Source organism: Agrobacterium sp. 22117 (genome assembly GCF_052045735.1).
Taxonomy (GTDB): Bacteria; Pseudomonadota; Alphaproteobacteria; order Rhizobiales; family Rhizobiaceae; genus Agrobacterium; species Agrobacterium cavarae.
Map to the genome: position 1 here is coordinate 279,009 of NZ_JBQEPP010000002.1, position 54,857 is coordinate 333,865.

General features: G+C 58.8%; 61 protein-coding genes and 1 tRNA gene (2 of these 62 cut by a window edge). 37 read left to right on the forward strand and 25 right to left on the reverse strand.

The genetic code is table 11. The features are described from left to right. From ruvA to glmM, 19 genes are all read left to right on the forward strand, one after another. Positions 1 to 34, forward strand: partial view of a Holliday junction branch migration protein RuvA gene (gene ruvA, locus ACTJKV_RS05715; RefSeq protein WP_274103172.1) — the end only. 584 nt of this gene lie to the left of the window's left edge; only the last 34 of its 618 coding nucleotides appear in the window; its start codon lies off the left edge, out of view; its stop codon occupies positions 32 to 34. 75 nt (positions 35 to 109) lie between these two features. After that, complete coding sequence (locus ACTJKV_RS05720; protein WP_062439812.1) at positions 110 to 391, forward strand: AbrB/MazE/SpoVT family DNA-binding domain-containing protein; 282 nt, start codon at positions 110 to 112, stop codon at positions 389 to 391. Continuing rightward, positions 388 to 792, forward strand: coding sequence for a PIN domain-containing protein (locus tag ACTJKV_RS05725; protein WP_062439814.1), 405 nt, complete (start codon positions 388 to 390; stop codon positions 790 to 792). The genes ACTJKV_RS05720 and ACTJKV_RS05725 overlap by 4 nt, the downstream gene beginning before the upstream one ends. Next, positions 789 to 1,829: a Holliday junction branch migration DNA helicase RuvB gene (ruvB, locus tag ACTJKV_RS05730; protein WP_062427945.1), complete on the forward strand. Its 1,041-nt coding sequence runs from the start codon at positions 789 to 791 to the stop codon at positions 1,827 to 1,829. The genes ACTJKV_RS05725 and ruvB overlap by 4 nt, the downstream gene beginning before the upstream one ends. Before the next feature lie 2 nt (positions 1,830 to 1,831). Next, positions 1,832 to 2,725, forward strand: a complete 894-nt coding sequence (locus tag ACTJKV_RS05735) for a metallophosphoesterase (protein WP_343108936.1) — start codon at positions 1,832 to 1,834, stop codon at positions 2,723 to 2,725. 54 nt (positions 2,726 to 2,779) lie between these two features. Further along, entirely contained in the window at positions 2,780 to 2,998 is a 219-nt protein-coding gene (locus tag ACTJKV_RS05740) for a DUF2945 domain-containing protein (RefSeq protein WP_062427947.1), read from the forward strand. A gap of 84 nt (positions 2,999 to 3,082) precedes the next feature. After that, on the forward strand, positions 3,083 to 3,649 hold the full coding sequence (locus ACTJKV_RS05745; RefSeq protein ID WP_274103176.1) for a DinB family protein: 567 nt from the start codon (positions 3,083 to 3,085) through the stop codon (positions 3,647 to 3,649). A gap of 15 nt (positions 3,650 to 3,664) precedes the next feature. Beyond that, on the forward strand, positions 3,665 to 4,177 hold the full coding sequence (locus ACTJKV_RS05750) for an NUDIX hydrolase (protein ID WP_274103178.1): 513 nt from the start codon (positions 3,665 to 3,667) through the stop codon (positions 4,175 to 4,177). Then, positions 4,174 to 4,698 (forward strand): NUDIX hydrolase, encoded by a 525-nt coding sequence (locus tag ACTJKV_RS05755; RefSeq protein ID WP_274103179.1) that lies wholly within the window; start codon positions 4,174 to 4,176, stop codon positions 4,696 to 4,698. The genes ACTJKV_RS05750 and ACTJKV_RS05755 overlap by 4 nt, the downstream gene beginning before the upstream one ends. Beyond that, on the forward strand, positions 4,691 to 5,131 hold the full coding sequence (gene ybgC, locus ACTJKV_RS05760; RefSeq protein WP_062427951.1) for a tol-pal system-associated acyl-CoA thioesterase: 441 nt from the start codon (positions 4,691 to 4,693) through the stop codon (positions 5,129 to 5,131). The genes ACTJKV_RS05755 and ybgC overlap by 8 nt, the downstream gene beginning before the upstream one ends. Positions 5,132 to 5,395: 264 nt before the next feature. Next, positions 5,396 to 6,115: a protein TolQ gene (tolQ, locus tag ACTJKV_RS05765; RefSeq protein WP_062427952.1), complete on the forward strand. Its 720-nt coding sequence runs from the start codon at positions 5,396 to 5,398 to the stop codon at positions 6,113 to 6,115. 34 nt (positions 6,116 to 6,149) lie between these two features. Beyond that, positions 6,150 to 6,611, forward strand: a complete 462-nt coding sequence (gene tolR / locus ACTJKV_RS05770) for a protein TolR (RefSeq protein WP_062427953.1) — start codon at positions 6,150 to 6,152, stop codon at positions 6,609 to 6,611. An 8-nt stretch (positions 6,612 to 6,619) separates the two neighbouring features. After that, the gene (locus ACTJKV_RS05775; RefSeq protein ID WP_062427954.1) at positions 6,620 to 7,804 is read left to right on the forward strand and encodes a hypothetical protein; all 1,185 of its coding nucleotides are present in this window, start codon (positions 6,620 to 6,622) and stop codon (positions 7,802 to 7,804) included. A 78-nt stretch (positions 7,805 to 7,882) separates the two neighbouring features. After that, complete coding sequence (gene tolB / locus ACTJKV_RS05780) at positions 7,883 to 9,196, forward strand: Tol-Pal system beta propeller repeat protein TolB (RefSeq protein ID WP_062427955.1); 1,314 nt, start codon at positions 7,883 to 7,885, stop codon at positions 9,194 to 9,196. 312 nt (positions 9,197 to 9,508) lie between these two features. Continuing rightward, a complete protein-coding gene (gene pal / locus ACTJKV_RS05785) occupies positions 9,509 to 10,045 on the forward strand; it encodes a peptidoglycan-associated lipoprotein Pal (protein WP_062427956.1) in 537 nt (178 codons plus the stop codon). 157 nt (positions 10,046 to 10,202) lie between these two features. Beyond that, positions 10,203 to 11,219: a tol-pal system protein YbgF gene (ybgF, locus tag ACTJKV_RS05790; RefSeq protein ID WP_062427957.1), complete on the forward strand. Its 1,017-nt coding sequence runs from the start codon at positions 10,203 to 10,205 to the stop codon at positions 11,217 to 11,219. Between the two features lie 20 nt (positions 11,220 to 11,239). Beyond that, complete coding sequence (gene tilS / locus ACTJKV_RS05795; RefSeq protein WP_274103180.1) at positions 11,240 to 12,568, forward strand: tRNA lysidine(34) synthetase TilS; 1,329 nt, start codon at positions 11,240 to 11,242, stop codon at positions 12,566 to 12,568. A 130-nt stretch (positions 12,569 to 12,698) separates the two neighbouring features. Beyond that, positions 12,699 to 14,645 carry an ATP-dependent zinc metalloprotease FtsH gene (gene ftsH, locus ACTJKV_RS05800; RefSeq protein WP_062427959.1) on the forward strand — a complete coding sequence of 649 codons (1,947 nt, stop codon included), beginning with the start codon at positions 12,699 to 12,701 and terminating at the stop codon, positions 14,643 to 14,645. Between the two features lie 434 nt (positions 14,646 to 15,079). Beyond that, positions 15,080 to 16,432, forward strand: coding sequence for a phosphoglucosamine mutase (gene glmM / locus ACTJKV_RS05805; RefSeq protein WP_062426211.1), 1,353 nt, complete (start codon positions 15,080 to 15,082; stop codon positions 16,430 to 16,432). A gap of 370 nt (positions 16,433 to 16,802) precedes the next feature. On the opposite strand, the gene ACTJKV_RS05810 is transcribed toward glmM, so the two are convergent. Further along, complete coding sequence (locus ACTJKV_RS05810) at positions 16,803 to 18,755, reverse strand: putative bifunctional diguanylate cyclase/phosphodiesterase (protein ID WP_440598525.1); 1,953 nt, start codon at positions 18,753 to 18,755, stop codon at positions 16,803 to 16,805. Positions 18,756 to 19,258: 503 nt separating this feature from the next. On the opposite strand from ACTJKV_RS05810, the gene ACTJKV_RS05815 reads away from it, so the two are divergent. The 8 genes from ACTJKV_RS05815 (at position 19,259) to ACTJKV_RS05850 (ending at position 28,589) form a co-directional block, all read left to right on the forward strand. Beyond that, positions 19,259 to 20,053 (forward strand): outer membrane protein, encoded by a 795-nt coding sequence (locus tag ACTJKV_RS05815; protein WP_062598840.1) that lies wholly within the window; start codon positions 19,259 to 19,261, stop codon positions 20,051 to 20,053. A 208-nt stretch (positions 20,054 to 20,261) separates the two neighbouring features. Further along, complete coding sequence (locus ACTJKV_RS05820) at positions 20,262 to 21,440, forward strand: phosphoserine transaminase (protein ID WP_274103181.1); 1,179 nt, start codon at positions 20,262 to 20,264, stop codon at positions 21,438 to 21,440. A gap of 80 nt (positions 21,441 to 21,520) precedes the next feature. Continuing rightward, positions 21,521 to 23,116 carry a phosphoglycerate dehydrogenase gene (serA, locus tag ACTJKV_RS05825; protein WP_062598839.1) on the forward strand — a complete coding sequence of 532 codons (1,596 nt, stop codon included), beginning with the start codon at positions 21,521 to 21,523 and terminating at the stop codon, positions 23,114 to 23,116. 204 nt (positions 23,117 to 23,320) lie between these two features. Continuing rightward, positions 23,321 to 24,397 (forward strand): Tim44 domain-containing protein, encoded by a 1,077-nt coding sequence (locus ACTJKV_RS05830; protein ID WP_274103182.1) that lies wholly within the window; start codon positions 23,321 to 23,323, stop codon positions 24,395 to 24,397. 367 nt (positions 24,398 to 24,764) lie between these two features. Continuing rightward, the gene (locus ACTJKV_RS05835) at positions 24,765 to 25,952 is read left to right on the forward strand and encodes an OpgC family protein (RefSeq protein WP_274103183.1); all 1,188 of its coding nucleotides are present in this window, start codon (positions 24,765 to 24,767) and stop codon (positions 25,950 to 25,952) included. A 190-nt stretch (positions 25,953 to 26,142) separates the two neighbouring features. Further along, complete coding sequence (gene mnmA / locus ACTJKV_RS05840; protein ID WP_113181031.1) at positions 26,143 to 27,339, forward strand: tRNA 2-thiouridine(34) synthase MnmA; 1,197 nt, start codon at positions 26,143 to 26,145, stop codon at positions 27,337 to 27,339. Between the two features lie 134 nt (positions 27,340 to 27,473). Further along, positions 27,474 to 27,550: transfer RNA gene (locus ACTJKV_RS05845), tRNA-Met, on the forward strand. Positions 27,551 to 27,902: 352 nt separating this feature from the next. Continuing rightward, a complete protein-coding gene (locus tag ACTJKV_RS05850) occupies positions 27,903 to 28,589 on the forward strand; it encodes a hypothetical protein (RefSeq protein ID WP_274103285.1) in 687 nt (228 codons plus the stop codon). Between the two features lie 55 nt (positions 28,590 to 28,644). Here the strand turns inward: ACTJKV_RS05850 and ACTJKV_RS05855 are convergent, their stop codons facing one another. The 5 genes from ACTJKV_RS05855 to ACTJKV_RS05875 form a co-directional block, all read right to left on the reverse strand. Then, the gene (locus ACTJKV_RS05855; protein ID WP_440598526.1) at positions 28,645 to 29,802 is read right to left on the reverse strand and encodes a hypothetical protein; all 1,158 of its coding nucleotides are present in this window, start codon (positions 29,800 to 29,802) and stop codon (positions 28,645 to 28,647) included. After that, positions 29,766 to 30,200 carry a hypothetical protein gene (locus tag ACTJKV_RS05860; protein ID WP_440598527.1) on the reverse strand — a complete coding sequence of 145 codons (435 nt, stop codon included), beginning with the start codon at positions 30,198 to 30,200 and terminating at the stop codon, positions 29,766 to 29,768. The genes ACTJKV_RS05855 and ACTJKV_RS05860 overlap by 37 nt, the downstream gene beginning before the upstream one ends. Before the next feature lie 62 nt (positions 30,201 to 30,262). Further along, entirely contained in the window at positions 30,263 to 31,075 is an 813-nt protein-coding gene (locus tag ACTJKV_RS05865) for a hypothetical protein (RefSeq protein ID WP_274103287.1), read from the reverse strand. A 257-nt stretch (positions 31,076 to 31,332) separates the two neighbouring features. Beyond that, positions 31,333 to 32,268, reverse strand: coding sequence for a hypothetical protein (locus ACTJKV_RS05870; RefSeq protein ID WP_274103288.1), 936 nt, complete (start codon positions 32,266 to 32,268; stop codon positions 31,333 to 31,335). 317 nt (positions 32,269 to 32,585) lie between these two features. Next, on the reverse strand, positions 32,586 to 33,242 hold the full coding sequence (locus tag ACTJKV_RS05875; RefSeq protein WP_440598528.1) for an outer membrane protein: 657 nt from the start codon (positions 33,240 to 33,242) through the stop codon (positions 32,586 to 32,588). A gap of 463 nt (positions 33,243 to 33,705) precedes the next feature. Here ACTJKV_RS05875 and ACTJKV_RS05880 point away from each other — a divergent pair, with 463 nt between their 5' ends. Then, positions 33,706 to 34,095 (forward strand): PAS domain S-box protein, encoded by a 390-nt coding sequence (locus ACTJKV_RS05880; RefSeq protein ID WP_274103290.1) that lies wholly within the window; start codon positions 33,706 to 33,708, stop codon positions 34,093 to 34,095. Between the two features lie 69 nt (positions 34,096 to 34,164). Here the strand turns inward: ACTJKV_RS05880 and ACTJKV_RS05885 are convergent, their stop codons facing one another. From ACTJKV_RS05885 to ACTJKV_RS05920, 8 genes are all read right to left on the reverse strand, one after another. Next, complete coding sequence (locus ACTJKV_RS05885; RefSeq protein WP_062425195.1) at positions 34,165 to 34,368, reverse strand: CsbD family protein; 204 nt, start codon at positions 34,366 to 34,368, stop codon at positions 34,165 to 34,167. Positions 34,369 to 34,450: 82 nt separating this feature from the next. Next, a complete protein-coding gene (locus ACTJKV_RS05890; RefSeq protein WP_186330222.1) occupies positions 34,451 to 34,723 on the reverse strand; it encodes a hypothetical protein in 273 nt (90 codons plus the stop codon). A gap of 96 nt (positions 34,724 to 34,819) precedes the next feature. Next, positions 34,820 to 35,335 carry a DNA starvation/stationary phase protection protein Dps gene (dps, locus tag ACTJKV_RS05895; protein ID WP_082546397.1) on the reverse strand — a complete coding sequence of 172 codons (516 nt, stop codon included), beginning with the start codon at positions 35,333 to 35,335 and terminating at the stop codon, positions 34,820 to 34,822. 202 nt (positions 35,336 to 35,537) lie between these two features. After that, positions 35,538 to 35,798 (reverse strand): hypothetical protein, encoded by a 261-nt coding sequence (locus ACTJKV_RS05900; RefSeq protein WP_062425157.1) that lies wholly within the window; start codon positions 35,796 to 35,798, stop codon positions 35,538 to 35,540. A 129-nt stretch (positions 35,799 to 35,927) separates the two neighbouring features. Then, complete coding sequence (locus tag ACTJKV_RS05905) at positions 35,928 to 37,445, reverse strand: tripartite tricarboxylate transporter permease (protein ID WP_062425156.1); 1,518 nt, start codon at positions 37,443 to 37,445, stop codon at positions 35,928 to 35,930. A gap of 91 nt (positions 37,446 to 37,536) precedes the next feature. Further along, positions 37,537 to 38,031 (reverse strand): tripartite tricarboxylate transporter TctB family protein, encoded by a 495-nt coding sequence (locus ACTJKV_RS05910; protein ID WP_062439864.1) that lies wholly within the window; start codon positions 38,029 to 38,031, stop codon positions 37,537 to 37,539. Beyond that, a complete protein-coding gene (locus ACTJKV_RS05915) occupies positions 38,028 to 38,972 on the reverse strand; it encodes a Bug family tripartite tricarboxylate transporter substrate binding protein (protein ID WP_062425154.1) in 945 nt (314 codons plus the stop codon). Before ACTJKV_RS05915 ends, ACTJKV_RS05910 begins: the two co-directional genes overlap by 4 nt. 320 nt (positions 38,973 to 39,292) lie before the next feature. Continuing rightward, on the reverse strand, positions 39,293 to 40,360 hold the full coding sequence (locus tag ACTJKV_RS05920) for an ABC transporter substrate-binding protein (RefSeq protein ID WP_245495323.1): 1,068 nt from the start codon (positions 40,358 to 40,360) through the stop codon (positions 39,293 to 39,295). 123 nt (positions 40,361 to 40,483) lie between these two features. Between ACTJKV_RS05920 and ACTJKV_RS05925 the strand changes: the two genes are divergently transcribed. Continuing rightward, positions 40,484 to 41,164: a response regulator gene (locus ACTJKV_RS05925; RefSeq protein WP_062425152.1), complete on the forward strand. Its 681-nt coding sequence runs from the start codon at positions 40,484 to 40,486 to the stop codon at positions 41,162 to 41,164. Beyond that, a complete protein-coding gene (locus ACTJKV_RS05930) occupies positions 41,161 to 42,534 on the forward strand; it encodes a sensor histidine kinase (RefSeq protein ID WP_274103298.1) in 1,374 nt (457 codons plus the stop codon). The genes ACTJKV_RS05925 and ACTJKV_RS05930 overlap by 4 nt, the downstream gene beginning before the upstream one ends. A 55-nt stretch (positions 42,535 to 42,589) precedes the next feature. Here the strand turns inward: ACTJKV_RS05930 and ACTJKV_RS05935 are convergent, their stop codons facing one another. From ACTJKV_RS05935 to ACTJKV_RS05960, 6 genes are all read right to left on the reverse strand, one after another. Next, positions 42,590 to 42,949: a hypothetical protein gene (locus ACTJKV_RS05935; protein ID WP_062425150.1), complete on the reverse strand. Its 360-nt coding sequence runs from the start codon at positions 42,947 to 42,949 to the stop codon at positions 42,590 to 42,592. Positions 42,950 to 43,152: 203 nt separating this feature from the next. Beyond that, positions 43,153 to 43,458 carry an addiction module antidote protein gene (locus ACTJKV_RS05940; protein WP_062439875.1) on the reverse strand — a complete coding sequence of 102 codons (306 nt, stop codon included), beginning with the start codon at positions 43,456 to 43,458 and terminating at the stop codon, positions 43,153 to 43,155. A gap of 3 nt (positions 43,459 to 43,461) precedes the next feature. Then, the gene (locus ACTJKV_RS05945; RefSeq protein WP_062598826.1) at positions 43,462 to 43,758 is read right to left on the reverse strand and encodes a type II toxin-antitoxin system RelE/ParE family toxin; all 297 of its coding nucleotides are present in this window, start codon (positions 43,756 to 43,758) and stop codon (positions 43,462 to 43,464) included. 55 nt (positions 43,759 to 43,813) lie between these two features. Beyond that, positions 43,814 to 44,698, reverse strand: coding sequence for a formyltetrahydrofolate deformylase (gene purU, locus ACTJKV_RS05950; RefSeq protein WP_112520849.1), 885 nt, complete (start codon positions 44,696 to 44,698; stop codon positions 43,814 to 43,816). Between the two features lie 218 nt (positions 44,699 to 44,916). After that, the gene (gene hutX / locus ACTJKV_RS05955) at positions 44,917 to 45,456 is read right to left on the reverse strand and encodes a heme utilization cystosolic carrier protein HutX (RefSeq protein WP_440598529.1); all 540 of its coding nucleotides are present in this window, start codon (positions 45,454 to 45,456) and stop codon (positions 44,917 to 44,919) included. Continuing rightward, positions 45,453 to 45,800: an antibiotic biosynthesis monooxygenase family protein gene (locus ACTJKV_RS05960; protein ID WP_062439883.1), complete on the reverse strand. Its 348-nt coding sequence runs from the start codon at positions 45,798 to 45,800 to the stop codon at positions 45,453 to 45,455. The genes hutX and ACTJKV_RS05960 overlap by 4 nt, the downstream gene beginning before the upstream one ends. A gap of 184 nt (positions 45,801 to 45,984) precedes the next feature. Between ACTJKV_RS05960 and ACTJKV_RS05965 the strand changes: the two genes are divergently transcribed. Genes ACTJKV_RS05965 through ACTJKV_RS05975 form a run of 3 tightly spaced genes read left to right on the forward strand, consistent with a single transcriptional unit; the run spans position 45,985 to position 48,736 of the window. Beyond that, positions 45,985 to 46,872: a heme/hemin ABC transporter substrate-binding protein gene (locus ACTJKV_RS05965; protein ID WP_274101869.1), complete on the forward strand. Its 888-nt coding sequence runs from the start codon at positions 45,985 to 45,987 to the stop codon at positions 46,870 to 46,872. Between the two features lie 11 nt (positions 46,873 to 46,883). Then, positions 46,884 to 47,957, forward strand: coding sequence for a FecCD family ABC transporter permease (locus ACTJKV_RS05970; protein ID WP_440598600.1), 1,074 nt, complete (start codon positions 46,884 to 46,886; stop codon positions 47,955 to 47,957). Further along, positions 47,954 to 48,736 (forward strand): heme ABC transporter ATP-binding protein, encoded by a 783-nt coding sequence (locus tag ACTJKV_RS05975; RefSeq protein ID WP_274101872.1) that lies wholly within the window; start codon positions 47,954 to 47,956, stop codon positions 48,734 to 48,736. Before ACTJKV_RS05970 ends, ACTJKV_RS05975 begins: the two co-directional genes overlap by 4 nt. Before the next feature lie 9 nt (positions 48,737 to 48,745). On the opposite strand, the gene ACTJKV_RS05980 is transcribed toward ACTJKV_RS05975, so the two are convergent. After that, positions 48,746 to 49,111 (reverse strand): YbaN family protein, encoded by a 366-nt coding sequence (locus tag ACTJKV_RS05980; protein WP_113180712.1) that lies wholly within the window; start codon positions 49,109 to 49,111, stop codon positions 48,746 to 48,748. A 256-nt stretch (positions 49,112 to 49,367) separates the two neighbouring features. Here ACTJKV_RS05980 and ACTJKV_RS05985 point away from each other — a divergent pair, with 256 nt between their 5' ends. Then, positions 49,368 to 49,763: a VOC family protein gene (locus ACTJKV_RS05985; protein WP_062598821.1), complete on the forward strand. Its 396-nt coding sequence runs from the start codon at positions 49,368 to 49,370 to the stop codon at positions 49,761 to 49,763. A gap of 24 nt (positions 49,764 to 49,787) precedes the next feature. Next, on the forward strand, positions 49,788 to 50,480 hold the full coding sequence (gene ung, locus ACTJKV_RS05990) for a uracil-DNA glycosylase (RefSeq protein ID WP_274101873.1): 693 nt from the start codon (positions 49,788 to 49,790) through the stop codon (positions 50,478 to 50,480). Positions 50,481 to 50,580: 100 nt separating this feature from the next. Here the strand turns inward: ung and ACTJKV_RS05995 are convergent, their stop codons facing one another. Further along, the gene (locus ACTJKV_RS05995; protein ID WP_274101874.1) at positions 50,581 to 51,000 is read right to left on the reverse strand and encodes a hypothetical protein; all 420 of its coding nucleotides are present in this window, start codon (positions 50,998 to 51,000) and stop codon (positions 50,581 to 50,583) included. Positions 51,001 to 51,314: 314 nt separating this feature from the next. Here ACTJKV_RS05995 and ACTJKV_RS06000 point away from each other — a divergent pair, with 314 nt between their 5' ends. Further along, positions 51,315 to 52,259, forward strand: coding sequence for a VOC family protein (locus ACTJKV_RS06000; RefSeq protein ID WP_274101875.1), 945 nt, complete (start codon positions 51,315 to 51,317; stop codon positions 52,257 to 52,259). Positions 52,260 to 52,319: 60 nt separating this feature from the next. Continuing rightward, a complete protein-coding gene (locus ACTJKV_RS06005; protein WP_274101876.1) occupies positions 52,320 to 52,931 on the forward strand; it encodes an alpha/beta hydrolase in 612 nt (203 codons plus the stop codon). A 67-nt stretch (positions 52,932 to 52,998) separates the two neighbouring features. Here the strand turns inward: ACTJKV_RS06005 and ACTJKV_RS06010 are convergent, their stop codons facing one another. The 3 genes from ACTJKV_RS06010 to ACTJKV_RS06020 form a co-directional block, all read right to left on the reverse strand. Next, positions 52,999 to 53,580 (reverse strand): transglycosylase SLT domain-containing protein, encoded by a 582-nt coding sequence (locus tag ACTJKV_RS06010; protein ID WP_062598816.1) that lies wholly within the window; start codon positions 53,578 to 53,580, stop codon positions 52,999 to 53,001. A gap of 103 nt (positions 53,581 to 53,683) precedes the next feature. Next, positions 53,684 to 54,538 carry a TrmH family RNA methyltransferase gene (locus ACTJKV_RS06015; RefSeq protein ID WP_274102259.1) on the reverse strand — a complete coding sequence of 285 codons (855 nt, stop codon included), beginning with the start codon at positions 54,536 to 54,538 and terminating at the stop codon, positions 53,684 to 53,686. After that, a protein-coding gene (locus tag ACTJKV_RS06020) for a hypothetical protein (RefSeq protein ID WP_274101877.1) crosses the window boundary here: on the reverse strand, positions 54,528 to 54,857 show its 3' portion. The gene runs 57 nt beyond the window's last position; only the last 330 of its 387 coding nucleotides appear in the window; its start codon lies beyond the right edge, outside the window — the gene reads right to left on this strand; its stop codon occupies positions 54,528 to 54,530. The genes ACTJKV_RS06015 and ACTJKV_RS06020 overlap by 11 nt, the downstream gene beginning before the upstream one ends.

Sequence of the window (54,857 nt, forward strand, 5' to 3'; positions counted from 1 at the left end):
GATCCGACTGGGTTTGAAGGAGCTTTCGCGATAAATCGGACATTTGTGTTTCTGGCGGATGAGTGATAAGATTTCCGCCATATGAAGTTTTTTCTTACGGGTGCTTATAATGGGATGGGAAGTTGTCGTTTCGTCGAAGGGGCAGGTGACGTTGCCGAAAGACATGCGTGAAGCGCTCGACCTCAGGCCCGGTGATCAGGTCGTCTACTCCATCATCGATGGCGAAGTGGTGCTGACGCCAAAGAATGTTGATTTCAATGATCTCGCTGGCCTTTTAGGTAAGCCTCCCAAGGGCCGTGCCACCTTGGAAGAAATAGACGAGACCGTCAGCAAGGCTGCAGGCCATAACGTCGTCGATACCGATGATGATCAGGCGGATGCCGCTGCATGATGGTCTATGGCGTGGATACGAACGTCGTTCTTCGTCTTTTCGTTGATGATGAGCCAGGCCAACGGGAAGCAGCACTGCGTTTCGGAGCAGGGATTGGCCGCGACTACACTGTCTTCGTAACGCTTCTCACTTTGATCGAGCTCAGTTGGGCTTTGAAGTCACAATACGGTTTCGATCGACGACAGATCAGCTTGGCCATTCGCAAGTTGCTGCACACAAGGGGTTTGGTCGTTGAAGGACACGATAAGGTCGTCAAAGCCGTCCGTCTGGTTGAGCGCCATAATGCCGACTTCACGGACGCGCTTATCGCGTGTCAGTCGCTCGGCGAAGGCTGCAAAACGATTTATACCTTCGACATCAAGGCAGCGCGAAAAATACCCGGAATGGAACTTTTGACATGAGTGAGGCTGCACGGCTGATTTCTTCTGAGAAGCGCGGCGAGGATATCGATACGACGCTGCGCCCGCAGACGCTTGATGATTTTACCGGCCAGGCGGAGGCGCGCGCCAATCTGAAGATTTTCATCGAGGCAGCGAAGAACCGCGGCGAGGCGCTGGATCATGTGCTCTTCGTCGGTCCGCCCGGTCTCGGCAAGACGACGCTGGCACAGATCATGGCGAAGGAGCTTGGGGTTAACTTCAAGTCCACCTCCGGCCCGGTCATCGCCAAGGCGGGTGATCTTGCAGCGCTTTTGACCAACCTTGAAGAGCGCGACGTTCTGTTCATCGACGAAATTCACCGGCTGAGCCCGGCGGTGGAGGAAATCCTCTATCCGGCGATGGAAGACTTTCAGCTCGATCTGATCATTGGCGAGGGGCCAGCGGCACGCTCGGTGAAGATCGATCTTTCCAAGTTTACCCTCGTTGCCGCCACCACGCGCCTTGGTCTTCTGACCACGCCGCTCCGCGACCGTTTCGGCATTCCGGTGAGGCTCTCCTTCTACACGGTGGATGAGCTGGAACTGATCGTGCGCCGTGGTGCGCGGTTGATGGGGCTGCCGATGACGGATGAGGGCGCGCGCGAAGTTGCGCGCCGCGCGCGTGGGACGCCGCGTATTGCCGGGCGCCTGCTACGACGCGTGCGCGACTTTGCCGAAGTGGCCCGCGCCGAAGCCGTGACCCGCGAAATTGCCGATCAGGCGCTGACGCGGCTTTTGGTCGACAATATGGGTCTCGATCAGCTCGACATGCGCTATCTGACGATGATCGCGATGAATTTCGGTGGCGGGCCAGTCGGCATCGAAACCATTGCAGCCGGTCTCTCAGAGCCACGCGATGCGATCGAAGATATCATCGAGCCCTATATGATCCAGCAGGGATTTATCCAGAGAACGCCACGTGGCCGTATTTTGACCGCGACAGCGTGGAAGCATCTCGGTATGCAGCCGCCTAAGGATCTGGAAGCGGCGCAGTTTCGCCTATCTCTCGAGGACGAGTAAATTTGATCACGCGTCGAGCGCTTCTTAAAATGGCCGCGACTGCCAGCGCAGGCTTCTTTTCGCTTGGGGCCTATGCAGGTGGTGTCGAACCTATGCTGCGGCTTGCGACGACGCGCTATCGCATCACCCCACCCAACTGGCCGGCCGGGCAGAGCCTGCGTCTCGTCATCCTTGCCGATGTGCATGCCTGCGAACCGTGGATGTCGACGGAACGGATTTCAAGCATCGCCAACTATGCCAATACGCTTGGCGGGGATATCATTCTGCTGCTTGGCGACTACGTCACCGGCATGCAACGCTTCATCACCGATATCGTCCCGCCAGCGGAATGGGCAAAGGCGCTTTCCGGCTTGACCGCACCCTATGGCGTTCACGCCGTGTGCGGCAATCATGACTGGGCGCAGGATGCCGAAGCCCAAAGGCTGCGGCTGAAGGAAACCGTGTCGCACAGGGCGCTTCGCGCCGTCGGTATTACCGTTCATTCCAACACCGCGATCCGAACCGGGAGCGAAGAGCATCCCTTCTGGATTGCTGGACTTGAGGATCAGTGGGCCTTTCGCGAAAGTGGCGAGACTGTCGGGCTCGACGATCTTCCTGGAACGATGGCGCAGATCACCGATGACGCGCCGATCATCATGATGGCCCATGAGCCGGATATTTTCCCGACGATCCCGGAGCGCGTGTCACTGACCTTGTCAGGTCACACGCATGGCGGGCAGGTCAATCTCTTTGGCTGGAGACCCGTCGTTCCGTCGCTCTTCGGCGAGAGATATGCCTATGGACACAAGGTCGAGAACAATCGCCACCTGGTCGTGTCGGGCGGGCTTGGTTGTTCCGGCGCGCCGATCCGCTTCATGTCGCCACCGGAAATCGTTGTGATCGATCTGGTCGGCTGACGGAACCAGATCGCGGCCGCCGCCTTTTCCCGTTCTTTCAATGGGAGAAGCCGCATGACGACATATCGCAAAGGCACCAAGGTCAGCTGGAAGTGGGGCAATGGCAAAGGCGAGGGCAAGGTGGCCGAGAGCTTTACCGAGGATGTCGAACGCAAGATCGACGGCTCGACGATCAAGCGTAAGGCCAGCAAGGATGAGCCTGCCTATCTGATCGAGCAGGAAGATGGCGGCAAAGTTCTGAAGAGCCATTCGGAGCTCGACAAGGCGAGTTGAGCCGACACCTCGTCGCCGCTGACGAAAAAGGCTCAAGGCGCTGATTGCCTCGGGCCTTCGGCCTGTATGCGAGAGGATGGCGAGATGACCTATGATTCAACGCGGATATTCAAAAAGCTGGCGCGCAACAACAGGCTTGCCAATCTGCGCTTGCACCACGCCTGTCTTCAATTAACCGCTGATGAGTTGGTGGCACCGCGCACCAGCTTTTTTCCGACGATCCGCAAAACGCTGAACCACATTTACCTGGTGGATCTCTTCTATCTCGATGCGATGAACGGCGGATCGTTGGGTCACAGCGTTTTCGGCGAGCCTGAGCCCTATAGCGACATGGCGTCCTTGGCAGAGGCGCAAGCGGCACTCGACATGGATCTGATCGCTTTCGTCGACGGTCTCGACGAGGACGGGCTTGCCGCTACGGTCCATGTTCACCGCGGTGAGCGGGTGCAGCAGGATCGTTGCGACGATATTCTTTCCCATCTCTTTCAACATCAAACGCATCATCGCGGCCAGGTTCATGCGATGCTCTCCGGCACGCGCCTCAAGCCGCCACAGCTGGATGAATTTATCGTCGGCGACGATGCGCCTGTTCGCAAAACCGAATTACAGGCATTAGGATGGACGGAAACTGATTTGCTGTTTCCTGTTTAATCCTTTGGACACCTGATGGTTGAAGACACTCGCATTCGCATGAAATTCAAGCCGAAGCGCATTTTCCAGATGCGCGTGGCAGGCATCGCCTTTCGCAACGGCCACGTGCTGGTGCATCGCGCCACCCATGAGAAATTCTGGACCTTTCCCGGCGGGCGCGCCGAAATGGGCGAGCGATCGGAAGAGACGCTGGCGCGCGAAATGGTGGAAGAACTGGGTGCCGAGGTTTCCGTTGGGCGGCTGCTGTGGGTGGTGGAGAACTTCTTTCACTACGAGGGCAAGGACTGGCACGAGCTTGGTTTCTACTACCTGATGGACCTGCCCGAGAGCTTCCCATTCGATGAGGAAAAGATCGTCCACCGGGTTCAGGACGGCAAGAATGCGCTTGAGTTTCGCTGGGCCAGGGCGACTACAGAGGCATTGACGGCACTCGACATCCCGCCCTATTTCATCGCCGCAGAGATCGAAAACTTGCCCGCCTCCACCCGCCACGTGGTCTGGGATGACGGCAATCTGGACGACAAATGAGCAATCCTCAACCGCGCCACATGATCCGGCTGGACCACAAGCCGCAGCTCTTCAGCTTTCGCGTGGCAGCCCTGATCTTCCACCAAGGTCATCTTCTGGTGAACCGGAGCGTCGCCGATCGTTACTGGGCGCTGCCCGGTGGCCGGGCCGAAATCGGGGAAAGCACCGACGAAACGATCCTGCGCGAGATCGAGGAAGAGCTGCATGTGAAGGCGCGCATCGAGCGTCTCGTCTGGTCGGCGGAAAACTTCTTCACTTACGGCGACTATCAGGCGCATGAGATGGCCTTCTATTATCAAATCCGGCTGGACGAGGCTTTTCCGTTTCATGAGAATGATATCATTCACCGCGTCGCCGATGGCGGCGAGGTAGAGTTCCGCTGGTTGCCCGCAACCGTGAAAGCACTACGGGAGAACGATCTGCGTCCCGCATTCATTGCCGACAGTATCGAGATGCTGCCTGAGCGGCATCAGCATGTGATCGTGCGCGAAGGCAATCAACCCAGGACAGACAATGACTGACATCACCGTTTCCCTTTCCGGAGAGTTGATCGAGCATGGCCACAGGCTGGTGCAGCGGGTCTATTACGAGGATACGGATTTTTCCGGCCTCGTCTATCACGCTCGCTACCTTCATTTCCTCGAGCGCGGCCGCACCGACTATCTGCGCTGCCTTGGCTGCGAGCAGAGTGCGCTTCTGACGGCGGATGAGGAGGGGCTGGTCTTTGTCGTTCACCGCATGGAGATCGACTTCAAGACGCCGGCGCGGATGGACGATGTGTTGACCATTACCACCATCACCGAAAAGGCGGGCGGGGCAAAGATGGTGCTGAACCAGGAGATCCGTCGTGGCGAGACGCTGCTGGTCGCGGCGAAAGTGATCATTGCCGTCATCAACGCCAAAGGAAGACCAAGACGTCTGCCGGAGACGGTCGCGGAGAAGTTTTTGAAGTAAACCGAAGGGCGGGACAGAAAACGCGCCCGCAGCCCCATGTTTCGTAACACTCCCTTAACCATAATGTAGTCTTACTGAAACGCCCGGTATTTGTGGGCTATGCGCCTTCCTTTTACCAAATTTACCGGCGAATAAGGCGTACTGGCACTTATCGGGGCAAAGGCGACGGGCTGGCGGATTTCAACCGCGACGCTTAACGCATCAATGCGTGTTTGAATCGCCCGGTCATGCACCGGGCGTTTGGATTCGGGGATTGGAATATTTATGGAACAGGCAGGTTTGGCAGCGGCAACGCATGATGTGAGTCTTTGGGCACTGTTCATGCAGGCAGGACTCATCGTCAAGCTGGTGATGATCGGCCTCTTAGCCGCCTCGGTTTGGACGTGGGCCATCGTCATCGACAAATATATGAGCTTCACCAAGGCACGGCGCCAGTTCGATCAGTTCGAGCAGGTGTTCTGGTCCGGCCAGTCGCTTGAAGAGCTCTACCGCACCCTGGCCGAACGCCAGAATGGCGGCCTTGCGGCGATCTTCGTGGCCGCCATGCGCGAATGGAAGAAGTCCTTCGAGCGCGGCGCGCGGTCTCCGATCGGTCTGCAGATGCGTATCGACCGGGCCATGGATGTGACGATGTCACGCGAAGCCGAGCAGTTCGAAGCGCGTCTCGGTTCGCTGGCGACCATCGGTTCTGCCGGTCCGTTCATCGGTCTTTTCGGTACGGTTGTCGGTATCATGACCTCGTTCCAGGCGATTGCCGGTTCGAAGTCCACCAACCTTGCGGTCGTGGCGCCCGGTATTGCCGAAGCGCTTCTGGCAACCGCAATCGGCCTCGTGGCCGCTATTCCGGCGGTCATGGCCTACAACAAGTTCATGGCTGACGCGCACAAGCTTTCCTCGCGCATGGAAGGTTTTGCCGACGAGTTCTCCGCGATCCTGTCTCGCCAGATCGACGAGAAGCTGCAGACGCGTCAGGCCGCGCAGTAAAACGCAACGCCGAAAGCCAGTGGAGTAAAACGCGATGGGTATGTCAGCAGGCGGTAGCGGTGGTGGTTCGGGCGGTCGTCGCGGCCGTGGACGCGGTCGCCGTGGCGGCGGTGCGATCAGCGAAATCAACGTGACGCCACTCGTGGACGTCATGCTCGTGCTGCTCATCATCTTCATGGTGGCAGCGCCGATGATGACGGTCGGCGTGCCGGTCGATCTGCCGCAGACCTCTGCCTCCGCTCTGAACTCGGAAACGCAGCCGATCACCATTTCGGTCAATGCCAATGGCCAGATCCATCTGCAGGAAACGCCTATCGAAGCGGCGGAAGTGGCGGATAAGCTGAAAGCGATCGCCACCACCGGATACAATGAACGCGTCTTCGTGCGTGCCGATTCCGTCGCCGCTTATGGCGTTGTCGCGGATGTCATGGCGCGTATTCAGGGTGCGGGCTTCAAGAATATCGGCCTCGTAACGCAACAGAAACAGGACAATTGACCTCGGCGATGAAGGGTAGCATTACCACATCTGCGATCGTGCACGCCTCGCTGCTGGCCTTTGCCCTTGTGTCCCTGGGCTCGCCGGCACCGCTCGAGGTGTCTCAGGCCGAGTCGATGCCTGTCGAACTCGTCTCCGTCGAGGAAATGACGCAGATCCAGCAGGGTGACAAGAAGGCGCCGAAAGCGGAGAAATCCGCCCCTGTTCCGACCACGCGTCCCGACACCGTGCCCAATGCGCAGAATGTCGGCAACAACAATGCCGACCTCGATGCGCCGCCGACGCCGACCGAAAAGCCCAACAACAATGACAGTGCTGCCGCTCCGCCCAAGCAGGAGCAGCCGGCACCGGTGGTCGATACCAATCCGAACGACGTCAAGGACATCGTAAAGGAAGAGACCGCGCCGAAGCCGCAGGAGATGGCGGCCCTTCCACAGCCCAAGCCTGAAATCGCGACGCCGCCGAAGCCCGCCGAGCCACCGCCTGCCGAGCAGAAGGCCGAAGAGCCGCCGCCGCAGAACCAGGAACCGGCAGAAATTGCCGTGCCGCAGAACGTGCCGCGCCCCAATGCGCGTCCGCAGCCGCCGGAACAGAAGCCGGAGCCGCCAAAGCCCGAGCCGCAGAAGCCGGCTGAGCAGAAGCCTGCGGAAAAGCCGACTGAAAAGAAGACCGACCAGGCCAAGGCCAATGAAAAGCCTTCCGACAAGAAGGTCTCTGATCGCAAGCAGGAAACGGCAAAGGCTGCCGCAACACAGCAGAGCGAGTTCAATGCCGACGAAATCTCTGCACTTCTCAACAAGCAGGCGCCTTCCGGCGGTGGCGCGAAGCGCTCCACCCAGACGGCAGCCCTTGGTGGCAAGAAGACGATCGGCACGGGCCTGAGCGCCAGTGAGATGGATGCTTTGCGTGGACAGATCTCCAAGAACTGGTCGATGGTTGCCGGCCTGACGGATGTGGCGCAGGTGGTCGTTGAAGTCCGCGTCCATCTCGACAGATCGGGTGAGATCGTCGGCCAGCTTGAGGTTTCGGCGACAGGCGGACCGGACGGAACGCGCCGGGCGGTGGAAGGCAGCGCAAGGCGCGCCGTCACCCGATCCGCGCCCTTTACCAATCTCCCACCGGATAAGTACGACGGTGAAAAAGGATGGAACACCTTGTTGTTGACGTTCACGCCGGAAGACTTCGGTGTCTAAGCAGCCGCTTTCGGCGCCGGGCATCCGTATTCCAATCGATGTGCAATTTATGAAAAAAAAGCTGAAAGGCTTGTCTCGATGATCAAGTTCTCTTTCCTTCGCGCGATGATGGTGGCCTCCGGCCTCATCCTGTCGTTCGTTGCGATCACTCCAGCCAACGCGGAAGTTCGGCTCAATATCACCAAGGGCAATGTGCAGCCGCTGCCGATTGCGATCACCGATTTCATGTCGGGTGACGGCATCGGTGCGCAGGTTTCCGCTGTGGTTGCGGCGGACCTGCAGCGCTCCGGCCTGTTTGCGCCGATCAACAAGAGCGCCTTCATCGAAAAGATCAGCAATCCGGACCAGTCCCCGCGCTTTGAAGACTGGAAGGTCATCAATGCCCAGGCACTGGTGACGGGCCGGGTAACGAAAGAGGCCGATGGCCGTCTTCGCGCCGAGTTCCGTCTGTGGGACACCTTTGCCGGCCAGCAGATGATGGGTCAGCAGTTCTTCACCCAGCCGGAAAACTGGCGCCGCGTCGCGCATATCATCGCCGATGCCATCTATGAGCGCATCACCGGCGAGAAGGGCTATTTCGACACCCGCGTTGTTTTCGTGTCCGAAAGCGGACCGAAGCAGCAGCGCAAGCGCCAGCTGTCCATCATGGACCAGGATGGCTTCAACGTTCGCAACCTCACCAACACCAACGATCTGGTGCTGACGCCGCGCTTCTCGCCGAACCGGCAGGAAGTCACCTATATGTCGTTCGAAGGCAACCAGCCGCGCGTTTACCTGCTGCAACTGGAAACTGGACAGCGTGAAGTCGTCGGCAACTTCCCGGGCATGACCTTCTCCCCGCGCTTTTCGCCGGATGGTCAGAAGGTGATCATGAGCCTTCAGCAGGAGGGCAATGCCAATATCTACACGATGGATCTGCGCTCGCGCACCACGACGCGTCTGACGAATACGGGTGCGATCGACACGGCACCATCCTATTCGCCGGACGGCCAGCGCATCGCCTTTGAAAGCGACCGTGGCGGACGCCAGCAGATCTATGTGATGAATGCCGATGGCTCGGGCCAGACGCGTATTTCCTTCGGCGACGGGTCCTACTCCACGCCGGTCTGGTCTCCGCGCGGCGATCTGATTGCCTTTACCAAGCAGTCGGGCGGCAAGTTCTCCATCGGCGTGATGAAGCCCGATGGTTCTGGCGAGCGCATTCTGACGTCCGGCTTCCACAATGAGGGACCGACCTGGGCGCCAAATGGACGTGTGCTGATGTTCTTCCGCCAGAATGCCGGTGCCGGTGGCCCGCAGCTCTATTCCATCGACCTGACAGGTTACAACGAGCAGATGGTCAAGACCCCGACCTATGCGTCCGACCCTGCCTGGTCGCCACTACTTGACTAAGGCGTTTCGCGATCTTTCAGATTCGCTCCCTACGCATTAGGCCTTGTTCTTTCGCATGTCGCTCTCGCACAACCGCTCTACCGTTTTGCTTCGACCATGCCTGATGAATACCCGCCACAGCACCTCGAACCGGAGTTGTTGTGGCGGTTTTGTGGAGAATACCGGGAATGCGCCTCTTTCTTGCCGCAAAATGCTGTGAGGGAGCAGAAAAGTGGGACATTTCCGTTTTGTTAACCATAAGCGTTCGGGGGCCGTTAACCTCAATCGGTTAGCGTCTGGCAACGTTATCGAAATCCTAAGGAGAGACCGGCGATGAGCCGTACACAAACTTCGGCGCTTAGCCCAATGCAGAAAATCGCCCGCAATCCGGCTGTTATCGCTCTGACGCTTGCTCTGGCGCTTGCCGGTTGCGCGAACAAGAAGAACATGCCGAACAGCGCTGGCGAGCTTGGCCTCGGCGGTGGTGCTGGTTCCGCGACGCCTGGTTCGCAGCAGGACTTCACCGTCAATGTCGGCGACCGCATCTTCTTCGATACCGACTCCACCTCGATCCGCGCCGATGCACAGCAGACGCTGCAGCGTCAGGCCCAGTGGCTTGCTCGTTACCCGAACTACGCCATCACGGTTGAAGGCCATGCCGATGAACGCGGCACGCGCGAATACAACCTGGCGCTCGGTGCACGCCGTGCAGCCGCCACCAAGGAATTCCTGGCATCCCAGGGCGTTCCGGCCAACCGCATGAAGACCATCTCCTACGGCAAGGAACGTCCGGTCGCCGTTTGCGACGACATCTCCTGCTGGTCGCAGAACCGCCGCGCGGTTACCGTTCTCGGTGGCGCAGGCATGTAATTGCCTCGCGCAATCGTGATGAAATTTGCAAAGGCGGCCCTCGGGTCGCCTTTCGTTTTTTTCATAGTTTGGCCGAAGTTAAGTTGCTTTTTCATCGCAGATGGAAAAAATCGCGAGTTGCGCCGCTGGGGCGCAAATCAATGAGACAGGAAGCACTATGAAGAAACTTGTCGTGGCGGGAATGCTGGGGCTTGCAGCCTGCACCGGCTTCAGCGGCACTGCAGTGTCGCAGCCGTTGTTTGGCTGGGGTGGGAACCCTAGCACGACCAATTCGCGGGCTCCGGTGGTCAATGTCCAGGCCAACGAGACCTACCGCGTACAACAGCTTGAAGAGCAGATCCGTCAGTTGAACGGTCGTATCGAGGAGATGAGCTTCCAGCTTCTCCAGATGCAGGAAACCATTCGCAAGGCGCAGGAAGACAATGAGTACCGCTTCCAGGAACTGGAAGGCGGCGGCAAGTCCTCTGCACCGGCTGCAGCACCGAAGAAAAAGGCCGAGGCGGATCTTCCGCCTGCAGGCTCTTCCGCCGGTCCGTCTGACGATGTCGCAACCATTATCGGAGAGCCGTCCACCAACGGCGCTTCGGTGCCAGGCAGCGCAGCACCCACCGGTCCGCGGTCCAACGCGGCACCCGGCGAGACGACGCTTGGCTCGATCGAGCTTGATTCGCGCGGCCTGCCGGTTGGCGGCACGCTGAATTCCAGTGCCAACAATTCTGCAGGGGCGCTTCCAGGTGTAAGCACGGGTGGCAAGTCCACCAGCACCGATCCGGTCAATACCGCAGCGCTGACCAGCGAAAACGATATCTACCAGGCAGCTTACAGCCATGTGCTTGCTGGCGATTACAAGCAGGCGGAGCAGGGCTTCGAGCAGTATATCCAAGGCTACCCCAATGGCTCGAAGGCGGCGGATGCCAGCTTCTGGCTTGGCGAAGCGCAATATTCGCAGGGCAAGTTCACCGCTGCGGCGAAGACCTTTCTCGACGGCCACAAGAATTACGGCAAGTCTCCCAAGGCACCTGAAATGCTGCTGAAGCTCGGCATGTCGCTTGCCGCACTGGATAACAAAGACACCGCCTGCGCCACGCTGCGCGAAGTGCCGAAGCGCTACCCCAGCGCCTCCAAGACCGTTCTCGGCAAAGTCACCAGTGAACAGAAGCGCATCGGCTGCTGAGCCTGCTCGCCGCCCCCGCCATGGCGCCCCTTTCTTCTCCGCTAGCGCCGATTGAGGCAGCGCGGAATCTTCTAGAACGCATTTCAACACCCGCCCTTCTTCTGGTGGCGGTCTCAGGTGGAAGTGATTCCACCGGCCTGCTTCTTGCCCTTCACGAGGTTTTGCGTGTCTCCGGTCGCGACGATGTCCAGCTTCATGCCGTGACCATCGACCACGCTTTGCGCCCCGAAGCGGCGGATGAAGCGCAAGCCGTTCAATCCTTCTGCCGCGGGCTGAATATTCCCCATGACATCCTTCGCTGGAATGACGAGAAGCCGAAAACCGGTATCTCCGCCGCAGCGCGGCTAGCGCGGTATCGGCTGGTCGGCGAGGTCGCCGGCAAGATCGGCGCAACAGCCATTGTGGTCGGGCACACGCTTGACGACCAGCGCGAGACGATCGCGATGCGCAGTCAACGAAGCGCGCAGGCTGGCATGCCCGGCCTCTCTGGTATGGCGAATGCGGTTCTCTACAATGCCCGCCATTGGGTGCTGCGCCCGTTCTTGAGCGTGCGGCGCGAGGATATTCGCGACTATCTCGCCGCCAAAGGGCAGGGCTGGTTCGATGACCCTAGCAATGACGACGATAAGTATGAGCGGGTGCGTGTGCGCAAGCTCTCAAGGGATGCCGGACCACAGTCCCGCGAGCCGTTGCTTGACAGGACAGAGCTTGCATCCCGCGCCGCGGCTTTGGTCTCCGGCGCTGCGCAGGCTTATCCGGGTGGACTGATCAAGCTCAGCGCCGATTGTCTTGGCGATGATCCTACCGTCATCCGCTATGCGCTGACCGCAGTCGCTTGCGTTGCAGGCGGCAGAACCTATCCGCTTGCGGCGCAGAGCATGGATCGGGTGATGGCCTTTGTCACCGCCAGAGAGCCAGATAGGCTGACGGCAGGGCGCGTCATATTCGACCGGCGCAAGGATAGTTTATACCTGATGCGGGAGAACCGGGACGTGCCGACGATAACCGTTGCTCCCGGCGAGACCGCGAGGTGGGATGAGCGGTTCGAGATCGTCAACCGTTCTCAGCTTCCGGTGACTGTTTCCGGCGGTGCGGTTGCTTATGCAGAGGATGCCACGCCCACCGCCGTTCCGACCGGCGTGTTGAAACGCGCGAAGCTCTCGCAGCCACGTGTTACTCCGGAGGGTGCAGGGCAGGGGGAGGCCGATATGGGGTTGATTACGATGCGCCCTTTGCTAGCGCCCTACGACCTGTTTCTCCCGCGCTTCGACCTCGATTTGGCCAACGCAATTGCGCTCAGTCTCGGGCGCGGCGTCTATCCGCGGCTTCCACTGCAAAGTTTGTCGTAAATTTCGCAGAGTTTTTACCGCAAAACACATCTCCTTCCTCCCTTCGCCTTGGCAACCGCAACTGTCCTCCTTATGTTAGGGGCAACATAATGGCGGGCGGTCATCCGTCCGTTGGAGTTCGGGGAGTTCAATGAACCCAAATTTTAGAAATTTCGCCCTGTGGGCGGTGATTGCTCTTTTGCTGATTGCGCTTTTCAGCATGTTTCAGACGTCGCCGTCTCAGTCCGGCTCGCGCGAAATTCCATATTCGCAATTTATTCGTGATGTCGATGCAGGCCGTGTCCGTGAAGTGACGGTAACGGGCAACCGCGTTCTTGGCACCTACACCGAAAATGGAACGACCTTCCAGACCTATTCGCCGGTCATTGACGACTCGCTGATGGACCGTCTTCAGCAGAAGAACGTCACCATTGTCGCGCGTCCTGAAAGCGATGGTTCCTCCGGTTTCCTGAGCTATCTCGGTACGCTTCTCCCGATGTTCCTGATCCTTGGTGTGTGGCTGTTCTTCATGCGGCAGATGCAGGGTGGATCGCGCGGCGCGATGGGCTTTGGCAAATCCAAGGCGAAGCTTCTGACGGAAGCACATGGCCGCGTCACCTTTGACGATGTCGCCGGTGTCGACGAAGCCAAGCAGGACCTGGAAGAAATCGTCGAATTCCTGCGGGACCCGCAGAAGTTCCAGCGTCTCGGCGGCAAGATCCCGCGCGGCGTGCTGCTCGTCGGTCCTCCCGGTACGGGTAAGACGCTTCTGGCGCGCTCGGTTGCCGGTGAAGCCAATGTGCCGTTCTTCACCATTTCCGGTTCCGACTTCGTCGAAATGTTTGTCGGTGTGGGTGCATCCCGTGTCCGCGACATGTTCGAACAGGCGAAGAAGAACGCGCCCTGCATCATCTTCATCGACGAAATCGACGCCGTCGGTCGCCATCGCGGCGCCGGTCTTGGCGGCGGTAATGATGAACGCGAACAGACGCTGAACCAGTTGCTGGTCGAGATGGATGGTTTCGAGGCCAATGAAGGCATCATCCTGATCGCCGCGACCAACCGTCCCGACGTTCTTGACCCAGCACTTCTGCGCCCAGGCCGTTTCGACCGTCAGGTCGTGGTGCCGAACCCCGATATCGTCGGTCGCGAACGCATCCTGAAAGTGCATGCGCGCAACGTGCCTCTGGCGCCGAATGTCGATCTCAAGGTCTTGGCCCGTGGCACGCCCGGTTTCTCCGGTGCGGATCTGATGAACCTCGTCAATGAAGCAGCCCTCATGGCCGCCCGCCGCAACAAGCGCGTCGTCACCATGCAGGAATTCGAAGACGCCAAGGACAAGATCATGATGGGTGCGGAACGCCGCACGACCGCCATGACCGAGGCCGAAAAGAAACTGACCGCTTACCACGAGGCAGGCCACGCCATCACGGCTCTGAACGTGCCGGTGGCCGATCCGCTGCACAAGGCGACGATCATCCCGCGCGGTCGCGCGCTTGGCATGGTCATGCAGTTGCCGGAAGGCGACCGTTACTCGATGAGCTACAAGTGGATGGTGTCGCGCCTCGTCATCATGATGGGCGGCCGCGTTGCAGAAGAACTGACCTTCGGCAAGGAAAACATCACGTCGGGTGCGTCGTCCGATATCGAGCAGGCGACCAAGCTTGCGCGTGCCATGGTGACGCAGTGGGGCTTCTCCGACGAACTCGGACAGGTTGCCTATGGCGAAAACCAGCAGGAAGTCTTCCTGGGCCACTCCGTGTCGCAGTCGAAGAATGTTTCCGAGGCAACTGCGCGGACGATCGACAGCGAAGTTCGCCGCCTGATCGACGAGGCCTATACTGAAGCGCGCCGCATTCTGACCGACAAGCACGACGAGTTCGTGACTCTTGCCGAAGGCCTGCTCGAATATGAGACGCTGTCGGGCGAAGAGATCAAGTCGCTGCTGAAGGGCGAAAAGCCTGCTCGCGATATGGGCGACGACTCGCCCCATAATCGCGGCTCGGCCGTGCCGAAGGCGGGCGCCAAGAAGGATGGCCCGAACGAGGCCAAGGGCGATGGCGAAGCCGAAGGCGGCATGGAGCCCCAGCCGCACTGAGCTTCGTGCACAAGTTTACGACGGGAAGGCCGCTTCGAAAGAGCGGCCTTTTTGTTTGTCAGGTGTCGCTGGCGACGCTTGCTTGTCCAAAAGCTGGCACAAATTTCTCCGTCGTCATGGTCGGGCTTGACCCGACCATCCACAGGCAACAAACGTAAGCGATTGAAAAACATGGATCCTCGGGTCGAGCCCGAGGATGACGGAGTGTGTAGTGGGTGCGGCGCCAGTCCCGTAGCTTCCCGTCTGTCCGTCGCCTCTCTCATTGCTGGCGCTTCGCCCCCGAGCCCCCGCTTTCCTGGGGAGAACCTGGGCCGGTCACGACATATATTCCGTTTTTGCGGTAATTTACGTGCTGCCAGACTCGCTTTGTGGCATCTAGCGAAAAAAGGTTGCCGCATCTTAGTGCACGGCGCCGCCATATATTTGGAGTTCACATGACACGTCGCTATTTCGGAACTGATGGCATTCGCGGGCAATCCAACGTTTTCCCCATGACGCCGGATCTTGCGATGCGGGTGGGGATCGCTGTTGGCACGATCTTCCGTCGTGGCCATCACCGTCATCGCGTCGTGATCGGCAAGGATACACGTCTGTCCGGCTATATGCTGGAAAACGCCCTAGTCGCCGGCTTCACCGCCGCCGGTCTCGATGTCTTCCTGCTCGGCCCGATCCCGACTCCCGCCGTTGCCATGCTGACCCGCTCGCTTCGTGCCGATATCGGCGTGATGATTTCCGCCTCGCACAATCCCTTCGCCGATAACGGCATCAAGCTCTTCGGCCCGGATGGCTACAAGCTTTCCGATGAGCTGGAGCTGGAAATCGAAGACCTGCTCGACAAGGACATCCACGCACAGCTTGCCAAGCCGCATGAGATCGGTCGCGCCAAGCGCGTCGATGGCGACATTTATCGCTACATCGAGTTCGTCAAGCGCACCCTGCCACGCGACGTGACGCTGAGCGGGCTCAGGATTGCAATCGACTGCGCCAATGGCGCGGCCTACAAGGTCGCACCGACAGCGCTTTGGGAGCTCGGTGCCGAGGTCGTGACCATTGGTAACGAGCCGAACGGCACCAACATCAATTTCGAATGCGGCTCGACGCATCCGGACGCGTTGCAGAAGAAGGTGCACGAAGTGCGCGCCGATATCGGCATCGCGCTCGATGGCGACGCCGACCGTGTCATCATCGTCGATGAACGCGGCCAGATCGTCGATGGTGACCAGTTGATGGCGACGATCGCCCATAGCTGGGCCGACGACAATATCCTGCGTGGCGGCGGCATCGTCGCAACCGTCATGTCCAATCTCGGCCTGGAACGCTTCCTTGGCGACAAGGGTCTGACGCTGGCGCGCACCAAGGTTGGCGACCGTTACGTGGTCGAGCATATGCGCAACCACGATTTCAATGTCGGCGGCGAGCAGTCCGGCCATATCGTGCTTTCCGATTACGGCACGACGGGTGATGGCCTCGTGGCCGCCCTTCAGGTTCTGGCGCGCGTCAAGCGCTCGGGAAAGACGGTGAGCGAAGTGTGCCGCAAGTTCGAGCCCGTGCCGCAGCTCTTGAAGAATGTCCGCATTTCCGGCGGCAAGCCATTGGAAAACCCGGTTGTGAAACAGGCGATTGCCGATGCCGAAAGCGCGCTTGCCGACAAAGGCCGTCTCGTCATTCGCCCATCCGGCACCGAGCCGCTGATCCGCGTCATGGCAGAAGGCGATGACAGCGCCCAGGTCGAGCGGATCGTCAACGACCTGGTCGGCGTGATTGGCAGCGTGAAGTCGGCTGCTTGAAGGTAATCAACTGATAGGACGGGGAAAGGTAACGTCTTTCCTCATTCCTGTGCTTGTCACAGGAATCTAGCCGCTGCGCGTCCGCGCGGCGAGAGGAGTTCTTTAAGACCAAAGACTTGGTCTGACTGGATTCCTGTGACAAGCACAGGAATGAGGAACGTAACCATCGATGCTCCCGTTCCTTCGTCGCCGTCGCGGTGCAACTCGTCGAAGACACAGAAAAGATAAGCTCGATCAAAGACATACGTCATACGTCACAACATCGAACCGGACAGCGATGGGTCCAGACCAAGGGTGATCAAGAGGCGAGGTCAGAACGCCTCGGTATCTTTGCTGCGCTTGCTTTGCCGCCCGCTTGCCTATGACCGCGTCACGCCCACTGCGGAAGGCTGTCCTCAACACACCCGTTGAGAAACGCATGCACATCATCCGCCTGGATCGGCCGGGAAAAGACATAGCCCTGCACTAGCGTCCCGCCGAGCGCCTTGACGACGGCGAGTTCGGCTTGAGTTTCGACGCCCTCCACAATCGTGTCTAGGCCCATTTCACGGCTGAGCGTCAGCAGCGAGCGGACGATGTTGTAGCTGGCGTCGCTGTCTTGGATGTCTCTGACGAAGCTGCGGTCGATCTTGAGCTTGGTCAGCGGTAGAGAGTGAAGCGAGGTCAGGCTCGAATAGCCGGTGCCGAAATCGTCGAGCGAAATGCCGCAGCCGATCTTTCGCAGCATCTCGACGGATTTGCGTGCCTGCCGGGTGTCATGAATGATCGCGGTTTCGGTGATCTCGAGATCCAGCCGCTGCGGGTCGAAGCCGCTATTGGCGATGATGGCGATGATGCCAAGCGTGGCTTCGGCGCTGTTGATGTCCTGGGCAGAGAGATTGAAGGACAATCGAATGTCCTGCGGCCACGTCTTCGCGGTGGCCAATGCCTTCTTCAACAGCGGTTTCGTCAGCATGTTGATGATGCCGGCGCGCTCTGCGATCGGAATGAATTGTGCCGGTGGGACAGTACCAAGAAGCTTGCTGTTCCAGCGTGCGAGCGCTTCGAAACCGACTGTCTTGCCGGAGTTGACGTCGAGGATCGGTTGATAGACCACCGACAACTCGTTTGCGAGATCGGCTTGCCGCAGCGTCTGCTCCACGCGCGCATCGCGGTGGATTTCGACGATATGCTTGGTGGTGAACAGGGTGCTGTTGCCGCGATGTTCGCGCTTGCTCTGGTAGAGCGCATAGTCGGCCCGGTCGAACAGTTCCTCGGGCGTGGACGCCACATCCGGATAGATGGCGATGCCGATCGAAGCGGAAATCATGATCGTCGCATCCGGCGTTTCAAAGGGGATGCGGAGTTTGGAGCCCATCAGGTTTCCCGCGGCAAGAACGGTATTCTCGTTCACCTGACCGGAGATGATGAAAGCAAACTCATCGCCACCCAAGCGCGACAGGAACATGCTTTCGGCGTTGCAGACGTCTTGCAGCCTCTCACCGACCTCTTTCAAAAGCCGGTCGCCAGCGGAGTGCCCGTAAAGGTCGTTGACGGGTTTGAAGCCGTCTAGATCGATCACGCCGACGGCGAGGCGATGATTTTCCGCCTGGGCGAGGGTGAAGGACGTGTCGAGATGATGAAAGAAGGCGCGGCGGTTCGGGAGTTCGGTCAAGCTATCGATATTGGCGAGCTTGAGGTTCTCGTTGCTCAGGGCTTCGGTCTTCTGCTGCGCCAGCACCATTTGCTCGAAATTGTCGTAGTTGATCTTCAGCACGACCAGCATGCCGAAACAGACGAGCAGAATGTTGATGGCTGTGGCAATGAGCGTCAGGTGCCCGGTGGATGCGAAGAAAACGACGAAGGTGCCGTTGACGATCGCCGTGACCATGAGGGCGGCGGAGCGCACATGCATCATGCAGAAGATGCAGGAAATGACGGTGATCGCCATATAGAAGGCGACATGTGATTTCTGGAAGGCGTCCCCATAGGGATAGAGAAGACAGGACCATGTGGTAAAGGACGCGGCAATTACCGCCCCAAGGATGTTGATCCGCCTCATGCTGGATGCGACAGCCGCAATGGGCGGAGTATCACCTCTAGACCGTAGCCAAAAGAGGATGCGCGCCCCGCACATCACGGTGAAGAGGCATGGGACGCCAAGCGACAGCAGCCTCGGCGCGGTGTGCAGATAGGTTAAGGCCAGCGCCCACGTGCTCGAGAGTAGAATGAAGTACATCATCGGCATCTGCTGGCTGAAGGCCACATATTGCGCTCTCAACAACACCGGATTGTCCCGAGGTGTGGGAGAGAAGTCGAAGATGCTTTTCAGATTGGTTTTCAACGAAGGCCACTCTCGAACAGTTGTTGTGTCGTCTTCTCAACGGGTTTGTCGTGATGCAGTTGCTAGCGAACGCTGTGAGTGGCTTCGTCGTGGTCGCTTGTGGGGACGATGACGGGCAAAGTCGAAACGTTCTGCGTTTGAACCATCTGGAAGGGTCTAGGTTTCCAGCTGTTCACACACGTTTCGTTTTATACTGTGTGCCGGTTAATACTGTTGTCTATCAAAAGGGAATAATTCTACAGAAACGTACCGGTTCGGCGCAGCGGCGTAGACTTGCTGACGTGCAGCTTTTGGATGTGCTGGAGCGCATTCCTGCGTGTGAATGCGCACTTTGAGGTGTAGACGTTGCTTCATTTAACCGGGTGTTGACTGTATTTATTAGCAAAACGACCTGTACTGGCCGTGATATTAATCGTCACTTAACCAATTTCCTTCATGTTTCATAAGTGAAGAATTCACTGGTGTACGCGCCGTTCGCGTATGCCGCTTATGGAGCCACCCACATGAAGAAGAGCCTGATCGGTGTCGTTGCCGCTCTGATGGCAGGTCAGCACGCACTCGCTGCGGATGTCTATCAGTCAGCCCCACCAGCCTATATTGAGCCCGCACCGGAAATTCAGGTGAAGGAAGCAAGCGGCTGGTATCTGCGTGGCGATGTCGGCTATTCCTTCAACAAGTTCCGTGGCGGCAGCTTCAACCGGGCAGTGTCGGCATCTGCGATGGAAGATGTGAGCTTTACCAGCACGTCCCAGAAGGACAGTGTCCTCTTCGGCGCAGGCGTGGGCTACCAGATCAACAATTATCTGCGCACCGACCTGACCCTCGATTATCTGTCGAAGTCGAAATTCCGGGGCTCCGCTCCAAGCCTCGAGTCGCACACCTCGCTTCAGGCCTTTGGCCTGATGGCGAACGCCTATGTCGATCTCGGCACCTATGGCCGCGTCACCCCCTATCTCGGTGCAGGTATCGGTGGTGCGCATGTGAAGTGGGATACGTTCAAGACCGATTCGGGTTGCTGCGAATTCGATGGCAAGGGCAGTTGGCGCTTCGCTTACGCTTTGATGGCCGGTGCCTCGGTTGATGTCACCTGCGACTTCAAGGCCGATATCGGCTATCGCTTCCGCCAGATCGGCCAGGGCGAAATGTTCGGTCTCAATGGCGCTGCCGGTCCTGGTCGCGACAAGGGTCTGACGTCGCATGAAATCCGTCTCGGCGGCCGCTATGTCTTCAATGGCTGCGATACCGCACAGTACATGCCACCGGCCGATATTCCGGTTCAGCCTGCCGTTTACAAGTAAACGTCACAGACCGACTATAGACTTCGACCGCTCGTATCTCATCGATACGGGTGGTTTTTGTTTGGGCGGTTGCCGGCATCTGACGCAGATCGGACAAAATTATCGAAGCTTGCGACATATTCCGCTTGACGGGAACGGGCGAGAGGAATAGCAACGGTGTCAGGACACTCCACCCTAACGTGGAGCGCCTATCTGGAAGGATAGTCAAATGACAGATATAGTGAAGCCGGACGTGCGTCCGGGCAATACGCATTTTTCTTCAGGTCCCTGCTCGAAGCGCCCCGGTTGGTCGCTTGATGCTCTCACCGATGCACCGCTTGGTCGTTCGCATCGTGCCAAGGTTGGCAAAGCCAAGCTGAAGCAGGCCATCGATCTTACCCGCGAAATTCTGAATGTTCCCGCCGATTATCGTATCGGTATCGTTCCCGCATCCGACACCGGCGCCGTTGAAATGGCCTTGTGGTCGCTGCTTGGCGAACGCGGCGTGGACATGGTTGCCTGGGAAAGCTTCGGTGCCGGCTGGGTGACCGATGTCGTCAAGCAGCTGAAGCTCAAGGATGTTCGCAAGTTCGAGGCCGATTACGGCCTGCTTCCGAACCTCGCAGAGGTCGATTTCGACCGCGACGTGGTCTTTACCTGGAACGGCACCACCTCCGGTGTTCGCGTTCCCAACGCCGATTTCATTCCCGCCGATCGCAAGGGCCTTACCATTTGTGACGCAACCTCTGCCGCATTCGCGCAGGATCTCGATTTCGCCAAGCTCGATGTTACGACCTTCTCCTGGCAGAAGGTTCTGGGCGGTGAAGGTGGCCATGGCGTCATCATTCTTTCGCCACGCGCCGTCGAGCGTCTGACGACCTATGTTCCCGCCTGGCCACTGCCGAAGATTTTCCGCATGACGTCCGGCGGCAAGCTGATCGAAGGCATCTTCACAGGTGAGACGATCAACACGCCCTCGATGCTCTGCGTTGAAGACTATATCGATGCGCTTCTCTGGGCGAAGAACCTGGGTGGCCTCAAGGCGCTGATCGCCCGTGCCGATGCCAATGCCAAGGTCATCTTCGACTTCGTCGCCGAGAACAACTGGATCGCCAATCTGGCGGTTGCCGATGAGACGCGCTCCAACACCTCCGTCTGCCTCAAGATCGTCTGCAAGGATGTTGCAGCCCTTGATGCTGGCGCCCAGGCCGATTTCGCCAAGGGCATGGTTGCCCTTCTCGAAAAGGAAAACGTCGCGCTCGACATCGGCGCCTATCGCGACGCGCCGTCCGGCCTTCGTATCTGGGCTGGCGCGACTATCGAAACGGCCGACATGAAGGCCGTGATGCCCTGGTTGAAGTGGGCTTTCGAAACGCAGAAGGCAACGCTTGCCAAGGCTGCGGCCTGATCCATTCCGGCCCTGCGCATTGCAGGGCCGCACACACTTTTCGCTTTCACGCATAAACCGCTTTTCAAGGAGCCCACACCATGGCACCTCGCGTACTCGTATCTGACGAACTGTCGGAAACCGCCGTTCAAATCTTCCGCGACCGTGGCGTCGAGGTCGATTTCCAGCCGAAGCTTGGCAAGGACAAGGACAAGCTCGCCGAAATCATCGGCAATTATGATGGTCTTGCCATCCGCTCTGCCACCAAGGCGACGGAAAAGCTGATCGAATCGGCCAAGAACCTCAAGGTCATCGGCCGCGCCGGCATCGGCGTCGACAACGTCGATATCCCGGCTGCATCGCGCCGCGGCATCATCGTCATGAACACGCCCTTCGGCAACTCCATCACCACGGCAGAACATGCCATCGCGCTGATGTTTGCCGTTGCCCGCCAGCTTCCGGCAGCGGATACCTCCACCCAGGCCGGCAAGTGGGAAAAGTCGAAATTCATGGGTGTCGAAATTACCGGCAAGACGCTCGGCGTCATCGGTGCGGGCAATATCGGCTCCATCGTCTGCTCGCGTGCGCTTGGTCTGAAGATGAACGTGCTGGCCTACGACCCCTTCCTGTCGCCGGAACGGGCACAGGAAATGGGTGTGACCAAGGTCGAGCTCGATGAGCTTCTGGCCCAGGCCGACTTCATCACGCTGCACGTGCCGATGACCGACAAGACGCGCGGCATTCTGGGCGCGCAGAACCTGGCCAAGACCAAGAAGGGTGTTCGCATCATCAACTGCGCCCGTGGTGGTCTGGTGGATGAGGCAGCGCTTGCCGACGCCATCAAGTCCGGCCATGTGGCTGGCGCTGGTTTCGACGTTTTCGAAGTCGAGCCTGCAACCGAAAGCCCGCTTTTCGGCCTGCCGAACGTGGTCTGCACGCCGCATCTTGGCGCATCCACCACGGAAGCACAGGAAAATGTCGCGCTCCAGGTTGCCGAGCAGATGTCGGATTACCTCGTCAAGGGTGCGGTTTCCAACGCCATCAACATGCCTTCGATCACCGCTGACGAAGCGCCGCGTTTGAAGCCCTTCATCAAGCTTGCCGACGTCCTCGGCTCTTTCGTGGGTCAGGTGCAGGAAAGCGCCACCAAGGAAATCGAAATCCTGTATGATGGTGCAACCGCCAACATGAACACCAAGGCGCTGACAAGCGCGCTTCTGGCCGGTCTCATCCGTCCGCAGGTGGCAGACGTCAACATGGTTTCCGCGCCAATCATGATTAAGGAAAAGGGCATCATCCTGTCCGAGGTCAAGCGCGACAAGACCGGTGTCTATGACGGCTTCATCAAGCTCACCGTCAAGACCGAAAACCAGGTTCGCTCTGTTGCTGGCACGGTGTTTTCGGATGGCAAGGCCCGCTTCATCCAGATCAAGAACATCAACATGGATGCCGATGTCGGTCAGCACATGATCTACATCACCAACACCGACGTGCCCGGCATGATCGGCTTCATGGGCACCACGCTCGGTGAGGCAGGCGTCAACATTGCAAACTTCCAGCTTGGCCGCGAAGCCAATGGTGGCGATGCGATTGCGCTGCTCTATGTCGACGGCCCCGTCTCGGAGGAGGTGCTGGACAAGCTGCGCGCCAACCCGGCCATCCGTCAGGTCAAGCCGCTGACCTTCAACATCGACTGATCGGCGACGGCCTTCTTGACCGTTTTAGCCCGGTGCGGATCCTATCCGCACCGGGTTTTTTATTGCGCGATGACGCGTGAATCTACCGAGGGTTGCGTATCACGAAATATTTATGGTTCTCACCCTCAAAACAAAGACCGATAGTTGCTATATGCCTTTTGTTCTTTGTCGCTCAATGGGAGGGCGACCCAACAGGAGATGACGATGTTTGCTGCCATTCGGCGCTTTAAAGGTTTGTTCGCAGTTGCCGCTCTGGGGATTGCGGTTTCGTTCGTGGCTGTCGATATGGCAGAAGCGCGCCGCGCCAGCGGCGGTTTCGGCAGCCGCGGCACGCGGACCTTTTCGGCACCGCCCGCAACCAATACCGCACCGGGCCAGGCCGCGCCGATGAACCGCAGCATGACGCCGAACACCAACCAGGCGACGCAGCCAAATGCAGCGCAGCCGGCACGTCCAGGCGCGCAGGCACCGCAGCAGAACCGCGGCATGTTTGGTGGCATGATGGGCGGTCTCATGGGTGGCCTGTTGATGGGCGGCCTGTTCGGCATGCTCATGGGCGGCGGCTTCGGCGGTATGGCTGGCTTCTTCGGAATGCTGCTGCAGGGACTGCTGATCGGCGGCCTCATCATGCTCGCCATGCGTTTCTTCGCCTCGCGCCGCAAGGCCGCTGAGCCCGCTTATGGCGGTGCAGCCGGCTCGAACAATGCGCGCAGCGACTATTCCGCCAATCAGCCCCACGGCCAGGGTGGTTTCAAGATCCCGCAGATGGGCTCGCGTGCTGGTGCTTTTGGTGGCGCTGCTGCCGCAACGGCGGCTGCCGAACCCGTGGTTGCCAAACCCGTACCGCATGAAAACGCCATGTCCGAAGGCGACGAAATCGGCGTGACGCATGGTGACCTCGAAACCTTCCAGCACATGCTGCAGCAGGTTCAGTCCGCTTATGCTGCGGAAGATTACGGCACGCTACGCAAGCTGACGACGCCGGAGGCGATGTCTTATCTTGCCGAAGAGCTCAGCGACCATGCGACGAGCGGCGTGAAGAACGATGTGCGCGATGTAACGCTGTTGCAGGGTGACGTTGCCGAAGCCTGGCACGAAGAGGGCCAGGATTACGCGACCGTTGCGATGCGCTATTCGGCGATCGACATCATGCGCGACCGCGCCACCGGCAAGGTCATCGAAGGCAATGAGCACGAGCCGGAAGAATCGGTCGAGATGTGGACCTTCGTTCGCAAGGGCGGATCCGACTGGCAGGTGGCCGCAATCCAGGCCGCCGCGTAAAGCGCATCGATTTCTTCCAATGATTTATGGCGTCGGGGTCAGACCCCGGCGCCTTTTTCTTTTTTGTCGCTTTGCACTGGTGAGCAGGCGGTTCAGGCAACCGGCGCAAAATGGGGGAGGGACGGTGCCGCAACCTTGTCCACGTATTGCCTTTTTTCGTTCATCCCGCATTCAGTCGCGGGCTTTTAACCAGACAGGCACACGTCAATGTGAACCGCTCGCGTTTTAGCAAATGCGCGCATAGGCGGAACTCCCGCCTTTTATTCGCGTTGACAATCCGAACTTCGGGCCGACCTTCGGACAACACCCGAGCAGAGGAACACGGCGACCAGCCACAGCGCGGTCCGCGAAATGGAGAGCTTTAACGATGAAACGCTTCGACCTGATCGACGGGATGCGCGGCTATTTCCTCGTCTTTATGCTGATCAACCATCTGGTCTTCGCAGGCGGTTTCTGGCTGGTGGAAATCAACCATCGCCAGTTTGCCTTCGTTGAGGACGCACAGGGCTTTGTGTTCCTGTCCGGCCTTCTGATCGGCATGGTGTATGCCCGCAAGATGGTGAAATACGGCTACGAGGCCGGGCGCGATATGATCTGGAACCGCGCGCTCGAACTGTACAAATATGCAATGGGACTGGTGATCGCCGTCCTCTTTGCGCGCATGGTCATCCCGCACGCCCCTTATATCTGGTACAACTGGCTCGGCATGACGTCGTTTGACGATCCGTTGCGTCTGGCGGCCATTGCCAGCTTCCTGTTCCAGCCGACCTTCATGGACATCCTGCCGCAATATATCGTCTACATGATCTTTGCGCCCTTCCTGGTGAAGCTCTGCATCGACGGCAAGTGGGCCTATGTGATGGCCGGTTCCTTGCTGGTGTGGATGGCGGGACAGCTTGGCCTGCAGCAGCTCTTCACCGCGCCGATGAACGAGATCGTCAAGGGCGTCGACGAGCAGGGCATTCGTGTCAGCTTCAACCTGTTTGGCTGGCAGCTGGTGTTCTACACGGCATTGGTACTCGGCGCGATGACGGCGCAGAACCGTATTCCGTGGATGAAGATCTTCTCGCCGGAGCGTAGCTGGATTGCCAAGGCCTCGCTGATCGTCTGCGTGTTCTTCGTGCCGCTGCGTATCGCCACCGCCTGGAACCTGATGCCGGAATTCGTGCTCGGCAAATTCTCGACCATGGAAATCCGCGCCGACTTCGGTCCGGTTTACCTGATCAACTTCCTTGCCGTCGGTGTTGGCCTCACCTGGCTCATCATTGCCGGTCCGAAGCATCACAACCCGATCGTGCAGAAGATCGCCGCTGGCGTCATCTGGGTGCTGTCCCTGAAGTTTCTGCAGCTTCTTGGCCGCCACTCGCTGCAGGTCTATGTGTGGCACGTCGCCATCGTCTACGGCATCTACTATCTGGATGGCCGCACGGCAGAGCTGACGCAGATCCAGAAGACCGCGATTGCCGTCGTCGGCATTGCGTTGCTGGCCATCCCCGCGCTCTGGCGCGAACGCGACAAGTGGATCGGCAACAGCCAGAAGACGGCTGGCGCCTGATCCGGCAACACAGCGACAAATCCTCTACGGGGTGGCACGTGCCGCCCCGTACTTGCGTTTAAGGGCTTTTCTTTCTATATGCAGCGCTTGAAAATCCAAGCTTCCATGCCTCTCTTGAGACTGAGCCTTGTGGATTTGACGACAGGCGGCGGGGCCTTTACCCCCGTTATGACTGACGATTGGAAAAACCTTGAATACGCTCGACTTTGACAAGAAGCCGGAAGATACCCGGATTGTCGTTGCCATGTCCGGTGGCGTCGATTCCTCCGTGGTGGCTGGCATTCTCAAGCGTGAGGGCTATGACGTCCTCGGCATCACACTGCAGCTTTACGACCATGGCGCCGCCGTTCATCGCGCCGGCTCCTGTTGTGCTGGCCAGGATATCGACGATGCACGCCGCGTGTGCGAAACGCTCGGCATTCCCCATTATGTGCTGGATTACGAGGCGCGTTTTCGCGAAACGGTGATCAACCCCTTCGCCGAAGCCTATGCCATGGGCGAAACGCCTGTGCCGTGCGTCGCCTGCAATCAGACGGTCAAGTTCGCCGATCTGCTGGCTACTGCGCAGGAACTGGGTGCCGACGCGCTCGCAACCGGCCACTATATCCGTTCGCGCCGTAACCCGGTTGCGGGCAATCCCAACCGCCGCGCGCTCTATCGCCCGATCGATAGCGACCGCGACCAGAGCTGGTTCCTGTTTGCAACGACACAGGAGCAGATCGATTATCTGCGCTTTCCCCTAGGCGGCCTGTCCAAGGCGGAGACGCGTGCGCTGGCGGAAGAGATGGGCCTGGTGGTGGCCAAGAAGGCTGACAGCCAGGACATCTGTTTCGTGCCGCAGGGCAAGTATACCGACATCATCAACAAGCTGAAGCCGAATGCTGCCCTTGTGGGTGATATCGTCCATCTGGATGGCCGCGTGCTCGGCCGCCACGACGGCATCGTGCATTACACGATCGGCCAGCGCCGCGGCATTGGCGTCGCGACCGGCGAGCCGCTCTATGTCGTCCATCTCGACGCCCGCGGACGCCGCGTCATCGTCGGCCCACGCGAGGCGCTGGAGACACACCGCGTCTATCTGCGCGACATGAACTGGCTCGGTGACGCAGCACTTGAAGACGACGCGGCAGGCGGCTTTGCCTGTTTCGCCAAGGTGCGCTCCACCCGCCCGCCGGCGGAAGCCGTTCTCCATAGCGACGAGAAAGGCATCTATGTCGATCTCGCCGTCGGTGAGGCCGGGATCGCACCCGGCCAGGCCTGTGTCCTCTACTCCGCGCCGGGCGCGGACGCGCGCGTCTATGGCGGCGGTTTCATCGAGCGCTCGGAACGCTCGGCGGAGGCGGAGGCATCGCTCAAAGCGCTGCTCGCCAACCAGGTCGCAGCCTGAAATCGGCACTCCGGCCAAGTCTGTCGAAAGACTGACTTTTTGCGCATCTTGCGCTTGACACTTTAGGGAGCGGCACCTTATAAGCCGCTCATCCTGATGAGACGGGCCGCACATCGCAGCTTTGTTTCCCTCGTGGCGGGGTAGCTCAGGTGGTTAGAGCAGCGGAATCATAATCCGCGTGTCGGGGGTTCAAGTCCCTCTCCCGCTACCATTATTTCCATTGTCCGAACCGAAGACATAGGTAACAGTTTGTACCTAAGACATAGGTGACAAACTCGTGCCGAACGGATTGTCGATTGTATCCTGTCGCGCGTGTACCCCGTAGCGCTTTTTCGGAATTTTGACACGAGATATCGGAATTCGCCGACATTCCATAACCTCTGACAAATTCGAACCTTCTGTGATTGATTGGTCGGAGCGCGCAGCCGAAACATCTCAGAACTGGACGAATCGAGCGATTAGAAGTTCCATGTGAAAAAGCGAGGTCACATGGCGAAGTCTCCAGGCAGTTGTGTTTTTGCGGCGGGTCAGGGCTCTCAAAAGAGCATCTGTGGCCTCAGTGGATGGCAAGGCTACTGAAGCTGTTCGCAGGTCCGGAAGGCACAGGTTCTACCACTCGAACGAAGGCCAACCACATGACTGTAGGGGTGCCTTTTGTCTACCGGACTAAGAAACGGATGCAAGGCCACTTATTCAACAAGAAGCTCAGAGTTGTCTGTCAGTCGTGCAACAATGGCTGGATGAGCCAGATGGAAGAGGACTGTAGGTTCATTGGCCGTATGATTATTGGGCTGCCGATTATCCTCGACCCGCCAGCTTTGGAAGGCCTGGCAACGTGGATTGCAATGAGAGCAATGGTCTTCGAACGTGATGACCCGTCTACCGCCGCGATTCCTCGTAGCGACTACAGGTACTTAATGGAACACAAGCAGCCACCCCCTAATTGGCACATCTGGATCGGTTTTTACGACGGAAGGGCTTGGCAGGTTCGGTTCAAACATACGGCGGTGCATGCAGCAACTACATTTTCGGTGAGAATGGAGCCCAATCTTCAGTCTACCAGTTTTGGGGCCGGCCACTTATTTGTTCATGCTGTTAGCACTACAGTTGAAGGGGTCGAGCCGAGACCTCCGACGATAAGCGCCATGATGAAGATCTGGCCGCCTCGAACTATGCCATTGCATTGGCCACTTCCTTTCGCCACTGACGACGATATGGCGAATGCTTTCGGCTACATGTTCGATTTGTAGCAGTCTCAAAGAATGCGGGCTTCTCAACCCGCATTCTGTTCTGCCTAAGCGTAGCTCACATGGGCATACTTGAGAGTTCGCCAAGCTTTCTCTCGATCACTTTCATCGCCGGCTGTAGCCATGCACCCTCCGGCGTCTTGGATAGGGCGACACCGAAAGTCAGAACATGATACAGAACGATAACTGTGACTACCGTGCCACCGACGGTAAGGACTGCTTGGGCGGGCTTTTTCACCAGTTCGTTGAAGCAAGCTGCTATCACGTTCAGCACTGTTCGACTTACGCCTAGCCGGGTGCGCGGGGTATCGGCTCTGTCGTTCCAATCCGCAGCTTGCCAGAGCGCAGTTGGAACACTTTCGTCCACTGACTGTCGGTTTTCGAGGTCAGCTGCCAACACTCTAGCTACTTTCGCAAACAGCTCAGCGTCCTCTTTCGAGTATCTATCCTCAGCAGCGTTCTCGGAGAACCGCTGCCAATCTACGAACTGCGATGCGTAACCTTTGACGCTCTCGGCGTATGAAGAAAGCAAATTTTGTAAACTACTCGACAGCTCCTCGCTCGCAGCGTTGATTTGCCCTTCAAACGATGAGCAATGCAAGCCGATTTCGATAACACTGGCCTCACGCTTAATCGCCTCCACCAATCTCGTAAACGATCTAAGGAGTCGCGGATGATTAGAGTTTTGCAAGTCCAATGCAATATCTTCCGCAAGCTCACCCAGTGCTGTTGATGCAGCCTCAGCAATCGCTTTCGATTCAAGTTTCGGATGCGATGCCTGCGGTTGCAGAGCGAGGCGCTCGTCGGTAACGACAAATTGAAATGGCGCTAACACCTGCTCAGCATGAGGAGCTCCCGGGTAATCCTCTAGCCCAGCGTTTCGACGAAGCATTAATCGGAGGTACCGAACAATTTCGCGAGCGCCCTTCACAAGCGCATTTAATTCAGTGTCTACTTCGTCACTTAAAATAAGGGGGAAATGTCTGCAGACATCTTCGAGGGCAGCATCCAATCTTTCTGTACTATTTAAACGCGTATCCTGACCGGCGAAACGCAGATTAATGTGCAGAGATTGAATCCGGTCGATTTTATCGAAAAATTCCGGAGCTGCTGGGAGATCTGAAATTTCGCGTGCTGCCCTCGTTCGCAATATGCGACCAGCGGCATCGATAGCGTTTCCTATCCGCCTGATTTCGTTTCTACCTCTGCTTCCCAATCGAATTGTCCGGCCGAGAGAGAGCGCAAGCCTTCGCCGTTGGATCTCCGGGTTTGCTCATTAAAAAAATCGCGAATTACGTCTAGCCCTGCGGAGATGTCATCCAACATTTGGGAAACAGGTATCCCGTTTCGACGCAGTGACAGAAAGCGGGACAACTCAGGCTGAGATTTTAGGCGGTCAACAGCGACGTGAACCTGCTCGATAGGTCGCCACATTTCATAGGCGCCCTCTTTATGCATGGTGTCAAGGTTAGATCTCGCGTGTCTCATAATCTCGATGGCATTATATCTCTCATCAGAATTATCGGCATCGTTTTGGATGAGAGCCGTGACCTCATCCACCAGCCTGTAGCAGTCGTCAAATATTCTTACCGCGTCACCTTGAAGAGCAAGCATTCGAAGCCTCCTTAAATGCAGTTTGGTAGATATGGCTTCTTTGTTCTGAATACTAGCTCGTGCTAAACTATACCTAACTCAACTCGATCGTAGCTCGCGAGTTTCGCATAGCCTGCGGCCATCAAATGCACTCGGTCAGGCTGGAAGATCGTCGTATTATAGGTGTTGGTGGCGAACTGGCGGGGATCAAACTCAGGGTAGTTTCTCCGGTCGACAAGCTTCTTGATCCCGAGAGCTGACAGTCTCGGCAACAGCCAGTCCCCGTAGTCGATAAAGGTCTGGTTGTTCTGCGCCTGCATAGAAGCAAACCCGCGAGCTATAGGCGTACCAACGTAGATGTTGACGTTCGGATCGAGAGACCGCTCGGCCGCTATGGTGGGTATCAGGCAATCTTCGATCAGGTTGGGACGGCCTTTGGAGGGGTCGCCGTAGAGCGTGTATCCAGCCTGCATTGCGTGCGTGACGTCATTGGTGCCAAAGTCGAGGAACACGTTGTGCTCCTGACCGGGGAAGTAGATCGAGCCGCCAGCAGCCTGATAATGATCGAGCCACGCTTCCCCATTCTGATAGGAGACGCCCGGCTTTGACCACATGCGCTGGCTGTCCCGTCCCCAGTTGCGGATGAGACATGACTTTTTCTGCCACCACGCGGCCATCCGAATGAAGTCAGGCGCGAACGGGTCAGCATCTTCCTGAAGAATGTACGGGTTGCCACCCTGCGCCAGAAGTTGAGCCCAGTATCGGTTCAGCGGGTCCTGTAGTTCGGTGAAGGTGGATGAACCGGCAACACCATTGACGAGGCTGGTGCCACGAATATCCCAGATGACGTTGAGAAGGCCGTCGTTTGCGTTCGAGACCGCGTCAGAGGTTGCCACGAGGGCCGGTGAGGTTGGAGCTGTCTGTGTCCGAGTGTCACCAGGTTCGAACACGGAGGGAGCGGCGTCGAGGAGATCGTACAGAGCGTCAGTTAGGACGATCCACCGTTCACTGCCCCGCGCCATGATGGGGCCCGGCGAAAGAACGCTCCGCTTCCATTGCAGTCTGTCAAAGCAGCGGCGGAGAAAGAACCGCATGTTCGTGGTCTCAGCCATGCTTTCCCCGGGCAGGACCGCAACGGGGCGAACGTACCAAGTCAAGCGATCACCGTGTCGAGATAGGCATTGATCTTTGCTCGACGGATGGCGTCAGGAATTTCTGCCAGTACCACCGCTGCGAAGAGTTCTCCGAAGAAGGTGCCGCTGTTAGCTCCGGTTGGACTAGCGCGTTGCCCGAGTGAGACCGTGGTCGCGTCAGCCGTGTTTAGCTTCTTGTCTGACTCGGTGGGGAGCCAGCTTGTATTCGCAATAAGTCTGCCATTCTCGTAGATCGCTTGCGAGGCGGTCTCTCGCGACAAATCAATTTCCCATCCGGCATGCACTTTTGTGTCGCTGGCCAGTGAAGGTATTCTAGGAGAAATAATCGAGGTCCTAGCGACTGTGCCATCGGTTATCGCAACGCTGGAGAATGGCTGACGCCCAGTTCTGCCGCCCGAAAGCTGCGCTGCAAGGCGGTCCCGCGATGATCCGTTCCCGCGAGGCGTTGCCTTGGTCGACGCCTGGGTGACCGCCAAAACTACGCGACGCTTGGTGTTAGCCCCGTAAGACGCACCGTCTAGGCGGAACGCGGCGTAAATCGAAATGAAGGACAGCCCATTTGCAATGTCTTTTAGGAAGCTTGTCAGGGTCTGGCCGTCAGCATCAAAAAGAATCCCTCCGTTCGGACCGAGCCTTGGCTGGCTGCTTTTATCGCCATTTGCGAATCCACGGCCGTTGCCAAATAAATCCTCGATGGCACCCACCGTAGTCCTGCCGCCAGTGTTGTCCGTCATCATAAACGACGTCTGGCGTGTATCAATCCAAAGACGCCCATTGCTAGCGCCGAACGGTGGAATTGGCAGGCCGGCGACCTCTTCAGCCTCGGTAGGTGCCACCGCTAACGCGCTACCTGAGCCAATGGTAAGCGATGGAGCTATTGTGCCAGCCGAGAGCACACCAAGGCCAACGATCAGGTTTCTTCGATTGCTGTCCAATGCGAGCCTCCGTCGCTCGGCGTAACGATACCGATGGTCTCGTACTGTCAGACAGATGATAGCCGCAACCGGCCCGCCAATGCTAGTCTCGCTACCCGCAGCACAAGCCGTCAGCTTTCAATGTGCTTGTTGCAGCATTGAGGCAGGTCACTATCCCAACCGCGCTATCTTGGTTCAGCAGAACAATCGATGCTGCTGCCTGCAGAAATAGAATCAAGAGAATGCCCGGTAGGTTTGACAGTGGGGTAAGGTCACACCAGACAAAAAAAGCCCGGCGAAACGGCCGGGCTTTCTTAGGTATATATGATCTTCTAACCTTAGAACTTCACGCCAAGACCGACGCGGATCGCGTGTTGGTCGACGTCGGAGTTAAGCGTTGCGCCGCCGCCGAGGTCGAAGTCCTTGTCGCCGAAGTCGGTGTAGCGGTATTCGATGCGGCCGAACATCATGTCGGTGAAGGCGTAGTCTACGCCCACGCCAACGGTGTAGCCGTTGAAGGTTTCCTTTTCGCTGGCGCCTGGGACTTCAGCGAAGCCACGGGCATAGGCCCAGCCGGCGGTACCATAGACCAGTGCGCGGTCGAAGGCGTAGCCGACGCGGCCGCGGACGGAGCCCTGCCAGTCGAGACCGTAGTCAACCGTGGCGATGCCGCCGAGGTCTGCCGTGTCATCCGCCCAGTTCTTTTCGAAGTCTGCTTCAAGGCCGACGACCCAATTGTTGCCGAGTTCGTGGTTGTAGCCGACGAAGCCGCCGAGAAGGCCGCCGTCGACGTCAGCAGAACCGGTTGCGCCCAGCAGCGAAACGTCCTGGTTGGCCCAGTTATAGCCGCCCTGGATACCGATGTTGAAGCCAGTCCAGCTGAAGGCAGGGGCAACCTCGGCGACGGGTGCAGCCGGGGTTTCGTAAACGGCGTCCGCTGCCATTGCAGTCGAGGCTGCGAGAAGGAATGCCAGTGTGGCGATCGTCTTTTTCATGGTCTTTACTCCCTTATATGAGGGAGTACTAAAACGCATTTTGGTTGAAAAATCTGTAGATTTTATGCAACAGTTACCGATCGATAGGCCAAAAAATCCCTTTGAAGTTGCGTTGCGGTTTGCGCGCGCAGAGGAGCTCAAGCTGTTCGTTCTCATCACAGCAGGGAATAGGCGTTGTCAGTACGCCCGGCCTCGCGCCGTGCCCTGTATATTCCAAGATCAAATAGGCCCTAATACTTGTAAGTGCATACAAATCTTGGGAATATTTGGCGCGTCCAGCCTCTTTCTGCGCACAAATTTCGTTGATAGTGTTGTTTTTATGAAATCGACACTTCACCCGGCGCGGATATAAATGTTAGGCTCTCCTTAAGTTCCCCGTACCGGCAATAGCGCCACGGATGTGCGCAAGCGGTCTGCGCCTCCTGAATGATTGACGGGGTGCGATCAGGATTTGGAGTGGGACATGGATTGCCTGTTGGGCAGGGACCCGAGTGAAGTTGGGTATCATACTTGGGACATCATCGAGAACCGATTGTCGCTCGATCGCGTCTGCGCAGCAATGTGTGGCGTGCCGGAGGCGGAAGGGGCAGAGGGGCTTCCGATCGAGGCCTTTTTGATGAAGATCGACCTTGCCAATAGAGAGCGGGTGGCGAAGGCCATCCATGACAGTCTTCTCTACGGCAATTTCTACCAGGAAGAATATCCGGTTGAATATGAGCCTGGTCTGTTTCGTCTCGTGCGGGTGGGCGGTCGGTTAATCTACGACCGGGACGGCGTGCCTCTCAGGGGGATCGGCTGGATGGTGGATGTCAGTCCTGAAAAGATACTCGGCGAGGGCGTCACCCGCCAGTAACGCAATCCAAACGTGAAAACGGGCCGCGTGTTACGCAGCCCGTTTTCAGATAGATTTGCTAGTGTGCGGTTACCAGCCCTGGCGACCGTACCAGCTGTCGACGTCGCTCTTGACGCGATCCTTTTCAACGCCGTAGCGCTCCTGGATCTTACCCTCCAGCTGGTCGCGCTTGCCTGCGATCTGGTCCAGATCATCGTCAGTGAGCTTGCCCCATTGCTCCTTGATCTTGCCCTTGACCTGCTTCCAGTTACCTTCGACGCGGTTCCAGTCCATGGTGGTGTCTCCTCTATTAAATCATGGTGATATAACGGGCGCATGAAGCTGTGGTTCCAATAAATGAATGATTGATAATTCGTTAAAATCTGATTCGACATCCGATTCGATCAGGTGTAAAAATTAAGTGTTCATGGAAATTAACATCGTTTGTCAGCATGTTGCGGGAGGATGAGCCTTGTCGTACGCGGCATTTCAACGAGTCGGCGGACAGTTGTCGCCCCAGCAGGTCACGGATCTGCAGACTATCTTTGACGGTGTTTGTTTCGAATGCTTGGAGGATCGCAGCAGTCAGGTGGCGAATGAATGTGCCGCCGTGCTGATCAGAAGCGCCCAGCGCGGCATTCTTGATCACGACATGCTTCGGGACATCGGCCGCGCAGTCTTGCGGCGGCATTAGTTGGCAATATCTTGGTGAAAGCGCCCGGTCTTGGCCGGGCGCTTTGTCGTGTCAGGCTTTTTCCTGAACGTGCGCTTCGAGGAACCACAGTGACTTGTCGAGATCGCGCGAGGCGGCGGTGAAGATATCCGCCGTGCTGGCGTCGCCTGCCTCATCCGCCTCATCGATCGACTTGCGAACGAGATTGGCGACATCGCCATAGCGCTCGATCAGCTCATCCAGATGATCATGGATCTTATAGATATCTGTCGGATAGGCCTTGAGCTTGGTGGTGGACGAGACCGCCTGAAGGCTGCCAAGTGCGGTGCCGCCGAGCTGGACGGCGCGCTCTGCGATAATGTCGGTGTGGTTGTCGATCAGCTTGCGGAAGCTGTCGAGAAGCTCGTGCACGGCAATGAACTGCGGACCCTTGAGGTTCCAGTGTGCCTGCTTGGTAAGGAGTGCCAGATCGATCATCGAAGCCAGCGCTTCGTTCAAAAGCCCGATCACCGTGGATTTGGTGTTGGAGGGCAGGTCGTTTCTGGTCTTGTGGGTCTTCATCTTCTTCTCCTGGACGGTCGCGGCCATGCGCCGCTTGTGCTGTTCAGGAGAGGAACGGGCAGCGGCTTATGATGTTCCGCTGCCGTCGAAGGGACGATGGAAAATTTGCGCGGCGCTTAAAGCGTGTCGCGATCTTTCAGATTCGCTCCATACGCTTTAAGTCCTTGTTTTGTCGCATGTCGTTATCGCAAAACCGCTGCACACCTTTGCGCGACATGCTTTAGCGCGGTCAGTTTTCCGGATAGTCGCTGATGATTTCGCGGCGGAGAAGGGTTAGCGAACGGTCCGGTTCGATCCGATAGGTTTCCAGCGCAAGGCGTCCGTCGCCGGTGCGGAAGCTATGGCTGAAGGTGGAGCCTGCGGGCGACTTCACCAATCTCTCACGCGGCTGTCCGCCATAGGTAATGCTGCCGGGAATGGGTTCGACGGTGGACCCGGCTGTGGAGCAGGAGGCAAGCGCCAGAACGAGGAGAAGGCCGAGTTTACGCATGGTGGCTCCCGTTGAATCTAGGTGAAGTATGAGTGTGTAACTCAGGCTCTTCGCGTCTGTTCCAAAGGAAAGAGCCCCGCATCGTGCAAGATACGGGGCTCTTCGTCTTGGGAGGTGTTCTGGTTACGATCAGTCTTCGTTGGCCGCAAGCTGCGTCAGAACCTGGCCGCGTCCGCGAATACGCATGATCAGCGGAACGATGAAGGCTGCGGCGGCCACGAGGAAGAGGCCGACGGCGATGGGCGAGGTGAAGAGGACGCTCGGGTCACCCTGGCCGATGGCAAGTGCACGGCGCAGCTGTTGTTCGGCAAGCGGTCCGAGGATGAGGCCAACGACGGCGGGCGCGATCGGATAGCCGAAGATGCGCATGATGTAGCCGAGGATACCGAAGGCGAGCAGCATGCCGAGTTCGAAGACCGATGGATTGGCGCCGATGGTGCCGAGCGTCGCAAACAGCAGAATGCCGGCATAGAGCCATGGCTTCGGGATGGTCAGCAGCTTCACCCACAAGCCAATCAGCGGCAGGTTGAGAACCAGCAGCATGAGGTTGGCGATGAAGAGGCTGGCGATCAGGCCCCAGACGAGCTGCGGATTGGTGGCAAACAGCAGTGGACCGGGCTGCAGGCCATATTGCTGGAAGCCCGCGAGCATGATGGCGGCGGTTGCCGTGGTGGGCAGGCCGAGTGTCAGGAGCGGAACGAGCGTGCCGGCAGCCGATGCGTTGTTGGCCGCTTCGGGACCGGCAACGCCTTCGATGGCGCCTTCGCCGAATTCTTCCGGATATTTGCTCAGCTTCTTCTCCGTCGCATAGGAGAGGAAGGTACCGATTTCGGCACCGCCGGCAGGCATTGCACCGATGGGGAAGCCGATCAACGTGCCGCGCAGCCATGGCTTCCAGGAGCGTGCCCAGTCCTGCGCGCTCATCCAGATGGAGCCCTTGACGGCTTCGATCTTGTCCTGGCCAGTCTGGCCCTGTGCAACGATGAAGAGCGTCTCGCCAATGGCGAACATGGCAACGGCAAGCGTCGTGACTTCGACACCATCGAGAAGGTCCGGAACGCCGAAGCTCATACGCGTCTGCCCGGTCAGCTGGTCGATGCCGATGATGGCAAGCGTAAAGCCGATGAAGAGCGAGGTGAGGCCGCGCAGAGCCGAATCGCCGAATGCCGACGAGACGGTGACGAAGGCGAGAACCATCAGCGCGAAATATTCGCGCGGGCCAAAGACCAGTGCCAGCTTGACGATGTAGGGCGCGACGAAGGCAAGTGCGATGGTGGCGATCAGTCCGGCGACGAAGGAGCCGATGGCGGCGGTGGCAAGTGCCGGGCCGCCACGACCCTTGCGGGCCATCTTGTTGCCTTCGAGTGCGGTGACGATCGAGGCGCTTTCGCCTGGCGTGTTCAGAAGGATCGAGGTGGTCGAGCCGCCATACATGCCGCCGTAATAAATACCGGCAAACATGATGAGCGAGCCCGCGGGATCGAGCCTGTAAGTGACGGGCAGAAGGAGTGCCACGGTAAGAGCCGGGCCGATGCCGGGCAGAACGCCGACGGCCGTGCCGAGTGTCACGCCGATCAGCGCGTAGAGCAGGTTCATGGGTTGGGCTGCAACCTCAAGACCGTGCAAAAGGAATTCGAATGTGCTCATGGACAGATGTTCCCCTGTCGGGCGAGGCTGCCGCGGAATTCGCGTCCCACTGCGGTCAAACCTCTGATCTTTGTTGTTTTATAATTTGCGGTCAGATGAAGAGCTGCTCGATCGGGCCAGCGGGTAGAGACAGCTGCAGCAGGCGGGCGAAGATGAACCACACGACGAAGCTGATCGCGATACCGAGCGGGATCGAATAGTGGAGCTTCTTCTTGCCAAAAGCGCGCGCGGTGAAGGCAAACAGCAGGCCGGTGGCAATGGAAAAGCCCGCAACCTTCAAAAGCAACATCTGTGCGGCAAGGCCTGCAACGACCCAGACCACGGGTCCGACTTCCTGGTGGTCGCGCTCTGGGAAATCCCCACGCCAGGCTTCGATCGCCGTCCAGATTGCCAGACCCACAAGACAGAAGCCGATGGCGTAAGGTACCGTTGCCGGACCGACAGGCGAGTAGCCGGTGACGCTGGCCAGACGGCCTGAATCCCAGAAGATGACAGCGGCAATGGCGACCAGCGCCACGGCGATGAGGAGCGCCGCCCAATCAGGGCGGCGTTTTTGTGATTGTGAGGGGTTGATACCCTGGCTCATTTTACAAGTCCGATGTCTTTGAGAATGGTTTCGGTCGCGGCCGTATCCTTGGCAAGCTCCGCCTTGAAGGCTTCACCGGCGAGGTAGGTGTCCGTCCAACCCTTGGTCTTCAGCGTTTCCTGCCACTTGGCGGATTTGACCAGCTTCTCGATATCGGCGTTCACAGCCTTTTCCTGATCCGCCGTCAGGCCGGGAGGAGCGGCAACCATGCGCCAGTTCTGCACGACCACATCAAGGCCGCTTTCCTTCAGCGTCGGTGCGTCGACGCCTGCAAGCTTCTCTGCGCTGGTGACGGCGAGTAGGCGAAGCGTTCCGGCCTTCACCTGGCTTTCGAATTCGCCATAGCCGGAAATGCCGGCGGTGACCTGGGCGCCGAGGATGGAGGCAAGTGCTTCGCCGCCGCCGGAATAGGCGATGTAGTTGATCTTGGTCGGATCGACGCCCGCAGCCTTGGCAATCAGGCCCGCCGTGATGTGGTCGGTGCCGCCAGCCGAACCGCCGCCCCAGGACACGCTGCCCGGATCCTTCTTCAGCTGTGCGACCAGATCGTTGATGTTCTGGATCGGCGAGGAGGCAGGAACGACGATCGCTTCAAATTCGCCGGTCAGGCGGGCAATCGGGGTGACGTCGTTCAGCGTAACGGGCGCCTTGTTGGTAAGGATGGCACCCACCATGACGTAACCGCCGACGATCAGCGCGTTGGCGTTGCCCTTCTGCTGGCTTGCGAACTGGGCAAGACCGATGGTGCCGCCAGCGCCTGGAACGTTTTGAACCTGCACGCTCTTGGAAATGCCCTCTTCCTGCAGAACCGTCTGCAGCGAGCGGGCCGTCTGGTCCCAGCCGCCGCCCGGATTGGCAGGCGCGATGATGGTGTAATCAGCGGCTGCTGCGGGAAGAGCGATGGCGCCAGCCAGAAGCGAGGCGAGGAAAAAATGCTTCAAAGTGAATCCTCCTTGAATGCCGTTTCGGCATTGTTGCGATCATTGACAACGGAAGGAGCACGCAAATTTACCGACCTGGCGCGAAGACGCTGCCTGTTGAACGGTATGATGCGATGAGACTTGCCTCCCGCTTCCCCGGCCGCCTCCACGGCATGAAGAAGAATTGCAGAGCACCATACAAAGCTGTCATTTAACTGACGCGGGGTGAAGGTTGCGGTGTTTACGGGCTGTTAATTTTTACGAGAGGGTGTTTTGTTTCAGTCGCATCACGCCGGGCATCCCTCATTCCTGTCACAAGGACAGGAGTGAGTAGCGGGGTATTACTGCGACCGCAGCGCCTCGTTCCAGCGCTCGATGATGCGGGCGCGCTTGACCTGGTCGAGATAGACCATCAGGCCGGGGCTGACGGGAACAGGGCGCAATTGCGCACCGTGGATCGCCTGCATGGTGTTGGCAGTGTTTTCGCCGGCCACTTCCGGGCTGACGGCCGGGATCTGCAGTTGCCGTGCCATGATCGTCTGGCCTTCCTTCGACATGAAGAACTGCAGATAGCGGCGGCCGAGTTCTGGATTGGCTGCGGCTTGTGGCACGAGGCCGATGCGTGACATGACGACGGTATAATCGCTTGGCAGCATGATGCCGACATCCGGGTGGCGGGCAGCCCAGTCGGCGGCGTATGAACCGAGGATGTTGTAACCCAGCACGAAGCGGCCATCGGAGATGCGCTCGAGAATGGCTGAGCTGGTGGAGTAGACCTTTACGCCCGCGGCACCCATGGCCTTGATGACATTCCAGATATCGCCGAACTGCTCCTGGTCGCGCGACATGAAGAGAAAGCCGACGCCGGAGCGCTCGATATCATAGGTGGCGATGCGGCCGTGGATATCCTTGGCATGGCGCTGAAGATAGTCGACGAACTCGGCGCGGCTTGTCGGTGGCTTCTCGTTGACGAAGCTCGGCTTGTGATAGACGAAAACGGCGGGCTCGAAGGTCAGCGCGTAAGCGGTGTTGCGCCAGTTGGCCCAGGCGGGCCAGAGCGCGCTGCCGGGCAGGTCCGAGCGCTGGGCGTAGCCGTCATTGCTGAGCTTGACCTGAAGGTCCATGGCGGAGGAAAAGGCAAAATCGGCGGTCTTCTTGCCGCTATCGGTCTCTGCCACGATGCGGTCGTAGATCTCGCCGGTCAGCATGTCCTCATAGGAGACGGCCACATCCGGGTTGGCGCGCTGAAAGCCTTCGATCATCGGTGTGGCGAGCGGCTCATCGAGCGAGGAATAGACCACCAGCGTTTGCGCATCCTTCTTCCCCGAAAGCGCGGGAAAGAGCATCGGCTGCGCTTGCGAGGCGGCAGTGCCGAGAAGGACAAGACAAAGGGCAAGGGCAATACGCATGGGCGCAATCATGCCGCAGGGCGTTGTTCTTCACAAGCGGGGTTCATGAGCGGTCGCTTCGAGATGGGCATTCACAAGCGCGAGCGACTTCGCTAACGTCCGTATGAGAGAGGGATTTTAGGTTTGCGCATTCTGCTGGTGGAGGACAATCAGGTTCTGTCGGAGGGACTGTCGGCGCTGTTGCGTGGCAGTGGCTATGCCGTGGACGTGGTGTCCGATGGCAATTCGGCCGATGCGGCAATTGCCGCTGAAAACTTCGACCTTGTCATTCTCGATCTCAATCTTCCGGAGAAGGATGGCATCGATGTGCTGCGCTCCATGCGCGCGCGCCAGGACAAGGCCGCCGTGTTGATCCTGACGGCGCGCGGCACGCCCGAGGAGAAGGTGAGGGGGCTCGATCTCGGCGCCGACGACTACATGATCAAGCCCTTCGACATTGCCGAGTTCGAGGCGCGGGTGCGGGTGCTTCTGCGGCGCAATGCCGGCCTGCGTTCCTCACTCGTCAGCTTCGGCAACGTCTCCTTCGATCTCACCTCGCGCACCTTTTCCGCCGGTGGTCATCCGCTCGATCTTCCGGCGCGCGAAGTGGCGCTGCTGGAGGTCCTCTTCATGCGGGCGGGCAAGGTGGTGGCGAAGGAGGCGATCGTCCAGTCGCTGACGGGCTTTGACGACGAGCTTTCCGGCAATGCCATCGAGCAATATGTCAGCCGGTTGCGCAAGCGTCTTGCACCCCACGGGCTGACGGTGAAGACGGCGCGTGGCATTGGCTACTATCTCGAAAGGCTGGCCGAGGCCGCCGAATGAGAAAGGTCGCCTATTCGCTTCGGCGCAGGCTTCTCGGCTGGCTCTTGGTGTCTACCGCGATCATCGGCTGCGTGGCGCTTGCCGACACCTATCGCGAAGCGATCAACACCGCCAATATCGTCTCGGACCGTGTGCTCTCCGGTTCGGCGCTTGCCATTGCCGAGCGCGTCGTGGTGGCGGAGAACGGCACGCTGGAAGTCGATATTCCCTATGTCGCGCTGGAAATGCTGACGTCAGCTGCGCAGGATCGCGTGTTTTACCGGGTGGATGGGCCGAACGGCCAGTTTCTCACCGGCTACCAGAACCTTCCTTCGGTGAATGGCCTGCAAGGGGATAGCCCGCGCTATATGGACGGCGTGTTCCGTGGCGAGCCGATCCGGATCGCGGGCCTTCGCCGCTTTGCCTCCACCGGGATCAACTCCGTGCCCTTCACGGTCACGGTGGCGGAAACCACCATTGCCCGCAGCCGCCTTGCCCGCGCCATCATCCTGCGCTCGGCGCTGCGATTGCTGCTGATGATCCTCGGTGCCGCAGCGATTGTCTGGGTGGCAGTGACTATATCGCTTCGGCCTCTCTATCGCTTGAGCGAGGCGATCGACGAGCGCAGCCCGGACGATCTGCATCCGATCCGTCAATCCGTACCGGTCGAGGTCGAGAACCTGGTGGAGACGGTCAACTCCTTCATGGTACGGCTGCAATCGGCGCTCGATGCTCTTCGCCATTTCACCGGCAACGCCAGCCACCAGTTGCGCACGCCGCTTGCCATCATCCGCACGCAGCTGGCGCTGGCCGCGCGTGCCCAGACGCTGGAAGAGGCCAAGGCAGCAGCGAAGAAGGGCGATGCTTCCGTTGCGCATGCCGAGCATATTCTGGCGCAGCTTCTGCGCATGGCCAATATCGATGCCGCGGGCTCCGGCGAGAAGCAGAGCCTCATCGCTGTCGATCTCGTTTCACTTGCCCAATCGGTAACGGCGGATTTCGTGCCGAGTGCGGCAGACGCCGATATCGATCTCGGTTTTGAGGAGGTGGAGCCCGCGACCGTCGAGGCTGAACCGCTGCTGCTTCGCGAACTTCTCGGCAACCTCATCAGCAATGCGATTGCTTATGCGGGACGCGGCAGTGAGATCACCGTGCGGGTGCGCAAGATCGATGGCAGGGCCTGTCTGGAAGTAGAGGACAACGGCATCGGCATCCCACCGGAGAAGCGCGCTATCGTGCGCCAGCGCTTTGCGCGCGGCGAGGGGAATGTGGCGCCCGGCGCTGGGCTGGGCCTGGCGATCGTCGAGGAGATCGCAACGCTCTTCAAGGCGGAGCTGGTTCTCGAAGATGGCGCGGGTGGACAGGGGCTGAAAGCGTCGATCCGGTTCTGATCGACAAGGGTGAAGCGGCAGGGCAGCGCATCGCCACCCTGCCACATCCAATGGCTTAATCGTTCATCTTGTCGATGAGCTGCATCATGATATCGGCGCAAGCTTTCATCGGTTCATCGTCGGCGCATTTAACGTCGATCTTGGTTTCGCCGCTCTCGATGCGGAAATGCGCACCCTTGGAAGGTGGCGGCGGCGGAGGCATATGACCGCGCGGGCCGTCCGGACCTGGACCATCTGGGCCGGGGCCACGCTCCATAGGACCGCGAGGGCCTGGTGGCGGTGGCGGCGGCGGAGCGTCGGGCTTTGCCATTCCGTCAGCCGGCGCTGCCGGCGGAGGCGGCGGTGGTGGCTGCTGGGCAAAGGCGGTTCCGGCCGCAAGGAAAAGCGCGGCGCCGGCGATAATCAACTTTTTCATGGGGAAGCCTCTTGGTTGGACTGCGCAAAAGAAACGGCACGGAGCGCCGTCAGTTGCTTATGGTCCAAAATTATTTTTGGCTTCCCCGGGAAGACGCTGCCTACAGCATCGGCCCGAAAATCGGAATCGATTTTCGGAAAGCACGATGCGTAGATCAAAGAAGATAGAGCGTCCTTTGTGCGTCCAATAGGACGCACGGCGCTCTAAGCCGCGGCATCGGTCTGCGTTTTAGCGACCAAAGAGAGCCTGTAGCCCAGAGCATCGGCCACCTTGCTGATGGTGCCGAGTTCTGGATTCCCTTCTCCGCTCAACGCCTTGTAGAGTGTCTGCCGGGACAGGCCGGTCTGCTTGGACAGATCGGTCATGCCCTTGGCGCGAGCTACGACGCCCAAGGCATGTGCAATCTCTGCCGCGTCGCCGCTCTCGGTGGCGTCAGCGAGATAAGCGGCGATTGCCTCTTCGTTATCGAGATAACGTGCTGCGTCGAACTCACGAGTTTCCACGGCCATGGCCTACTCCTTCAACGCCTTGGCAAGTGCCTTGGCTTGTGAAATGTCCCGGCTCTGCGAGCTCTTATCTCCACCGCAGAGCAGCACGATAATGAGCTTACCCTCCTGAATGAAATAGACCCGGTAGCCGGGACCGTAATCGATCCTCAGCTCACTGACGCCCTCGCCAACCGGCTTGACATCGCCGGGATTGCCCCGCTGGAGCCTATCGACCCGCCGGACAATCCGCGCTCGCGCCTGAACGTCTTTAAGCTTGGTCAGCCAGTTCGAGAACTCCATTGTTTCGCGAATGGTGAACATCTGAAGTGTAAACTATGGTTGTCTATTTGTCAAAGAATGATGGTGGGCGGAAACGTTACCCCATCCGCTCCGACGCATAGGAACCCGGGCTTGGCGGGAAGACCACGGTGCGGTTGCCGTTGATGAAGGTGCGGTGGTGGATATGCGCATGGATAGCACGCGCCAGAACCTGGCTTTCCACATCGCGGCCAAGCGAGACGTAATCGTCTGCCGACTGGGCGTGGGTGATGCGTACCGTGTCCTGCTCGATGATCGGACCTTCGTCGAGATCGGCTGTGACGTAGTGGGCGGTGGCGCCAATCAGCTTCACGCCACGCTCATAGGCCTGCTTGTAGGGGTTGGCGCCCTTGAAGCTTGGCAGGAAGGAGTGGTGGATGTTGATGATCTTGCCGGACATCTTGCGGCACATGTCGTCTGACAGCACCTGCATGTAGCGTGCCAGGACCACGAGTTCGGTGCCGGTGCTTTCGATCAGGTCGTTCAGTTGCGCTTCGGCCTTCGGCTTGTTTTCCTTCGTCACCTTGATGTGGTGGAAGGGAATGTCGTGGTTGACGACAACCTTCTGGTAATCGAAGTGGTTGGAAACGACGCCGACGATATCGATCGGCAGCGCGCCGATCTTCCAGCGATAGAGCAGATCGTTGAGACAATGACCGAAACGCGAGACCATCAGCAGCGTCTTGGTGCGTTCGCCATCGCTGAAAATTTCGGCTTCCATCTTGAAGCGCTCGGCAACCGGCTTGAAGCCTTCCTTGATGTCTGAAAGCGACACGCCCTCTTCCGAAATGAAGGAGACGCGCATGAAGAACTTGCCAGTTTCGAGGTCGTCGAATTGCGAGCTATCGACGATGTTGCAACCCTTGTCCGCGAGATAACCCGAGATGGCGGCGACGATGCCGCGTGTGGATTTGCAAGCTACGGTCAATACATAGGTCGTCATCTGGTCTTACCCCTCGCGATCTTTATGGTGCCTAATAGCGCAAGCGTGCGTGGGCGCAAGTCCTCCATCGCGCCGCTTTTGCGCTTCAGATCAATGTATGGAATTCATAAGGCACGCGCAGGGCGCGGAACATGCCGGGAGCGACATCGGCTGTTCAAAGCAGGAGTGGCGTCGGGCTGCCGAGATGGGATCATTCGGCAGCCCCTGATTCATGACCGTCAGGCGCGAAAACTATCGCGAAGGGTCTGGAAGCGGGCGACCTGGTGGGGCAGCAATTCCTTCTCCGCATCGCGACGCACGAAGATCTTGAACATGGCGCTGCCCGCCGCATTCATGAACCAGACCGAGAGCGACCGGCGTCCATGAAAGGTACGGTCGACGAAGGCGATGGAGGCGCAGGCCTCTTTCTTGATATGGCCGCCAATCGGGCTATCGCCGTGGATGTTGAACCAGCCATGTCCCTCGCTGCCTTCCGGCAACGTGCCTGCCACTTCGAAGACGATATCCGGCGTCTGGACGATCATCAGGATTTCGCCCCAACTGCGAAGCTCTTCCCAGATGGCGTTGAAGCTTTCGGCAGGCGCCTGGACAGCAGCACCGGGCGGCAGGATCGCCAGAATTTCGGCAGGTGTCACCTCAGCCTTGCCGGCAATGGCTTCCACCACACCATCGGGCTTTTCGGCGAGCGCGGCTTGAGCGCGGGCGCGGCGTTCGGTTGCCTCGTTCGAAGCGTTCAGCGTTGCGGCTGTCATCGTCATGCGGCGACCGAACGGGTTTCGCCGTTGGCGTCTTCATGGATGATCACATCGAAGCCTTCGAAATGCGGGCCTGAGAGATATTCGACCTTGCCGCGATTGTTGCCGGCATTGGCATGGGCAGCGCGGAACTGCTCGGAGCGCGTCCATGCGGTGAAATCGTCCTTGGTGGCCCAGACGGTGTGCGATGCGTAAAGCGTATGGTCTTCGGCCTTCGGGCCTTTCAGCATATGAAACTCCAGATAGCCGGGCATTTCGGCCAAATGGCGCTTGCGCTCGCGCCAGATGGTCTCAAAGGCCTCTTCATAGCCCGGGACGACGCGGAAGCGGTTCATTGCGATAAACATTGGGGTCTCCATTAAGTGGTGTATGCTACTCAGGATATTGAGCGCCTCGGCAAATGAAAAGAGGAAAATAGAAAAGATAACGCTCATACTCCACTTTATCGGATTGTGCGCATTTTAAAGATGTGTAAATAACTCAACTTATAGGCGGCACGCCTGCCGCACCGTTCGATAGCAGGGTTATGACATGCCGGTTTTCACGCGTTCCGCTCTCTTTGGTGTTGTTTTGCCAGCGCTCGCCGCGCTCGTGCCGTTGCACGCCGCCGCCTCGGACAAGGGCAATCCTGAGGCGAAGCGGATCGTTGCCGTCGGCGGTACGATCACGGAAATCCTTTATGCACTGGGTGCGGGCGAGCGCGTGATTGCGCGCGATTCCACCAGCACCTATCCTGCCGAGGCCATGCAAAAGCCGGACGTCGGCTACATGCGTGCGCTCTCCTCCGAAGGCGTTCTGGCGCAGAAGCCGGACCTCATCCTTTCCGAAGACGGTGCCGGGCCGCCGGACGTGATCGGCATCCTGAAAGCCAGTGAAGTGCCGATGGTGACGATCGATACCCCGCCGGATGCCAGGGCAATCGCCAAGAAGATTGAAGACGTTGGGGCGGCGGTCGGTCTGGACGATAAAGCGAAGGTGCTGGCCGACAAGGTCGATGCTGAGCTTGCTGCTCTCTCCAAGGATGTCGCCACCGTCGGCGACAAGAAAAAGCGGGTTCTCTTCGTGTTGTCCATGGCCGGAGGCCGCATCATGGCGGCGGGCAAGGATACCGAAGCGGCTGCGATCATCGAGCTTGCAGGCGGCGTCAATGCCGCGCCCGAGATTACCGGCTACAAGCCGCTGACGGACGAAGCGGTGATTGCCGCAGCACCCGATGTCATTCTCACCATGCAGCGTGGCGATCACGCGGCGAAGCCCGACGAGGTCTTTGCACTGCCCGCCTTCCAGTCCACACCCGCTGCTGCCGCAAAAGCCCTGATCAGCATGGACGGGCTTTACCTGATCGGCTTTGGCCCGCGCACGCCCGCTGCCGGTCGTGAGCTTGCGTCCAAACTCTATCCGGAGATCGTCAAGCCGTGAGTGCGATTGCGATGAATGCGGCTGCGGGAAGGGTGCCAGGAGATCGCTCCCGCAAGGGCGTCGTGACGCTTGGCGCACTCTGCCTCATCCTGTTTCTCGCCTGTCTCGTGTCGCTGGCAAGCGGCCCGACAGGCGTTGGCTTGCATGAACTCTGGCTTTATTTTACCGGCGGTGCCGAGGGCATGGATGCGCGTGACCGCATCATTCTGGAGGCCGTGCGCCTGCCGCGCACCGGGCTTGGGCTGATGATCGGTGCTGCCCTTGCCGTTTCGGGTGCGATGATGCAGGGGCTGTTTCGCAATCCTCTGGCCGACCCTGGCCTTGTCGGCGTGACCTCGGGTGCCGCCCTCTTTGCCGTTGCGGCATTGGCGCTGGGCGGCGGGCTGCTTGCGCCGCTGTCGCTCTTGCTCGGCGTCCACTTTCTGCCGGTCATGGCCTTTGCCGGCGGGCTGATCAACACATTCCTTCTCTACATTATTGCCACGCGCAATGGCGCCACCTCGACCACGGTGCTGATCCTTGCCGGCATTGCGGTGGCCGCCTTGAGCGGTGCCCTGACGGGCCTGATGATCTTCATGGCGGACGACCGGGCGCTACGCGACATCACCTTCTGGAGCCTTGGCTCGCTTGGCGGCGCCACCTCCACCAAGGTGCTGGCGACGCTGCCCTTCGTGCTGGCGATCCTTGTCAGCATTCCCTTCGTCTCCAAGGGGCTGGATGCGCTGATCCTTGGCGATGCCGCGGCTTTTCACATGGGGATTCCGGTGCAGCGGCTGAAGCGCATCGTTATCGTCGTCGTGGCCGCTGCCTGTGGCGCAAGTGTCGCGGCGGCGGGCTCCATCGGCTTTGTCGGCATTGTCGTGCCGCACCTGCTGCGCCTCGTCATCGGCTCGTCGCATCGTTTCCTGCTGCCCTCCTCGGCCATTGGCGGAGCGGCACTTCTGCTGCTTGCGGACAGTTTTGCCCGCACCGTCGCCGCTCCTGCCGAATTGCCGATCGGGGTGGTCATGGCGCTGATCGGTGCACCGGTCTTCCTCTTCCTGCTGCTTGGCAAGAACGGTCTCGGTCTGAGGAGCACGACATGATTTCGGCGCGCAATGTCACCGTCACGCGTGGAGAGCGGCATCTGATCGATGACGTGTCGATCAGCCTTGCACCTGGGACTTTCAGCATCATCATCGGCCCCAATGGTGCGGGAAAATCGACCTTGATGAAGGTGTTGTGCGGCGAGATGACGCCCGATCAGGGTCATGTCGCCTATGGCAATGTCGACCTCTCGGTTTTCTCTCCGGTGCAACTCGCGCGCCGTCGCGCCGTGCTGCCGCAGAGCACGGTACTCGCCTTTCCCTTCACCGCGCTTGAAATCGTGCGGATGGGTGCGGTGGCGCAAGGGTCGCGCACCCCGGATGAACAGGCACGACGCGCGCTTGCGAAAGTGGGCTTGAGCGGCTTCGAGGGCCGGGCCTACAACATGCTGTCTGGCGGAGAGCAGCAACGGGTGCAGTTTGCCCGTGCGCTTGCCCAGGTGCCGCTTGCCGTGGAGAACGGCGAAAGCCGTGTGCTGCTTCTCGACGAGCCGACCTCCAGCCTCGATCTCGGTCATCAGATTTCCGTCCTGGAAACAACGAAAGACTTTGTTGCGGCTGGCGGCACGGTGCTGGCGATCCTCCACGATCTCAATCTTGCGGCGGAGTTTGCTGATCAACTTATCGTCATGCACCGTGGCACCGTCACCGCGTGCGGATCGGCGCTCGAGACCATCAATGACGAAACCATTGCGCGGGTCTATGGCGTAGGTGGCGCGGTCGGGCGTCTGCCGGCCGATCACATCGCCTATGTGCTGCCCCAGGCGCGGCACCGTTAGGCCGCTCGTTCAGTCCTTCGGCGGCGATGGCCGCGTGACGACGAAGGTTCCGGCGCCGATCATCACCACCGCGACGATCAATGCATGAAGCGCCAACGGGGCCATGATGATGAGGTAAAACAGATAACTCATTGTCATCAAAGAGACTGCGGCGATCTTGGCGCGCCGCGGAATGGCGCCGTGTTCGCGCCAGTTGCGCAAGGATTTGCCGAAGCGTGGGTGGTTCAGCAGCCATGCCTCCAGTCGCGGCGACGATTTGGAAAAACACCAGAGCGCCAGCAGAAGAAACGGCGTCGTCGGCAGCACGGGCAAAAACGCACCGACCACACCGGTGGCGACCATCAGACAGCCAAGACAGAGATAAACAATGCGCATATCTGCCGGTAACACGGGCGTGCCATTCCTGACAAAGAAAAAGCGTGGCAGACCCTCGTTCCGAGCCAAGGGGTTGAACTCTCTGCCTTTCGGCTTTATCTGGCTGCCAAAATGCCGGGGTACAACCGGCCCAGCATGGTCCGCGCAATATGCGTTGCGGTTTTGCGATAAGGACATGCGACAAAACAAAAACTCGAAGCGTGAGGCGCGAATCCGAAAGATCGCGACACGCTTTAACAGGAAGAAGGAAAACACCATGGCCAAGCTGATCCACTCGATGGTCCGGGTGCTGGACGAGACGCGTTCGGTGAATTTCTACAAGCAGGCTTTCAATCTCGATGTTGCCGAGCGCTTCGAATTCGAAACCTTCACGTTGATTTATCTGAGCAACAGCCAGGGCGACTTCGAACTGGAACTGACGGTCAACAAGGGCCGCGAGGTGCCGTATGCGCTGGGTGACGGCTACGGCCATCTTGCCGTCAGCGTCGACGATGTGGATGCAGAGCATGCCCGCCTTTCCGAACTCGGCCTTTCGGTTGGCAAGATCATCGAGGCGGATTACAAAGGCATGCCGTTCGCCAAATATTTCTTCATCTGCGATCCGGACGGCTACAAGATCGAAGTGCTGCAGCGCGGCAATCGCTTCAAGTAAGAAGCTTACAGGGGACGGCTCACCATGGCAGAGGCTGGCGTAAAACTCGAAGAGAGCTGGAAACAGGCGCTTTCGGGTGAATTCGACAGCCAGTATATGCAGAAGCTGAAAGGCTTTCTGCTGGCCGAAAAGGACGCCGGCAAGCAGATCTTTCCCAAGGGGCCGGAGTATTTTCGCGCGCTCGATCTGACCCCGCTCAACGAGGTCAAGGTCGTGATCCTAGGGCAGGACCCGTATCATGGTCCGGGCCAGGCGCATGGTCTCTGCTTTTCCGTGCGCCCCGGCGTGCGCATTCCGCCCTCGCTCGTCAATATCTACAAGGAATTGCAGAGCGATCTCGGCGTCCACCCAGTCAAGCACGGCTTTCTGGAAAGCTGGGCCAAGCAGGGCGTTCTGCTTCTCAACAGCGTCCTGACGGTGGAGCAGGCGCGGGCCGCCTCGCATCAGGGAAAAGGCTGGGAGACGTTCACCGACGCCGTCATCCGCGCCGTCAACGAGCAGTGCGATCATGTCGTCTTCCTGCTCTGGGGCGCTTACGCCCAGAAGAAGGCGTCCTTCGTCGATCAGCGCAAACATCTGGTGCTGAAATCGGCCCACCCATCGCCGCTTTCCGCCCATAACGGCTTCTTCGGCAACCACCATTTCTCCAAGGCCAATGCCTTCCTCATCTCGCATGGAAGAGACCCGATCGACTGGCAGTTGCCGGACGAAGTGTAAGGGCTTTGCTCGTCAGGAGTCATGCAAAAACCCGCAGCGCCGAATGAGCGCATGCGGGTTCCAACACGACCGTCCGAGCGGTCTCAGCCTTTAACGTCAATCACTTGACGACGTTGATCTCGGCGACAGAATCTCGCACCACACCGTCCTTGTATGAGTTGCGGATCACAACCTTGTCACTGCCGGTGAACCCCTTTTTCGAGGTGTAATAAGCGGCGGCCCCTTGCACGTCTTTTCCGGTGCATTTTGCATAGGTCCCGTGGAATTTTCCATCTAGCTTTTCGTGGACGATGTCGACGGTGCCGTGTTGAGGGGCTTGCAGAACGCGCAGTTCCGGGATGACGCGAGCGCTGCAATCTCCCTTCACCGCGACAGCCCAATCGATTTTGGTGCGCTCGCCGCTGAGGGCGTTCTTTGTATAAGTGGTTTGCTTGATGCCTTCGGCATTCGTGGTGACACAGCTTGATACTGCAGTGGAAATCAATATTGCGGCAGAAATTTTAAGGAGGATTTTGTTCATGGTGGTTGTCCCAACCGAGGAATTTACACGCGAAATCTAGAAGTGCCGGTAGTACAGTCAAATTAAATTTCGTTTAGAATTGCGCATGTATTTCAGCGACTTGAGATATAGTGAGAAAACAACTGTCAGCGAGGAATCTGCGTAATTGCAGATAAGCTGGTGACGATTGACAGCCCAGAACTGTTCTCGGAAAAAGAACGATCCGTTCTGATTGTTCACTCTATGCGTCAGGGCCGATCTGCACCATCTTCAGCCCATCAAACACGGCACCTGCTTCCAGAGTGAAGCCCCCGCCGAAGCACAAGGGTTTTATCATGTTGAACCAGATCAAGGGCCTGCACCACGTCACCTCCATGGCCGCGAGTGCATCGGGCAACAACCGCTTCTTCACCGATACGCTGGGCCTGCGCCGGGTCAAGCAGACCGTCAATTTCGACGCGCCGGATGTCTATCACCTGTATTATGGTGATGAGGTCGGTTCGCCGGGCTCGGTCATGACCTACTTTCCGTTTCCGCATATTGCTCGCGGGCGTCCGGGTACGGGTGAAGTCGGCACCACGCTATTTTCAATTCCAGAAGGGTCGCTCGGTTATTGGCAGGATCGCCTCTCCAAGGCGAATGTCGAGGGGCTGAAGAGCGATGAAGCCTTTGGCAACAAGCGCCTGCATTTTGCTGGCCCCGATGGCGATGGCTTTGCTCTGGTGGAAGTCAAGGATGACAGCCGGGCGCAGTTCACTGGCAATGGTGTCGGCCAGGATCAGGCGATCCATGGTTTCCAGGGTGCGTCGCTGCGCCTACGCGATGAGGGTGCGACAGCGGAGCTTTTGAAGTTCATGGGCTATCAGGAAGTAGACCGGCAGGATGGCGTTGTCCGTCTTGGCATTCCCGGTGGCAATGGTGCCGATGTGATCGATATCGAGACGATGCCAAATATCTCCGGCGCGCGTCTGGGTGCCGGTTCCGTCCATCACATCGCCTTTGCTGTCGAAAACCGTGCAAAGCAGTTGGAGGTTCGCAAAGCGCTGATGGATACGGGGTATCAGGTCACGCCGGTCATCGACCGCGATTACTTCTGGGCGATCTATTTCCGGACGCCGGGTGGGGTGCTGTTCGAGATCGCCACCAACGAGCCGGGCTTCGATCGCGATGAGGATACCGCGCATCTGGGTGAGACGCTGCAACTACCCGAGCAGCACCAGCATCTGCGGCCCTTCCTTGAGCAGCATCTCGAGCCGCTCGATGGTTCGCTAAAGGCTTGAACATCAGGGGAACGAGGCTGGCTCAAACGCCGGCCTCGTAGAGGATTTGAGGAGTACGAGATGAGCATCGACAGTTACATTCATAAGCTGCGCGCCGGCACGCCCGGCCAGCCGGCTTTCTTTGTCTTTCACGGCACGGGCGGCGACGAGAACCAGTTCTTCGATTTCGCCTCACGGCTTTTGCCAAGCGCAAGCGTGATTTCGCCACGAGGTGATGTTTCCGAACATGGCGCGGCGCGATTCTTCCGCCGCAAGGCCGAAGGCGTCTATGATCTTGACGACCTTGACCGGGCGACCCGCCGCATGGCCAATTTCGTTACGGCGCACCGCGACGCGCATCAGGCGGGCAAGGTTGTTGGGCTCGGCTTTTCCAATGGCGCGAATATCCTTGCCAATATCCTGATCGAATTCCCCGATCTCTTCGATGCGGCAGCGCTCATGCATCCGCTTATTCCGTTCGAGCCGAAAGCGGCGCCTGCGCCGCAGACACGTCGGGTTCTGATCACGGCCGGGGAGCGCGACCCGATTTGCCCGGTGCCGATGACCAAGACCTTTGCGGACTATCTGAAAGCCCAAGGCGGAGAGGTCACGGAAGAATGGCATCCGGGCGGGCATGAGATTCGGTCGAATGAAATCGAAGCGGTGCGGACGTTTTTGACGCCTTATATGTGAGGCGTAAGAGAAGCGGCGGCCAAGCCTATTTGCGGCTCAGCCGCGGCTATTTCTCAATAGCCGCTTGTCAATAGCCGCATTGGCGAAGCTGTGCTTCGTAGCGGATCGCCATATTGGCCGAGCGCCGCGCCGCCTTTTGAATGGCGGTGTTGTTGCGCCACACGCCATTGGCGTAGCCGCCATGGCCGGAGTAATACGCGAGATAGAGGTTGTAGGGGTCGTTCAGCGCAATGCCGTTCTGGCGGTTGCTGGTGGAGTGATACCAGCCGACGAAATGAATGGCGTCGGTGAAGTCGGTGCGGCTGGCGCCCCAGCGACCGGTTTCGCGGCGGTAACGATCCCACGTACCGTCCAGCGCCTGGGCATAGCCATAGGCGGTGGATTTACGCTTCCACGGGATGAAGCCGAGAAGCTTGGTGCGCGGCGGGCGGGCATAGGGCTGGAAGCTCGATTCCGTATAGATCGTCGCCATCATCACCGGCACGGGCACGCCGAACTCGCGTTGTGCGGCCTCGGCATCCTTGCGCCAGTTGTTGAACATGCCGTTGCGCTGTTCGAAAATGGCACAGGCATTGGTAATCTGCGACGGGGCTGTCGCACAACCTGCCAGAACGATCAAAAGAAAAAGGGCGACAAAAACGCTACGCATCGCGAAAACCTTTCGTTCCGCGCATTAGTAAATCGTAAATCTTAATGCTCGGTTTTGAGACAGGGTTAATGCAAATGCGATCTGTTAAGGACCTGTTAACCGCTCAGATACGGCCCATGGCCGACGCCATCTGGTAGAGTGCGAGACCGGATGCGGTGCCAGCGTTGAGGCTATCGAGCTGCGGCGATTGGGCGATGCGCGCCGAATGGAAGCGCGAGAGCACGGCAGGCGGCAGTCCCTCTCCTTCGGTGCCAATCACGAGCGCCATGCGGGGCGAGGGCGGGATATGTCGGATTTCCGTTTTGCCGGCTGGCGAGAGGCTCCAGATCTCGAAACCTTCATTTGCCAGTGCCTCCAGCATGGAAAGCGCGTCTCCGCCGCGATGATAGGGGACGGAGAGGACCGAGCCGACAGAGACGCGCAGCGCCTTACGATAGAGCGGATCACAGGAGGTGGAGTCCAGAAACACCGCGTCCGCCATGAAGGCTGCGGCGTTGCGAAACATGGCGCCCATATTGTCGTGGTTGGAAAGGCCGCAGCCTGCGACGACCAGCGAGGCTTCCGGCAGGCTGGCAATCGTCTGCGCTCTGTCGCGGCTTCCCACCCTCACGCCCAAAGCCAATATGCCCCGGTGCAAGTGAAAGCCGACGATGGTGTCCAGGACCTCGGCCTCAGCGACATAGACCGGCACGTCTGCTGGAAAATCGGAGAGAATATCCAGTACGCCGGCGAGGCGATTTTTCAGGATCAGGATGCATTCGGCGCGGAAATCGCCGCCTGTCTTGTGGGCTGCCGCCAGCATGCGCAGCACAACCGTGCCTTCGACGATAAATTTGCCGTGCCTGCCGGTCAGGTCGCGTTCCTTGATGTCGCGAAAGGCAGCGATCCTTGGATCGTCCGCTCGCTCTATCGCAATGGGACGCGCGCCATTCGGCAGGGCAGGCAGATCATTGAGCATCGATGGTGACGTCTGCGACGAAGCGGCGTGTCTGGACATTGAAGACCAGCGCCTTGCGTGTGCCGTTGGCGAGGCGACCATAGAACAGCATGTCGCCATTGGCGAAGGAGACGTTCTCGATGGTGAAGCCCTGCGGCAGGCTTGCGGTTGCCGAGACCGGCTGATCGGACGGCACCTGCATGGACTGGCTCGCCGCCGGTGTGGCGGTTTTCGATGATCCCATCGCCTTGTAGACAACCGCGCCGAAGACGGCCATAAGGCTGATAAACATCACCAAGCCCGACACGATCTGCAAACGGATCATCTTGCGGCGAACTTT

Bases quoted from the DNA above. Each gene is read 5' to 3' on its own strand.
- ybgF (WP_062427957.1), top strand. From the start codon at position 10,203: ATGAAGAAACTTGTCGTGGCGGGAATGCTGGGGCTTGCAGCCTGCACC.
- ACTJKV_RS06005 (WP_274101876.1), top strand. From the start codon at position 52,320: ATGAGCATCGACAGTTACATTCATAAGCTGCGCGCCGGCACGCCCGGC.
- ACTJKV_RS05720 (WP_062439812.1), top strand. From the start codon at position 110: ATGGGATGGGAAGTTGTCGTTTCGTCGAAGGGGCAGGTGACGTTGCCG.
- ACTJKV_RS05940 (WP_062439875.1), bottom strand. From the start codon at position 43,458: ATGGCCGTGGAAACTCGTGAGTTCGACGCAGCACGTTATCTCGATAAC.
- ACTJKV_RS05835 (WP_274103183.1), top strand. From the start codon at position 24,765: ATGAAACGCTTCGACCTGATCGACGGGATGCGCGGCTATTTCCTCGTC.
- ACTJKV_RS05850 (WP_274103285.1), top strand. From the start codon at position 27,903: ATGGCAAGGCTACTGAAGCTGTTCGCAGGTCCGGAAGGCACAGGTTCT.
- ACTJKV_RS05775 (WP_062427954.1), top strand. From the start codon at position 6,620: ATGAAGGGTAGCATTACCACATCTGCGATCGTGCACGCCTCGCTGCTG.
- ftsH (WP_062427959.1), top strand. From the start codon at position 12,699: ATGAACCCAAATTTTAGAAATTTCGCCCTGTGGGCGGTGATTGCTCTT.
- ACTJKV_RS05725 (WP_062439814.1), top strand. From the start codon at position 388: ATGATGGTCTATGGCGTGGATACGAACGTCGTTCTTCGTCTTTTCGTT.
- tolB (WP_062427955.1), top strand. From the start codon at position 7,883: ATGATCAAGTTCTCTTTCCTTCGCGCGATGATGGTGGCCTCCGGCCTC.
- purU (WP_112520849.1), bottom strand. From the start codon at position 44,698: ATGACGACCTATGTATTGACCGTAGCTTGCAAATCCACACGCGGCATC.
- ACTJKV_RS06010 (WP_062598816.1), bottom strand. From the start codon at position 53,580: ATGCGTAGCGTTTTTGTCGCCCTTTTTCTTTTGATCGTTCTGGCAGGT.
- ACTJKV_RS05910 (WP_062439864.1), bottom strand. From the start codon at position 38,031: ATGAGCCAGGGTATCAACCCCTCACAATCACAAAAACGCCGCCCTGAT.
- ACTJKV_RS05875 (WP_440598528.1), bottom strand. From the start codon at position 33,242: ATGAAAAAGACGATCGCCACACTGGCATTCCTTCTCGCAGCCTCGACT.
- ruvB (WP_062427945.1), top strand. From the start codon at position 789: ATGAGTGAGGCTGCACGGCTGATTTCTTCTGAGAAGCGCGGCGAGGAT.
- ACTJKV_RS05935 (WP_062425150.1), bottom strand. From the start codon at position 42,949: ATGAAAAAGTTGATTATCGCCGGCGCCGCGCTTTTCCTTGCGGCCGGA.
- tolR (WP_062427953.1), top strand. From the start codon at position 6,150: ATGGGTATGTCAGCAGGCGGTAGCGGTGGTGGTTCGGGCGGTCGTCGC.
- ACTJKV_RS05920 (WP_245495323.1), bottom strand. From the start codon at position 40,360: ATGCGTATTGCCCTTGCCCTTTGTCTTGTCCTTCTCGGCACTGCCGCC.
- ACTJKV_RS05905 (WP_062425156.1), bottom strand. From the start codon at position 37,445: ATGAGCACATTCGAATTCCTTTTGCACGGTCTTGAGGTTGCAGCCCAA.
- ACTJKV_RS05930 (WP_274103298.1), top strand. From the start codon at position 41,161: ATGAGAAAGGTCGCCTATTCGCTTCGGCGCAGGCTTCTCGGCTGGCTC.
- ybgC (WP_062427951.1), top strand. From the start codon at position 4,691: ATGACTGACATCACCGTTTCCCTTTCCGGAGAGTTGATCGAGCATGGC.
- tolQ (WP_062427952.1), top strand. From the start codon at position 5,396: ATGGAACAGGCAGGTTTGGCAGCGGCAACGCATGATGTGAGTCTTTGG.
- ACTJKV_RS06000 (WP_274101875.1), top strand. From the start codon at position 51,315: ATGTTGAACCAGATCAAGGGCCTGCACCACGTCACCTCCATGGCCGCG.
- ACTJKV_RS05755 (WP_274103179.1), top strand. From the start codon at position 4,174: ATGAGCAATCCTCAACCGCGCCACATGATCCGGCTGGACCACAAGCCG.
- ACTJKV_RS05750 (WP_274103178.1), top strand. From the start codon at position 3,665: ATGGTTGAAGACACTCGCATTCGCATGAAATTCAAGCCGAAGCGCATT.
- ACTJKV_RS05945 (WP_062598826.1), bottom strand. From the start codon at position 43,758: ATGTTCACCATTCGCGAAACAATGGAGTTCTCGAACTGGCTGACCAAG.
- serA (WP_062598839.1), top strand. From the start codon at position 21,521: ATGGCACCTCGCGTACTCGTATCTGACGAACTGTCGGAAACCGCCGTT.
- ACTJKV_RS05820 (WP_274103181.1), top strand. From the start codon at position 20,262: ATGACAGATATAGTGAAGCCGGACGTGCGTCCGGGCAATACGCATTTT.
- ACTJKV_RS05970 (WP_440598600.1), top strand. From the start codon at position 46,884: ATGAATGCGGCTGCGGGAAGGGTGCCAGGAGATCGCTCCCGCAAGGGC.
- glmM (WP_062426211.1), top strand. From the start codon at position 15,080: ATGACACGTCGCTATTTCGGAACTGATGGCATTCGCGGGCAATCCAAC.
- ACTJKV_RS05980 (WP_113180712.1), bottom strand. From the start codon at position 49,111: ATGCGCATTGTTTATCTCTGTCTTGGCTGTCTGATGGTCGCCACCGGT.
- ACTJKV_RS05880 (WP_274103290.1), top strand. From the start codon at position 33,706: ATGGATTGCCTGTTGGGCAGGGACCCGAGTGAAGTTGGGTATCATACT.
- ACTJKV_RS05985 (WP_062598821.1), top strand. From the start codon at position 49,368: ATGGCCAAGCTGATCCACTCGATGGTCCGGGTGCTGGACGAGACGCGT.
- ACTJKV_RS05745 (WP_274103176.1), top strand. From the start codon at position 3,083: ATGACCTATGATTCAACGCGGATATTCAAAAAGCTGGCGCGCAACAAC.
- ACTJKV_RS05900 (WP_062425157.1), bottom strand. From the start codon at position 35,798: ATGCGTAAACTCGGCCTTCTCCTCGTTCTGGCGCTTGCCTCCTGCTCC.
- ACTJKV_RS05975 (WP_274101872.1), top strand. From the start codon at position 47,954: ATGATTTCGGCGCGCAATGTCACCGTCACGCGTGGAGAGCGGCATCTG.
- dps (WP_082546397.1), bottom strand. From the start codon at position 35,335: ATGGCCGCGACCGTCCAGGAGAAGAAGATGAAGACCCACAAGACCAGA.
- ACTJKV_RS05740 (WP_062427947.1), top strand. From the start codon at position 2,780: ATGACGACATATCGCAAAGGCACCAAGGTCAGCTGGAAGTGGGGCAAT.
- ACTJKV_RS05885 (WP_062425195.1), bottom strand. From the start codon at position 34,368: ATGGACTGGAACCGCGTCGAAGGTAACTGGAAGCAGGTCAAGGGCAAG.
- ACTJKV_RS05960 (WP_062439883.1), bottom strand. From the start codon at position 45,800: ATGTTTATCGCAATGAACCGCTTCCGCGTCGTCCCGGGCTATGAAGAG.
- ACTJKV_RS05995 (WP_274101874.1), bottom strand. From the start codon at position 51,000: ATGAACAAAATCCTCCTTAAAATTTCTGCCGCAATATTGATTTCCACT.
- pal (WP_062427956.1), top strand. From the start codon at position 9,509: ATGAGCCGTACACAAACTTCGGCGCTTAGCCCAATGCAGAAAATCGCC.
- ung (WP_274101873.1), top strand. From the start codon at position 49,788: ATGGCAGAGGCTGGCGTAAAACTCGAAGAGAGCTGGAAACAGGCGCTT.
- ACTJKV_RS06015 (WP_274102259.1), bottom strand. From the start codon at position 54,538: ATGCTCAATGATCTGCCTGCCCTGCCGAATGGCGCGCGTCCCATTGCG.
- ACTJKV_RS05965 (WP_274101869.1), top strand. From the start codon at position 45,985: ATGCCGGTTTTCACGCGTTCCGCTCTCTTTGGTGTTGTTTTGCCAGCG.
- hutX (WP_440598529.1), bottom strand. From the start codon at position 45,456: ATGACGATGACAGCCGCAACGCTGAACGCTTCGAACGAGGCAACCGAA.
- tilS (WP_274103180.1), top strand. From the start codon at position 11,240: ATGGCGCCCCTTTCTTCTCCGCTAGCGCCGATTGAGGCAGCGCGGAAT.
- ACTJKV_RS05830 (WP_274103182.1), top strand. From the start codon at position 23,321: ATGTTTGCTGCCATTCGGCGCTTTAAAGGTTTGTTCGCAGTTGCCGCT.
- ACTJKV_RS05815 (WP_062598840.1), top strand. From the start codon at position 19,259: ATGAAGAAGAGCCTGATCGGTGTCGTTGCCGCTCTGATGGCAGGTCAG.
- ACTJKV_RS05860 (WP_440598527.1), bottom strand. From the start codon at position 30,200: ATGCTTGCTCTTCAAGGTGACGCGGTAAGAATATTTGACGACTGCTAC.